General features: G+C 65.1%; 55 protein-coding genes (2 of these 55 cut by a window edge). 23 read left to right on the top strand and 32 right to left on the bottom strand.

Annotated elements, in window-relative coordinates; genetic code table 11:
* The 3 genes from ACQY5B_RS17875 to ACQY5B_RS17865 all read left to right on the top strand — a co-directional run.
* On the top strand, positions 1–114 hold the final stretch of the coding sequence (locus ACQY5B_RS17875) for a helix-turn-helix transcriptional regulator (protein WP_305968830.1). The gene continues 624 nt to the left of window position 1, outside the view; the window shows 114 of its 738 coding nt (coding positions 625–738); its start codon lies beyond the left edge, outside the window; it ends in the stop codon at positions 112–114.
* A gap of 112 nt (positions 115–226) precedes the next feature.
* Positions 227–868 carry an acyl-homoserine-lactone synthase gene (locus ACQY5B_RS17870; RefSeq protein ID WP_420328161.1) on the top strand — a complete coding sequence of 214 codons (642 nt, stop codon included), beginning with the start codon at positions 227–229 and terminating at the stop codon, positions 866–868.
* Between the two features lie 173 nt (positions 869–1,041).
* A complete protein-coding gene (locus ACQY5B_RS17865) occupies positions 1,042–2,577 on the top strand; it encodes an ATP-dependent DNA helicase (RefSeq protein ID WP_420328163.1) in 1,536 nt (511 codons plus the stop codon).
* Between the two features lie 53 nt (positions 2,578–2,630).
* Here the strand turns inward: ACQY5B_RS17865 and ACQY5B_RS17860 are convergent, their stop codons facing one another.
* Complete coding sequence (locus tag ACQY5B_RS17860; RefSeq protein ID WP_420328165.1) at positions 2,631–3,650, bottom strand: NADP-dependent oxidoreductase; 1,020 nt, start codon at positions 3,648–3,650, stop codon at positions 2,631–2,633.
* 97 nt (positions 3,651–3,747) lie between these two features.
* Between ACQY5B_RS17860 and ACQY5B_RS17855 the strand changes: the two genes are divergently transcribed.
* From ACQY5B_RS17855 to ACQY5B_RS17835, 5 genes are all read left to right on the top strand, one after another.
* A complete protein-coding gene (locus ACQY5B_RS17855) occupies positions 3,748–5,382 on the top strand; it encodes a long-chain fatty acid--CoA ligase (RefSeq protein ID WP_420328167.1) in 1,635 nt (544 codons plus the stop codon).
* Complete coding sequence (locus ACQY5B_RS17850) at positions 5,372–5,815, top strand: MaoC family dehydratase (protein WP_305968835.1); 444 nt, start codon at positions 5,372–5,374, stop codon at positions 5,813–5,815. The genes ACQY5B_RS17855 and ACQY5B_RS17850 overlap by 11 nt, the downstream gene beginning before the upstream one ends.
* A gap of 95 nt (positions 5,816–5,910) precedes the next feature.
* Entirely contained in the window at positions 5,911–7,146 is a 1,236-nt protein-coding gene (locus tag ACQY5B_RS17845) for an acyl-CoA dehydrogenase family protein (protein WP_420328168.1), read from the top strand.
* A 50-nt stretch (positions 7,147–7,196) separates the two neighbouring features.
* Positions 7,197–8,219 (top strand): phosphotransferase family protein, encoded by a 1,023-nt coding sequence (locus ACQY5B_RS17840; protein ID WP_420328169.1) that lies wholly within the window; start codon positions 7,197–7,199, stop codon positions 8,217–8,219.
* The gene (locus tag ACQY5B_RS17835) at positions 8,212–8,607 is read left to right on the top strand and encodes a PaaI family thioesterase (RefSeq protein WP_420328171.1); all 396 of its coding nucleotides are present in this window, start codon (positions 8,212–8,214) and stop codon (positions 8,605–8,607) included. The genes ACQY5B_RS17840 and ACQY5B_RS17835 overlap by 8 nt, the downstream gene beginning before the upstream one ends.
* Positions 8,608–8,631: 24 nt before the next feature.
* On the opposite strand, the gene gph is transcribed toward ACQY5B_RS17835, so the two are convergent.
* The 8 genes from gph to ACQY5B_RS17795 form a co-directional block, all read right to left on the bottom strand.
* Entirely contained in the window at positions 8,632–9,276 is a 645-nt protein-coding gene (gph, locus tag ACQY5B_RS17830; protein ID WP_420328173.1) for a phosphoglycolate phosphatase, read from the bottom strand.
* Positions 9,273–9,962, bottom strand: coding sequence for a ribulose-phosphate 3-epimerase (gene rpe / locus ACQY5B_RS17825; RefSeq protein WP_420328175.1), 690 nt, complete (start codon positions 9,960–9,962; stop codon positions 9,273–9,275). The genes gph and rpe overlap by 4 nt, the downstream gene beginning before the upstream one ends.
* Positions 9,963–10,036: 74 nt before the next feature.
* On the bottom strand, positions 10,037–10,969 hold the full coding sequence (locus ACQY5B_RS17820; RefSeq protein WP_420328176.1) for a 2-hydroxyacid dehydrogenase: 933 nt from the start codon (positions 10,967–10,969) through the stop codon (positions 10,037–10,039).
* An 87-nt stretch (positions 10,970–11,056) separates the two neighbouring features.
* Entirely contained in the window at positions 11,057–12,196 is a 1,140-nt protein-coding gene (rodA, locus tag ACQY5B_RS17815; protein ID WP_420328177.1) for a rod shape-determining protein RodA, read from the bottom strand.
* Positions 12,193–14,136, bottom strand: coding sequence for a penicillin-binding protein 2 (gene mrdA / locus ACQY5B_RS17810; RefSeq protein ID WP_305968843.1), 1,944 nt, complete (start codon positions 14,134–14,136; stop codon positions 12,193–12,195). Before mrdA ends, rodA begins: the two co-directional genes overlap by 4 nt.
* A complete protein-coding gene (locus ACQY5B_RS17805; protein ID WP_420328179.1) occupies positions 14,133–14,672 on the bottom strand; it encodes a rod shape-determining protein MreD in 540 nt (179 codons plus the stop codon). The genes mrdA and ACQY5B_RS17805 overlap by 4 nt, the downstream gene beginning before the upstream one ends.
* Positions 14,665–15,585, bottom strand: a complete 921-nt coding sequence (gene mreC, locus ACQY5B_RS17800) for a rod shape-determining protein MreC (protein ID WP_420328180.1) — start codon at positions 15,583–15,585, stop codon at positions 14,665–14,667. The genes ACQY5B_RS17805 and mreC overlap by 8 nt, the downstream gene beginning before the upstream one ends.
* Positions 15,586–15,681: 96 nt before the next feature.
* Positions 15,682–16,719 carry a rod shape-determining protein gene (locus ACQY5B_RS17795; RefSeq protein WP_371931771.1) on the bottom strand — a complete coding sequence of 346 codons (1,038 nt, stop codon included), beginning with the start codon at positions 16,717–16,719 and terminating at the stop codon, positions 15,682–15,684.
* 503 nt (positions 16,720–17,222) lie between these two features.
* Between ACQY5B_RS17795 and ACQY5B_RS17790 the strand changes: the two genes are divergently transcribed.
* The 3 genes from ACQY5B_RS17790 to ACQY5B_RS17780 all read left to right on the top strand — a co-directional run bounded on the left by ACQY5B_RS17790 (position 17,223) and on the right by ACQY5B_RS17780 (position 20,847).
* Complete coding sequence (locus ACQY5B_RS17790) at positions 17,223–17,627, top strand: hypothetical protein (protein WP_305968846.1); 405 nt, start codon at positions 17,223–17,225, stop codon at positions 17,625–17,627.
* A 166-nt stretch (positions 17,628–17,793) separates the two neighbouring features.
* A complete protein-coding gene (locus ACQY5B_RS17785; RefSeq protein ID WP_420328182.1) occupies positions 17,794–20,301 on the top strand; it encodes a GcvT family protein in 2,508 nt (835 codons plus the stop codon).
* Between the two features lie 96 nt (positions 20,302–20,397).
* Positions 20,398–20,847: a YtoQ family protein gene (locus ACQY5B_RS17780; protein WP_305968848.1), complete on the top strand. Its 450-nt coding sequence runs from the start codon at positions 20,398–20,400 to the stop codon at positions 20,845–20,847.
* Between the two features lie 40 nt (positions 20,848–20,887).
* On the opposite strand, the gene ACQY5B_RS17775 is transcribed toward ACQY5B_RS17780, so the two are convergent.
* On the bottom strand, positions 20,888–21,589 hold the full coding sequence (locus ACQY5B_RS17775) for a glutathione S-transferase family protein (protein ID WP_420328183.1): 702 nt from the start codon (positions 21,587–21,589) through the stop codon (positions 20,888–20,890).
* A 127-nt stretch (positions 21,590–21,716) separates the two neighbouring features.
* Between ACQY5B_RS17775 and mscL the strand changes: the two genes are divergently transcribed.
* A complete protein-coding gene (mscL, locus tag ACQY5B_RS17770) occupies positions 21,717–22,142 on the top strand; it encodes a large conductance mechanosensitive channel protein MscL (protein ID WP_305968850.1) in 426 nt (141 codons plus the stop codon).
* Between the two features lie 73 nt (positions 22,143–22,215).
* Entirely contained in the window at positions 22,216–23,103 is an 888-nt protein-coding gene (locus ACQY5B_RS17765; protein ID WP_420328185.1) for a cation diffusion facilitator family transporter, read from the top strand.
* 13 nt (positions 23,104–23,116) lie between these two features.
* Here the strand turns inward: ACQY5B_RS17765 and ald are convergent, their stop codons facing one another.
* Entirely contained in the window at positions 23,117–24,235 is a 1,119-nt protein-coding gene (gene ald / locus ACQY5B_RS17760) for an alanine dehydrogenase (protein WP_420328186.1), read from the bottom strand.
* A 135-nt stretch (positions 24,236–24,370) separates the two neighbouring features.
* Here ald and ACQY5B_RS17755 point away from each other — a divergent pair, with 135 nt between their 5' ends.
* Positions 24,371–24,829, top strand: a complete 459-nt coding sequence (locus ACQY5B_RS17755; protein ID WP_305968853.1) for an Lrp/AsnC family transcriptional regulator — start codon at positions 24,371–24,373, stop codon at positions 24,827–24,829.
* Between the two features lie 257 nt (positions 24,830–25,086).
* On the opposite strand, the gene ccoS is transcribed toward ACQY5B_RS17755, so the two are convergent.
* From ccoS to ACQY5B_RS17730, 5 genes are all read right to left on the bottom strand, one after another.
* Positions 25,087–25,248 (bottom strand): cbb3-type cytochrome oxidase assembly protein CcoS, encoded by a 162-nt coding sequence (gene ccoS / locus ACQY5B_RS17750; RefSeq protein WP_043136439.1) that lies wholly within the window; start codon positions 25,246–25,248, stop codon positions 25,087–25,089.
* 10 nt (positions 25,249–25,258) lie between these two features.
* A complete protein-coding gene (locus ACQY5B_RS17745; RefSeq protein ID WP_420328187.1) occupies positions 25,259–27,445 on the bottom strand; it encodes a heavy metal translocating P-type ATPase in 2,187 nt (728 codons plus the stop codon).
* Position 27,446: 1 nt separating this feature from the next.
* Complete coding sequence (locus ACQY5B_RS17740; RefSeq protein WP_305968855.1) at positions 27,447–27,911, bottom strand: FixH family protein; 465 nt, start codon at positions 27,909–27,911, stop codon at positions 27,447–27,449.
* Positions 27,911–29,338: a cytochrome c oxidase accessory protein CcoG gene (ccoG, locus tag ACQY5B_RS17735; RefSeq protein WP_305968856.1), complete on the bottom strand. Its 1,428-nt coding sequence runs from the start codon at positions 29,336–29,338 to the stop codon at positions 27,911–27,913. Before ccoG ends, ACQY5B_RS17740 begins: the two co-directional genes overlap by 1 nt.
* Before the next feature lie 93 nt (positions 29,339–29,431).
* A complete protein-coding gene (locus ACQY5B_RS17730; protein WP_420328188.1) occupies positions 29,432–30,307 on the bottom strand; it encodes a LysR family transcriptional regulator in 876 nt (291 codons plus the stop codon).
* 99 nt (positions 30,308–30,406) lie between these two features.
* Between ACQY5B_RS17730 and ACQY5B_RS17725 the strand changes: the two genes are divergently transcribed.
* On the top strand, positions 30,407–30,562 hold the full coding sequence (locus tag ACQY5B_RS17725) for a hypothetical protein (RefSeq protein WP_420328190.1): 156 nt from the start codon (positions 30,407–30,409) through the stop codon (positions 30,560–30,562).
* Positions 30,563–30,985: 423 nt separating this feature from the next.
* Here ACQY5B_RS17725 and ccoP read toward each other — a convergent pair whose 3' ends face one another.
* From ccoP to ccoN, 4 genes are read right to left on the bottom strand one after another with little or no spacing between them, the layout of a single operon-like run.
* Positions 30,986–31,873: a cytochrome-c oxidase, cbb3-type subunit III gene (gene ccoP / locus ACQY5B_RS17720; RefSeq protein WP_305968860.1), complete on the bottom strand. Its 888-nt coding sequence runs from the start codon at positions 31,871–31,873 to the stop codon at positions 30,986–30,988.
* 13 nt (positions 31,874–31,886) lie between these two features.
* Complete coding sequence (locus tag ACQY5B_RS17715) at positions 31,887–32,084, bottom strand: cbb3-type cytochrome c oxidase subunit 3 (RefSeq protein WP_305968861.1); 198 nt, start codon at positions 32,082–32,084, stop codon at positions 31,887–31,889.
* Between the two features lie 12 nt (positions 32,085–32,096).
* Positions 32,097–32,825: a cytochrome-c oxidase, cbb3-type subunit II gene (gene ccoO / locus ACQY5B_RS17710; protein WP_305968862.1), complete on the bottom strand. Its 729-nt coding sequence runs from the start codon at positions 32,823–32,825 to the stop codon at positions 32,097–32,099.
* A gap of 12 nt (positions 32,826–32,837) precedes the next feature.
* Entirely contained in the window at positions 32,838–34,448 is a 1,611-nt protein-coding gene (gene ccoN, locus ACQY5B_RS17705; protein WP_420328192.1) for a cytochrome-c oxidase, cbb3-type subunit I, read from the bottom strand.
* Between the two features lie 192 nt (positions 34,449–34,640).
* On the opposite strand from ccoN, the gene ACQY5B_RS17700 reads away from it, so the two are divergent.
* Entirely contained in the window at positions 34,641–35,480 is an 840-nt protein-coding gene (locus ACQY5B_RS17700; protein ID WP_420328193.1) for a universal stress protein, read from the top strand.
* A gap of 67 nt (positions 35,481–35,547) precedes the next feature.
* Here the strand turns inward: ACQY5B_RS17700 and ACQY5B_RS17695 are convergent, their stop codons facing one another.
* Positions 35,548–36,471: a PhzF family phenazine biosynthesis protein gene (locus ACQY5B_RS17695; RefSeq protein ID WP_420328194.1), complete on the bottom strand. Its 924-nt coding sequence runs from the start codon at positions 36,469–36,471 to the stop codon at positions 35,548–35,550.
* Positions 36,455–37,204 (bottom strand): transcriptional regulator FnrL, encoded by a 750-nt coding sequence (gene fnrL / locus ACQY5B_RS17690; protein WP_305968865.1) that lies wholly within the window; start codon positions 37,202–37,204, stop codon positions 36,455–36,457. Before fnrL ends, ACQY5B_RS17695 begins: the two co-directional genes overlap by 17 nt.
* A 64-nt stretch (positions 37,205–37,268) precedes the next feature.
* Between fnrL and hemN the strand changes: the two genes are divergently transcribed.
* Entirely contained in the window at positions 37,269–38,624 is a 1,356-nt protein-coding gene (gene hemN / locus ACQY5B_RS17685) for an oxygen-independent coproporphyrinogen III oxidase (RefSeq protein WP_420328196.1), read from the top strand.
* Between the two features lie 6 nt (positions 38,625–38,630).
* On the opposite strand, the gene ACQY5B_RS17680 is transcribed toward hemN, so the two are convergent.
* From ACQY5B_RS17680 to ACQY5B_RS17660, 5 genes are all read right to left on the bottom strand, one after another.
* Positions 38,631–40,220 (bottom strand): ABC transporter ATP-binding protein, encoded by a 1,590-nt coding sequence (locus ACQY5B_RS17680; RefSeq protein WP_420328198.1) that lies wholly within the window; start codon positions 40,218–40,220, stop codon positions 38,631–38,633.
* Positions 40,217–41,350, bottom strand: coding sequence for an ABC transporter permease (locus tag ACQY5B_RS17675; protein ID WP_420328618.1), 1,134 nt, complete (start codon positions 41,348–41,350; stop codon positions 40,217–40,219). The genes ACQY5B_RS17680 and ACQY5B_RS17675 overlap by 4 nt, the downstream gene beginning before the upstream one ends.
* 57 nt (positions 41,351–41,407) lie before the next feature.
* Positions 41,408–42,496: a microcin C ABC transporter permease YejB gene (locus ACQY5B_RS17670; protein WP_420328200.1), complete on the bottom strand. Its 1,089-nt coding sequence runs from the start codon at positions 42,494–42,496 to the stop codon at positions 41,408–41,410.
* 1 nt (position 42,497) lies between these two features.
* Positions 42,498–44,438 (bottom strand): extracellular solute-binding protein, encoded by a 1,941-nt coding sequence (locus ACQY5B_RS17665; RefSeq protein ID WP_420328202.1) that lies wholly within the window; start codon positions 44,436–44,438, stop codon positions 42,498–42,500.
* A gap of 224 nt (positions 44,439–44,662) precedes the next feature.
* Positions 44,663–45,175 carry a c-type cytochrome gene (locus ACQY5B_RS17660; protein WP_305968870.1) on the bottom strand — a complete coding sequence of 171 codons (513 nt, stop codon included), beginning with the start codon at positions 45,173–45,175 and terminating at the stop codon, positions 44,663–44,665.
* A 123-nt stretch (positions 45,176–45,298) separates the two neighbouring features.
* On the opposite strand from ACQY5B_RS17660, the gene ACQY5B_RS17655 reads away from it, so the two are divergent.
* A complete protein-coding gene (locus ACQY5B_RS17655) occupies positions 45,299–46,132 on the top strand; it encodes a prephenate dehydratase (protein ID WP_305968871.1) in 834 nt (277 codons plus the stop codon).
* Positions 46,133–46,297: 165 nt separating this feature from the next.
* On the opposite strand, the gene ACQY5B_RS17650 is transcribed toward ACQY5B_RS17655, so the two are convergent.
* On the bottom strand, positions 46,298–46,753 hold the full coding sequence (locus ACQY5B_RS17650; RefSeq protein ID WP_420328204.1) for a methylated-DNA--[protein]-cysteine S-methyltransferase: 456 nt from the start codon (positions 46,751–46,753) through the stop codon (positions 46,298–46,300).
* A 234-nt stretch (positions 46,754–46,987) separates the two neighbouring features.
* On the opposite strand from ACQY5B_RS17650, the gene ACQY5B_RS17645 reads away from it, so the two are divergent.
* Positions 46,988–47,932, top strand: coding sequence for an NAD(P)-dependent oxidoreductase (locus ACQY5B_RS17645; protein ID WP_420328205.1), 945 nt, complete (start codon positions 46,988–46,990; stop codon positions 47,930–47,932).
* Here ACQY5B_RS17645 and rfbD read toward each other — a convergent pair.
* The 3 genes from rfbD to rfbC are packed head-to-tail and all read right to left on the bottom strand — an operon-like array spanning position 47,929 to position 50,425.
* Complete coding sequence (gene rfbD, locus ACQY5B_RS17640) at positions 47,929–48,819, bottom strand: dTDP-4-dehydrorhamnose reductase (RefSeq protein WP_420328207.1); 891 nt, start codon at positions 48,817–48,819, stop codon at positions 47,929–47,931. The two genes, ACQY5B_RS17645 and rfbD, sit on opposite strands and share 4 nt — an antisense overlap.
* Positions 48,816–49,859: a dTDP-glucose 4,6-dehydratase gene (gene rfbB / locus ACQY5B_RS17635; protein WP_420328208.1), complete on the bottom strand. Its 1,044-nt coding sequence runs from the start codon at positions 49,857–49,859 to the stop codon at positions 48,816–48,818. The genes rfbD and rfbB overlap by 4 nt, the downstream gene beginning before the upstream one ends.
* Positions 49,856–50,425 (bottom strand): dTDP-4-dehydrorhamnose 3,5-epimerase, encoded by a 570-nt coding sequence (rfbC, locus tag ACQY5B_RS17630; RefSeq protein WP_420328210.1) that lies wholly within the window; start codon positions 50,423–50,425, stop codon positions 49,856–49,858. The genes rfbB and rfbC overlap by 4 nt, the downstream gene beginning before the upstream one ends.
* A gap of 161 nt (positions 50,426–50,586) precedes the next feature.
* Between rfbC and rfbA the strand changes: the two genes are divergently transcribed.
* The 4 genes from rfbA (at position 50,587) to ACQY5B_RS17610 (ending at position 53,790) form a co-directional block, all read left to right on the top strand.
* Positions 50,587–51,462, top strand: a complete 876-nt coding sequence (gene rfbA, locus ACQY5B_RS17625; RefSeq protein WP_420328211.1) for a glucose-1-phosphate thymidylyltransferase RfbA — start codon at positions 50,587–50,589, stop codon at positions 51,460–51,462.
* Entirely contained in the window at positions 51,459–52,241 is a 783-nt protein-coding gene (locus ACQY5B_RS17620; RefSeq protein ID WP_420328213.1) for an enoyl-CoA hydratase-related protein, read from the top strand. The genes rfbA and ACQY5B_RS17620 overlap by 4 nt, the downstream gene beginning before the upstream one ends.
* Entirely contained in the window at positions 52,241–52,759 is a 519-nt protein-coding gene (locus ACQY5B_RS17615) for a thioesterase family protein (protein ID WP_420328214.1), read from the top strand. Before ACQY5B_RS17620 ends, ACQY5B_RS17615 begins: the two co-directional genes overlap by 1 nt.
* 62 nt (positions 52,760–52,821) lie before the next feature.
* Positions 52,822–53,790 (top strand): SMP-30/gluconolactonase/LRE family protein, encoded by a 969-nt coding sequence (locus ACQY5B_RS17610; protein ID WP_420328216.1) that lies wholly within the window; start codon positions 52,822–52,824, stop codon positions 53,788–53,790.
* 130 nt (positions 53,791–53,920) lie between these two features.
* Here ACQY5B_RS17610 and ACQY5B_RS17605 read toward each other — a convergent pair whose 3' ends face one another.
* Positions 53,921–54,838, bottom strand: partial view of an ABC transporter substrate-binding protein gene (locus ACQY5B_RS17605; RefSeq protein WP_305968881.1) — the 3' portion only. 69 nt of this gene lie beyond the right edge of the window; the window shows 918 of its 987 coding nt (coding positions 70–987); its start codon lies beyond the right edge, outside the window — the gene reads right to left on this strand; the stop codon is at positions 53,921–53,923.

Raw genomic sequence — 54,838 nt, 5'->3', positions numbered from 1 at the left:
ATTTCCGAGCATACCCTTCGGGTCTATGTCGAAAGTGCCCGACACAAACTGGGCGCAATGAACACGACCCACGCTGTCGCCCGGGCCCTCAGCCGGGGTGTGATCGTGGTCTGAAGAAACCCAATGGTAAAGCGTGCGTTCCAGCAGCGCGCGCTCAGGTTGAATCCCGTTAACCATTCCAGCGGCAATCTTTCCCCATCGAATTTACTTTCCGAGGGGAAACGAAATGATCCGCTACATCTACGGCACCGACCTGCACAAATTCCCGAAGCTGGCCGAAACCATGTTCCGCGACCGCGCGGACCAGTTCAAGACGCGCCTGGGCTGGGCCGTCAGTGTCGACGAAGAGACCGGCTACGAGCGTGACGAATACGATGACGAGAACCCGCTCTACGTCATCTGGGAGAATGCCGACGGAACGCATGGCGGATCCATGCGCCTGCTGCCCACCACGGGCCGCACGATGGTAAACGATCACTTTGTCCACCTGACCGACGGCGTGCGCATCCAGTCGCCGCTGATCTGGGAATGCACCCGCTTTTGCCTGTCCCGCGGTGCGACACCGGGTGTTGCAGCGGCCCTGATGCTGGCCGGGGGTGAGGTCATGCAGGAATTCGGCGTGGAACACTACGTCGGCGTCTTCGATGCCCGCATGGTGCGGATCTACCGTCGCATCGGCTCCTCGCCCGAGGTGCTGGGCAGCCAGGGCCAAGGCCGCGAACAGATCAGCGTCGGTCTGTGGGAATTCACCCCCGAAGGCCAGGCACAGGTGTCGAAGAGTGCGGGCATCACGCCGGAAATGTCCAAGCGCTGGTTTGCCCTGTCCTTTGGTCAGATCGTCCAGCCCAAGGAACTCGTGGCCGCCTGACACACGAGCGTCATTGCTGCGTCCATACGGCGCGCGTGGGCCAATGACCCGCGCGCGCTTTTCCTTTTTCAGACCGCCGATACGGCTGGCGAGCACGACGCCTTGAACTTTCCGCGGGAAGATGCGGCAAAGGGTTCTGGTGGCCGCGCGTGGCGCGGGATAGGGTGCGCCCCATGACAGTTCCCGCGCTTGTATTCTCTGACGACCAGGCCGCCGCTTATGACAGCGTGACCGAGCTCTTGCGCGGCGCGGGCGTCGACCTTGACGAAGGCCTGTGTCTGCCTGCGCAGGAAGGCCGGTCGCGCGTCATGGCGTTGATGGGCAAGGCGGGCAGCGGCAAGACATTGCTCTTGGCCGAGCTGGTCAAGGCACTGGAAGCGTTGGGGGTCGAGACCGTTTCGGGCGACTACGAAAGCCGCAGGGCCCGCGAGAAACGGACGCTTGCAGTGTTGGCTCCGACCAACAAGGCGGCCAGTGTGTTGCGGATGCGCGGCGTGCCCGCGACCACCATTCACCGCATCATCTATACCCCCGTCTATGATCCCGAATACGAACGCGTCGCCGAATGGCTGATGGGCAACGAGGACGAGCGTCCCGAGATAGAGGGCCTTGCCGATATCGCCCTGGACCGGGCGCTGGCGGTCTACGAACAGCACAAGTCGATCCCGGCAGCGCTGGCGGCGGCGGGTCTGCGCGGCAGCGATTTCATCACCGGCTGGAAACGGCGGGAAGAGCCGCTGGATATCGGGTTCGTCGATGAATCCTCGATGCTGGACGAACGTCAGTTCGACGACCTCTGCGAGATTTTTCCCAACCTTGTCCTGTTTGGCGATCCGGCGCAGCTGGCGCCGGTCAACCAGTCCGGCAAGATGGTCTTTGACGGATTGAAAGACAGCCAGAAACGGGAACTGCATCGCATTCACCGGCAGGAGGCGGACAATCCGATCCTGGACCTCGCCCACGCGCTGGCGGACCCTGCTCTGGGGTTCGAAGACTTTGAGCGCATGATCGAAGAGGCCGCCCGCAAGGATGACCGCGTGGTCTACGCCAACCGGGTCGAGGTGGACCTGATGGCGCGTTCGCCGGTGCTGGTCTGGCGCAATGCCACACGGATACGGCTGATCAATGCGTTTCGCCGCGTGCACGACGCGCCCGAGGACAGCCTTCTGTCCGGCGAGCCGTTGATCTGCGACGGGATCGAACTGCCCCTCAAGCATCGGCGCAAACGGCTGGACCTGGAGGCGCGGGGGCTGATCAAGGGCGCGCAGGTGATCTATCTCGGCCCGGGTAAAAAGCCGGGGTTCTCGCGACTGCACGTCGTGGGCGCGATCGAACCACAGGTTTCGGCGGCTTCGATCGTCAAGATCGAGAAGCCCGAGGAGGAAGAGCCTTTCATTCCCTTTGCCGCGCGGATGGGGGCTACCTTTCTGCACGGTGCGGCGGTGACGATCCACAAGGCCCAAGGGTCGCAGTGGGAGGATGTGCAGGTTTTTGCACCCGACCTCTACGCGGCGGCCCGGGCCGGGCGGAACGAGGCCGGGCAACCGCTGTGGAAGCGGCTGGCCTATGTGGCGATCACCCGCGCGCAATCGCGGCTTTACTGGGTTGTGCGCAACCGGCTGTCCCGGCCGTCTGGTGCGCTGCGCGTCGATGATCTGAGTGCCCCGGCAGCGCCATTGGAACTGACGGCGGAAGATCCGGCGCTTTGAACCGGTGCAAATTTGCGCCCCCGCGCGTGGGTCCTTGCGCAGGGGCGCGTGTGTCAGGTCAGTTGCACGATCTGCTTGCCGGTATTCCCGCCCGTCAGCATCGAAATGAAGGCAGATGGGGCGTTCTCCAACCCCTGCGCCACGTCTTCGAGAAAGCTGATCTCTCCGGCGGCGACTTTGGGTGTCATTTCCTCCAGGAACGCCGGGTAGCCGTCCCAATGGTCGAAAATGATGAACCCGTTGACCGAGAGGCGCTTGACGAGGATCGACCGCCAGACCTTTGGCAGGCGGTCCTCTGTCCCGTCGGTGCCGCCGTACCAGGCGATGGTGCCGCAGATGGGAATACGGCCATGCGTGTTCATCAGCGGCATGACCGCCTCCAGCACCTTGCCGCCCGTGTTCTCCCAGTAGATGTCGATGCCATTCGGCGCCTCGGCGGCGATGGCCTCGCGCAGGGCACTGGCGCCAACGCAGGCGCGGTGATCGATGGCGGCGTCAAAGCCGAAGCGCTCTGTTGCCAGCCGGCATTTTTCCGCCCCGCCTGCAATGGCCACCGTGCGCAGGCCCGCGGCCTTCGCCAGTTGGCCGACCAGTGAGCCGACCGGCCCCGTCGCGGCCGCGACGGCCAAGGTTTCGCCCGCCTTCGGACGGCCGAACTCTCGCAAGCCCGTCCAGGCGGTGAAGCCCGGCATGCCGAGAACACCCAGTGCCGTGGTCGGCGGCAGGCGGTCGTCGAGCTTGCGCAGCCCGTCGGCCGGCAGGACGGCGTGGCTGGCCCACCCGGTCATGCCCGTGACCAGATCATCTTCGGCGAAGGCATCGGCCCGCGAGGCAACGACGCGGCCAACACCCTGTCCCACCATCGTTCCGTCAATGTCGACGGAGGCTGCATAGCTGCCGGCATCGTCCATCCGTCCCCGCATGTAGGGGTCAAGCGACAGGTGCGAGACCTCGACAAGGACCTCGCCGGTGCCGGGCGCCGGCATGGGCGCCTTTTTCATTGCAAAATCTTCAGGCACGGGCAGGCCGGAAGGGCGGCGGGCGAGGGCGATGCGGCGCATCTGGCTGGACATGGGCACTCCTTGCGTCACTTTCTGGAAAAACGGTTGCACGGCGGCAATGCTCGCGCGCAGTCTAACCGGACGCAGGCAGACGGCAAGGGAGGGCCAGATGCAGGGCATGATGATGCATATGCCGTTGAGGATCATCGAAATTCTCGACTACGCAGCACAGGCGCACCCGGGCGGAGAGATCGTCTCGGTCCGGACCGAGGGTGACATTCACCGCGAAACCTACGCAGAGGCCTATGCCCGTGTCGCGCAGCTGGCGCATGGGCTGGCCGCATTGGGGATCGGCGACGGCGACCGCGTGGCGACGCTGGCCTGGAACGGCTACCGCCACTTCGAACTCTACTACGCAATCAGCGGCATGGGCGCGGTCTGTCACACGATCAATCCGCGCCTCTCTGCCGAGCAGATGCTGTACATCATCGGGCACGCCTCGGACCGGGTGCTTTGCGTGGATCTGACCTTTGTGCCGATCGTCGAGGCCCTCGCGGAACACTTGCCCGGGAACCTGACGCTGGTGGCGATGACGGACCGGGCGCATATGCCCGACAGCAAGCTGGACTGGCTGTGCTACGAGGACCTGCTGGAAGGGCGGCCCCAAACCTATGACTGGCCGGTGATGCCCGAGGACAGCGCAGCCGGGCTTTGCTATACCTCGGGCACCACGGGAAACCCCAAGGGCGCGTTGTATTCGCATCGCTCCACCGTGCTGCACGCGCTTTTTCTGTCGGTGACGCTGCCGCGATCGCTGCATGAGGGCGCGCGCATCCTGCCGGTGGTGCCGATGTTCCACGTCAATTCATGGGGCCTGCCATATGCCGCCCCGCTGGTAGGGGCCTCTCTGGTCATGCCGGGGGGCAAGTTGGATGGCGCCTCTGTCTTCGACCTGATGGAAGAGGAAGGAGTGACGGCTTCCTGGGGCGTGCCGACCGTCTGGCTGGGCCTGCGGGCCGAGGTGGAACAGCGCGACGCGACACCCTCGGCACTGGACCAGCTGGTGATCGGCGGCTCTGCGGCCCCGCGTTCGATGATCGAGTTCTTCGAGAAACGCGGGGTGGATGTCTGCCACGCCTGGGGCATGACAGAGATGAGCCCGGTGGGCACACATGGGCAATTGTCCAAACCGATGCAGGACCTGCCCTTCGAGGAGCGTATGACGCTAAAGGCCAAGCAGGGGCGGCGGGTCTTTGGGGTCGAATTGCGGATCGACGGCGAAGATGGCAAGCCGCTGCCCCATGACGGGGTGTCCACCGGTGAGCTGCATGTCCGGGGGAACACGATCATATCCGGCTATTTCGGGGACGAGGAGGCGACCGAGGGCGCCTTTGATGCCGATGGCTGGTTCGGCACCGGTGACGTGGCGGTGATCGACGACCGCGGTTTCCTGGCCATCCAGGACAGGGCCAAGGACCTGATCAAGTCGGGGGGCGAGTGGATCAGTTCGCTGGACCTCGAGAATATCGCGATGGGACATCCCAAGGTCGCCAGTTGCGCGGTGATCGCGGTATCGCATCCCAAGTGGGAGGAACGCCCCTTGCTGGTGGTGGTCCCGCGCCAGGCCGATGATCCGCCAAACCTGGAGGAAATCCACGAGATGATGTTGGAGCATCTGGCAAAATGGCAATTGCCGGACGCGATGGAGTGCGTCGAGGACCTGCCCCTGACGGCGACGGGAAAAGTGTCGAAACTGACCCTGCGCAAGCGGTTTTCGGACTACGTGCTGCCCGATGCTGGCTGACGACCTGAGGGACATGGCGCCGTGCGCAAGCGGTTGGGTGACGCTGGATGACGCGCGGGTCAGGCTGTTCGCCGATGCCACCGAGGACTGGCAGTTCATCCACCTGGACGAGGAACGATCAGCTGCGGAAACGCCCTTTGGCGGCTGTGTTGCGCATGGGTTCCTGACGCTGTCGATGCTGTCCAAGATGTCCTACGAGGTCATGGAGGAGCTCGAGGGCGTCAGGTCCAGCGTGAACTACGGGTTTGACCGCATCCGCTTCGTTTCGCCGGTCCGGGTGGGGCGTCGGATCCGGGGGCGTTTCACCGTGGCGAGTGTCGACGAACGCGAGGGCTGTCTTGACGTGCACTGGGACGTGGAAGTCGAGATCGAGGGGGCCGAGCGGCCGGCCCTCGTCGCCAACTGGATCACGCGGTTGTACCTGGAGGGGTAGCGCCGCCCGTGCATGGAGCGGCGCGACGCCCACCCGCCCTCCCCGTGCGCGCCGCTCCACGCGCGGGCGGCGCTGGGCTGTCGAGAGGAGAGGACATGGACCTTGGGATGACGGCGCGCGTGCGCGCATTGGTGACGCAGGTGCGGCGGATGATCGACGAGGAGATCGCGCCGCTGGATGCCGAGTTTCATGCGCTTGTCGGTACGCATCCCTCGGGCAATCGCTTTGCCCTGGTGCCGCGGCAACTGGCAATCCTGGACGGGTTGAAGACCGAGGCCAGGGCACGGGGGTTGTGGAATTTCTGGCTGACGGAGTCCGACCGGGGCTATGGGCTGACGACGGTGGAATATGCCTACCTGGCCGAGGAGATGGGCAAGGTCGGGCTGGCGGCGGAGGTCTTCAACTGCAGCGCGCCGGATACCGGCAACATGGAGGTGCTGGAGCGGTATGGTGCGGACTGGATGAAGGACCGCTGGCTGGCGCCGCTGCTGGAGGGAGAAATCCGTTCCGCCTATGTCATGACGGAACCGAATGTCGCCTCTTCGGATGCGGCGCAACTGGCTTTCGAGGCGCGGCGGGACGGCGATGACTATGTGCTGAACGGCGAGAAGTGGTGGATCAGCGGGGCCGGAGATCCGCGCTGCGAACTGTATATCCTGATGGCCTGTACCAACCCCGATGCGGCACGACATGCCCGGCACACGATGTTCGTCATGGATCCGGGAACACCCGGTGCCGAGGTGCTGCGGCCGATGACCGTCTTTGGCCAGGATGATGCGCCGCATGGCCACATGCACCTGAGGTTCACCGACGTGCGCCTGCCGGCCCGGAATGTCATTCTGGGCGAGGGGCGCGGCTTTGAGGTGGCGCAGGGGCGGCTGGGACCGGGGCGCATACATCATTGCATGCGGGCTATCGGACAGGCGGAAAAGGCGTTGGAGATGATGTGCCGCCGCGGCCTGTCGCGCGAGGCCTTTGGCAAGCCGCTTGCCGAGCTGGGCGCCAATCACGACATCATCGCCAATGCCCGGATGGAGATCGAGATGGCGCGCCTGCTGTGCCTCAAGGCGGCCTGGATGATGGACACCGCCGGCGTGTGCGCGGCGCAGCCCTGGATTTCCAAGATCAAGGTGGTGGCCCCTCTGATGGCTGCCCGTGTGGTGGACGAGGCGATGCAGATTCACGGTGCGGGCGGGATCAGTCAGGACCATGACCTTGCCGCGATGTGGACGCATATCCGCACCTTGCGTTTTGCCGACGGACCCGATGCCGTCCATCGGCGACAGGTGGCACGGGCGGAACTGCGCAAATATGCCGAAGAGGGTCTCTGACGGCCTGTGCAGGGGTATGTATTTGAAGGGTGAAGAAACAGGGGGGCGGAATGCAGGCGGAGGAACTCGCGCGCGTGGCGGAGTGGATGGAGGCCCATGTGCCGGGGTTTCACGGGCCGCTCCGGGCCGTGAAATTCGACCAGGGCCAGTCCAATCCAACCTTCCGGCTGGACAGCCCCTCGGGCTGCTACGTCTTGCGGCGCAAGCCTCCGGGCAAACTGCTGAAATCGGCCCATGCGGTGGACAGGGAGTTTCGTGTCCAGACCGCGCTGGCCGGGACGGGCGTGCCCGTGCCGAAGATGCTGGCGCTCTGCGAGGACGACGCGGTGCTGGGAAGCACGTTCTACGTCATGGAGCATGTCGTCGGCCGAACTCTTGTGGAGCCCGATCTGCCGGGGGAGGCGCCAACAGGGCGGACCGCGATCATGGACGAGATGAACCGCGTACTGGCTGCGATCCATTCCCTGGATCCGGCGCGCCTCGACCTGTCTGATTATGGTGCACCCGGAAACTACTTTGAACGGCAGTTGGCACGGTGGACAAAGCAATACCGCGACTCGGAAACCGAACGGCAGCCTGACATGGAAGACTTGATCACCTGGCTGGAACAGGCCTTGCCTGCCGATGACGGGCAGCGCACCCTGGTGCACGGAGATTTCCGTCTCGACAACCTGTTGTTCGCGCCGGATGGGGCAGAGTGCAGGGCGGTGCTGGACTGGGAACTGTCCACGTTGGGCCACCCCCATGCGGACCTCGCCGGCGTTCTGATGCAGTGGCAGCTGCCGCCGGGGCCAGAGACACGCGGATTGGCCGGGGTAGATCGGGAGGCGCTGGGCCTTCCCACGGACGAGGCATTCGTGACAGCCTATTGCGCGCGACGCGGCATCGACAGGATCGAGAGCCTTGGCTTTTGTGTCGCCTTCGCTTTCTTTCGCATGGCAGCGATCCTGCAAGGGGTCAGGAAACGGGCCCTTGACGGTACGGCCGCGAACCCGGACAAGGGTTTGAAAATGGGCGCTTATGTTCCGAAATTTGCAGCTATGGGGCTGGAGGCCCGGCACGGTTATGGATGAGGCTTTCCGCGAGGCACCCTATGCCTATTCCCGGCACATCGGCATGCAGATGATCGAATGGCGCGAGGGCTATGCCGCCTTCGAGCTGCCGCTGGAAGCTTTCCTCATGAACCGCCACGGCAATCTGCACGGCGGCGTCCATGCCTCTCTGCTGGATACGGTCATGGGCTATGCGGGCTGTTGGACCGGCGACCCCGAGCGCAGGCAACTGTGCCTGACGCTGAGCCTGAACGTGCAGTACCTCTCGCGTCCCAAGGGCCAGTTGCTAAAGGGCGAGGGCTGGAAGACCGGCGGCGGGCAGTCGTCCTTTTTTGCCGAAGCGCAGATCGCCGACGAAACCGGCGAGCTGATCGCCAAGGGCACGGGCGTGTTCAAGTACCGGTCTTGACGGCGCGGCGGGCCTGACCCTGTCCTAGGCCAGATCCGCGACCAGCGCGGGCAGATCGGCGTGATCCGCGAAACTGGCCCTGTGCGGCAGGTCGCCGACCGGGGTCTTGCGATAGCCTTCGGTGAACAGCAGGAACGGGATGCCCGCGTTCTGCGCGGTCTCGACGTCTGTTTCGCTGTCTCCGACGTAGAGGGCGCGCGAGGCACCGTTGAGTGCGGCGTTCAGCATGGCCGGGTCTGGCTTGCGCGTGGGCAGGCTGTCGCCGCCGATGACGATATCGAAAAACGGCGCCAGCCCGGTGTCGCGCAGGGCAGAGAGCGCGGCCTCATGCGGCTTGTTGGTGCAAAGCGTCAGCCGGTGGCCCGCGTCTTGCAATGCGGTCAGCGCCTCGCGGGCGCCGGGATAGACCGACGCCGGGTCGCTGGGCGTGTTGACGTAGTGATGCATGGTGCGGCGCGTCAGCTCGGCATGATGGTCCTGCGAAACGCCGAGGTGATCCAGAACCCGTTCCAGCAGGATCGGCAAGCCGCGTCCGACAAAGCCCTGCGTCGTTTGGCGGTCGATCCCGGGCAGCGACATTTCCGCCAGTGCCGAGGCCACGCCGTGATGAATATGCGGCACACTGTCGATCAGCGTGCCGTCGAGGTCGAAGGCGATGGTCAGGCTCATGCGGCAAGCGTGGTGGCCGCGATGCGGATACCGCGGATGTTCTCACCATAAGGTGCCGGGTTCTCGACCGAGCCGCCGCGGAACACCGCAGAGCCCGCCACCAGAACGTCGGCCCCGGCCTCGACCACAAGCGGCGCGGTGGTCGGATCGACACCGCCGTCGATCTCGATATGTACCGGGCGGTCGCCGATCATCTGGCGCAGGGTGCGGACCTTGCTTGTCATGTCGATGAATTTCTGCCCGCCGAAGCCTGGGTTCACGGTCATCACGCAGACAAGGTCTGTCAGGTCCAGCAGGTGTTCGACGGCCTGCGCCGGGGTGCCGGGGTTCAGGGCCACACCGGCTTTCATTCCGGCGGCGCGGATCGCCTGCAGGGTGCGGTGGGTATGTGCGCCGGCCTCGACATGGGCGGTCAGGATGTCGGCGCCCGCCTCGGCATAGGCCTCGATGTAGGGATCGACGGGGGCGATCATCAGGTGCACGTCCATGACCGTCTTGACATGTTTGCGAAAGGCTTTGACCGCGGGCGGGCCGAAGGTGAGGTTCGGGACAAAATGTCCGTCCATCACGTCAACGTGGATCCAGTCGGCGCCCTGATCCTCGACGGCGCGGATCTCGCGCCCGAAGTCGGCGAAATCGGCGGACAGGATGGACGGGGCGATCTTGACGGTGCGGTCGAAGGGCATGGGATTTCCTGAAAGCAAGGCGGTTGGACAGGGATTTGGCCGTTGAACGGCGCCGGGTCAAGCCCGCGAGGGGGTCAGTAGCCGGCGTCGCGGTCCACGAGGTGCAACAAGGGTTCCCCGGTTTCGCCCCTGCGGATATTTTCGGCGATCACGCGGGCCGCCGTCCCGGGACGTGTTATCGAGGCGATATGCGGTGTGACGGTGACACGCGGATGAGACCAGAAGGCATGATCCTCCGGCAGCGGCTCGACCCGGAAGACGTCGAGCGTCGCATGGGCGATCTGGCCCGCGTCCAGCGCGGCGATCAGTGCGTCATCGTCGATCAGCGGCCCGCGCCCGGGGTTGATGAGAAAGGCGCCGCGCGCCGGCATGGCCAGGGTACTGGCGTCGATCAGGTTCAGGGTGGCAGGCGTGTCCGGGAGCAGAAGGATGACGATCTGCGCGCCGGTCAAGGCCTTGCGCAGCCCGTCTTCCCCTGCATGGCAAGTGACACCGGGCAGATCCTTTGGCGTGCGGCTCCACCCCGTGACGGGGAAACCCAGCGCGGTCAGCGCACTGGCACAGGCCTGCCCCAGCGCGCCCATCCCGAGGATCGTTACCGGGCGGTCCGCCGTCAGCGGCGGCGGGGTCGTGTCCCACTTGCGGTCCGGGTTCACGATATGCGCGTCCATGCCAAGGTGATGGCGCAGCGTATGGCCGGTTACCCATTCCACCATACCCTGGGTCAGGCCGTGCTCATCGACCATGCGGGTCAGCGGCACGGTCAGGGTCTCGTTGCCCACGATCCCCTCGACCCCGGCCCAGAGGTTGAGCACGGCCTTGAGCCGGGTGAACGGCGTGAAATCCTGCACGTCCGAATTCGGCGCATAGACGATGTAATCGACCTCGTCGGCGGGCAGGTCGGTGTCCAGTCGATAGTCCAGCCCCGCGGCGTCAAGCGCGCTGCGCAGGGGGGCTTCGTAGTCTTCCCATTTCTCGGAGCGGGCGGCGAAGAGGATATTGGTCATGGTCGGGGCTCCGGTCTGCTTTTGGCCCCTTAGACCACGCGCACGGGCCAAGGGAAAGCCGGTGCACCGGGCCGGGTGCAGCCCGGATCACCTTGGCCGGTGGATATGGGCGCTTTGCACCAAGCCAAAGGCCAGCATCAGGACCAGCATGGCAGACCCGCCGTAACTGACCATCGGCAGCGGCACGCCGACAACCGGCGCCAACCCCATGACCATCGACATGTTCACGGCGAAGAACAGGAAGAAGGTCAGCCCGATGCCAAGGATCAGCAGCGAAGAGAACCTGTCACGGTTCTGCAGGGCCGCCACGATGCAGAACAGCAGGATCAGCACGTAGAGCGCCAGCAGGGATACGCCGCCGACGAAACCGAACTCTTCGGCCAGCGTGTTGAAGATGAAGTCGGTGTGTTTCTCGGGCAGGAAGTTCAGCCGCGACTGCGTGCCCTGCATGAAACCGCGCCCCGTCCAGCCGCCCGAGCCCATCGCGATCTTGGCCTGGGTGATGTGATAGCCCGCGCCCAGCGGATCCTGTGACGGGTCAAGGAATGTGTCGATACGGCGGAACTGGTAATCCGCCAACAGTTGCCAATCGGTGCCGCGGCTCTGGAACACGGCCCAGATGGTGCCGATGCCAGCGCTGATCACGGTGGCAAAATACAGCCAGTGCACCCCGGCAAGGAACATTATCAGCCCGCCTGCCGTCATCAACAGGATCGCCGTCCCCAGGTCCGGCTGGGTCAGGACCAGGCCCGTGGGTACAAGAATGATCAGGATGGGAACCAGCACCCAGAGCGGCCGCGACGTCCGCGACAGCGGCAGCCGGTCATAGTAGGCGGCCAGCAGCATGACCATCGCGATTTTCATCACCTCTGAGGGCTGCAACCGCATGAAGCCGAGGTCGATCCAGCGCTGCGCGCCCATGCCCACGGCACCGAACAGCTCGACCATCACCAGAAGGCCAAGCGCGCCGAAATAGGCGACCAGCGCCATGTTGCGCCAGAACCATATCGGCACCATCGCCACGACGAACATCAACGCCAGGCCAAGGCCAAAGCGTTTCATCTGGGGTTCGGCCCAGGGGCTGAACGATCCGCCCGCGACCGAGTAGAGCATCAGGAAACCGATACCCGCCACCGCCGTCAGCAAGACGATCAAGGGCCAGTTCAGGTGCAGGATCTTGCGCCAGCCGGTGGGGACCGTCTTGACGTTGTATTCAAGATAGGTCACGCGCTGTCGCTCCCTTGCGCGCGGCGCTCGGCGCGTTCGCGCGCCAGCCGCTCCTGCTGGGCCTTGATGCGGCGTCGGTCCGCCGTGGGATAGGCCTCGAGCGGGGGATCGCCCTTGTAAAGCGCCTGCAGCGTGACGTCGCGGGCAATCGGGGCCGCCGCGGTGCTGCCGCCGCCTCCGTGTTCCACAACCACCGAAACGGCAATCTGTGGCGCCTCTGCCGGGGCGAAGTTCACGAACAGCGCGTGGTCACGCCGTTCCCAGGGCAGGTCGTCGTTCGAGGTCACACCGCGTGCACGTTCGGCGGCGGTGATGTTGCGGACCTGGCTGGTGCCCGTCTTGCCGGCCATGCGCATTTCCGCGGCGTTGATGCGCGACCGGTAGGCGGTGCCGTGGCGGTGGTTCGACACCGCGAACATGGCGCGGCGGATCTGGCGCAGGTGGTTTGGGTTCAGCCCAAGATCGGCCCCCTCCAGGTGCACGGTCTCGATGCCGTCGACGCTCTTGACGAGGCGCGGCGTCACCGCCTTGCCGGTTGCGATGCGCGCCGTCATGACCGCCAGTTGCAGCGGCGAGGACAGGACAAAGCCCTGGCCGATCGAGGCGTTGACAGAGTCCCCGATCACCCAGTCCGCGCCGCGGTTGAGCCGTTTCCAGTTCTTGTCCGGGATCAAGCCGCTGGTCACGGCGGACATGGGAATGTTATGCGCCTCGCCCAGCCCGAGGCGTCGCGCCATGCTGGCGATCCGCTCGATACCCACCTTCAGTGCCATTTCGTAGTAATAGACGTCGCAGCTTTCGCGAAGGCTCTGCTCCAGCGTCATGTGGCCATGCCCGACACGCTTCCAGCAGTGGAACTTGCGCCCGCCGACCTCGAGATGGCCGGGGCACCAGACCGTGTCTTCGGGTGTCATCAGACCTGCGTCCATCGCAGCCAGCGCCGTGACCATCTTGAAGGTCGAGCCGGGCGGATAGGCGTCCTGCACGGTTTTCGAGGCCAGGGGGCGGTGGTCGTTGTCACGCAACTCGCCGTAGTCGGCCACCGAAATCCCGCGCACGAACTTGTTGGGGTCGTAGGACGGGGCCGAAGCGATGGCCAGCAGGTCGCCCCGGTTGACGTCCATCACCACGACAGAGGCGCTTTCCTGGCCAAGGCGCGCCTGGACGTATTCCTGCAGCGCCGTATCGACGGTCAACTGCAGGTCGGCGCCGGCCTCGCCCTCGCGCCGGTCCAACTCGCGCATGACGCGGCCCACGGCATTGACCTCGACCCGCTTGGCGCCGGCATTGCCGCGCAGCTGTTCCTCGTATTTTGCCTCGACGCCCACCTTGCCGATCTGGAACCGGGGGATGCGCAGCACCGGCGGCGGATCCTCGTAGCGCGACAGGTCGCGTTCCGAGACCGGTCCGACATAGCCCGCCACATGGGCATAGAGATCGCGATTCGGGTAGACGCGGCTCAGGCCCACCTCGGGGGTGACGCCGGGCAGGGCAGGGGCGTTGACCGCGACACGGCTGATGTCCTCCCACCGAACGCGGTCGGCGATGGTGACGGGAAAGAAAGGCGCCGTGCGCTCCATCTCGGCCAGGGCGCGGTTCAGGTCGTCCTCGTCCAGTTCCACCAGTTGGCCCAGGCGCCGGATCACCGTGGTCACATCACCCGCGTCCTCGCGCGTCAGGGTGATGCGGTAGGTCTGTTCGTTTTCGGCGATCACCCGGCCTTCGCGGTCGAAGATGCGGCCGCGGGCAGGGGGAATGAGCCGGATGTTGATTCGGTTTTCCTCTGCCAGCAGGCGAAACTCATCCGCCTGGTCGACCTGCATGTGGCGCATGCGCAATGCCAGAACCCCGGCAAAGCCCAGCTGCAGCCCGCCAAGGATCAGCCCGCGACGCGTGATGCGGCGGGCACTGTCGGCGGTTTCGCGTGGGCTTCGTCTCATAGCGGGCGTCCCGTGTGATCATATTCGCCGGGCGTGCTGCGCCGCACGCCAAGTGCAAGGTAGCTGACCGCGGCCACCAGGGGGTAAATCGCGACCGTCATACCATATTGCATCACCCATAGAGAAAGCATTCCCGGCGTCACGATCAAGAGTGCGAGAGTGACGCGGTAGATCACGGTGATGACCAGAAGGCCGGTGGCGGCGGTCAGCCATTCGGCGGCAAAGGTGTTCTCGCGCACATGCCGGCCCCGCACCTTGAGCCACTCGGAGGTCAGCAGCACCAGCAGCGCCCAGAGACCGGGCGGCCGATGAAAGAGGAAATCCGCCAACAGCATGACCCCGGCGATGGACAACATCGGCACATAGTCGGGCCGCCGCAGCGCCCAGGCAAAGGTCAGCGCCGTCAGGACGTCCGGCCCCGCGATGCGCGACGGCATGATCTGCAGCGGCAACAGGTGGACGAAGAAGATCGCCAATGCGAGCGCCACGTAGGTGGCCCGCATGGTCCAGAGCCGCGCCGGGCTGTTCTCAGCCATCGCCGGGCGTTCCCGGAGCTGCGGCGGGCGGTGGCGTACCGGCGTCGGGCAGCACCTCCGGCAGGATCAGCGACGAGGGCGCCTCGACCCGGCGCGCGCCGTGGTCGCGCAGGACGCGCAGGAATTCCAGCTGTTCATAGTCGGCGGCCAGACGTACGCGAAGCCGCCCGCCGGGATCCTGCGCCACCTGCCCGATCAGGAGGCCGGGGGGAAAGACCTCTCCGTCGCCGGTGGTCACGATCCGGTCGCCGGGGCGCACGAGGTCCGGGTTTTCCAGGAAGTCGATGGGCGGGGCAGAGGTGTTGTCGCCCGCGATGATGGCGCGCTGGCCCGAAGGCTGGATTTCCGCCGGGATGCGCGATGTCGCATCGGTCAGCAGGATCACGCGGCTGGTATTGGCACCCACCCCGGACACACGGCCCACCAGCCCGATGCCGTCCATCGTTGCCCAGCCGTCCACGATGCCGTCGCGCCCGCCCACGTTGATCAGCACCGACTGCCGGAACGGAGAGCCGGAGTCCGCCAGCACCACGGCCGTGATATAGGTCAGGCGCGGGTCCAGTCGCACATTGTTGAGATCGCGCAGCCGGGCGTTTTCCTGTTCCAGCTGGAGCGCCGCCTCTTTCCACGCGGTCATCTTGCGCAGCTCGCGACGCAGCTCCTCGTTCTGCTCAAATAGCTGTTGATAGCTCTGGAAATCGCGCACCAGCCGGATGGTGGCCGTCACCGGCGCCATCGCCCAGTCCATGCGCGGCACCACGGCGTCGACGACCTGCGCGCGGAACCGTTCCACGCGCGGGCTGTCGATCCGCCACAGCAGGAAGAACCCGAAGAGCACCAGCGCAAGGACGACAAGCAATAGCCGCTTGAGCGGGCCGGTGAAGTCGTCGGATGCGTTGCGGTCGCTGGCCAAGTGTCTCTCGCGTCAGGTTTGGCGGATGATACAGGGACCCGGCGCTTCGGTACAGCGGGTGCCGGCCAACTGCCGAGGCACCCGTCCCGGTCGCCGTCAGCTGTCGTAGTCGATGGCGTGGCGCAGCTGTTTTTCGTATTCCAGCGCCTTGCCGGTGCCCAAAGCCACGCAATTGAGCGACTCGTCGGCTATGGAAACGGCCAGTCCGGTCTGCTCGCGCAGCGCCAGGTCCAGGTCCCCCAGCAGCGCGCCGCCGCCGGTCAGCATCACGCCCCGGTCGACGATGTCGGCCGCCAGGTCCGGCGGCGTCGCCTCGAGTGCCGTCATCACCGCCTCGCAGATCGCCTGCACGGGTTCGCTCAGCGCCTCGGCCACCTGGGCCTGGCTGATCTCGGTTTCCTTGGGGACACCGTTCAGCAGGTCACGGCCGCGGATCTGCATGGAACTGCCGCGCCCGTCGTCGGGCATCCGGGCGGTGCCGATGGAAGTCTTGATGCGTTCTGCGGTGGATTCGCCCACCAGGAGGTTCTGCTGGCGGCGCAGGTAGTTGATGATCGCCTCGTCCATGCGGTCACCCCCTACGCGCACGGAACGCGCATAGACGATGTCGCCCAGCGAAAGCACGGCGACCTCGGTGGTGCCGCCGCCGATATCGACGACCATGTTGCCGGTTGGGTCCGTGATCGGCATGCCGGCGCCGATGGCCGCGGCGATGGGTTCGGCGATCAGGCCCGCCTTGCGCGCCCCGGCCGACAGCACCGATTGGCGGATGGCGCGTTTTTCGACCGGTGTCGCGCCATGCGGCACGCAGACGATGATCTTGGGCTTGGAAAAGGTCGAGCGGCGGTGAACCTTGCGGATGAATTCCTTGATCATCGCCTCGGCTGTGTCGAAATCCGCGATCACGCCTTCGCGCATCGGGCGGATCGCCTCGATGCTGCCGGGGGTCCGGCCCAGCATCAACTTGGCGTCTTCGCCCACGGCCAGGACTTTCTTCTGGCCGTCCTTCACATGGTAGGCGACCACCGAGGGCTCCGACAGGATAACGCCCTTGCCCTTGACGTAGACCAGCGTGTTCGCGGTCCCCAGGTCAATGGCCATGTCCGAAGAAAACAGGCCCAGGATGCCATCCATGCCAAACATATTGCTCTTGCCCCATTGCCTCATTGGCCCGCGACTCTGCCAGTCCGGGCCAGCGCCGTTATAGGGCTGAGCCACTCGATGCGGAAGGGGGGCAGGGGGGCAAATCAGCGGGGAATCGCCGCATGTCGCCTTGTCAGGCAGGCGAAATCAGGGTGGTGGACTTTTTTGCCGGATCTCTGCCGGCCATGCCGCGGGGCATCGGGCGTGGCCCGGGGTTTGTCAGATTCAGGTCGGGCAGGGGGCGTTTCGTCCCGCAAGTGCGTGCAGAGTGCCAAGCCGGTCTGCCCGGCAAGGGCGAGCGTGTCGAAACCCTTGCGCGTGCCATTCCCAACTCCCGTGCAACCCATAGGGGATCTGCTGGCCTTCAAGCCGGGTACGCGTTTGGCGTCACGACACCGAAAGCGGAAAAATCGAAAGAGCGAAAAGGTTTGACAGGTTCCAGAGCCAGAGCGGAGACTGGAATCTTACCAGGCGTCAACGCGAGAGGCATTCCAATGAAACCACTGATTTCCATGATCCTGGCCTGCATCGTGGCCAGCCCGGCAGTCGCGGATTCCTGCTGGGATCATAACGGATCCATCATGCGCCTGACCGATCAGGGCAACAACCGCTGGTTCTGGTACGAAACGACGCCACACAGTTGGCAGTATCCGGCGGGCGTGACCCCCGGCACGCTGCTGTTCAATGGCTGGAAAAACGGCGAGTGGTACAGCGGTACGGCGCGGCGGTTTTCCAAGTATTGCCCGAGTACGCCGCTGGAATACCATGTCGAGGGGCCGGTCCTGCAGAACCCCCTTCGCGTTCAGGTCACGGGGCAATACCAGGTTCAGAGGAATTGCCAGCCGACCGGCGAATGGCGCACGGATACGCTGGTCTTTACCTACCGTTACCAGTGCTAGGAACAGGTGCATGACGCATGAGAAAGGCCGCGGCGCCTTTCCGCGGCTTTTTGCGTGCACAGCGATCTTCTTGCGCGTCGTTTTCCCCGCATGACGTGTCGGGCGCGCGCGGCGCCGGGATGTGCGGCGCGGTATTGAAGGGAAAATGAACCCGGAGAGTCGCGTCATGAAAACCCATGTCAAAGCTTTGGTCGTCGGCGGTGGCGCCGTCGGCACCTCGATCGCCTATCACCTGGCCAAGGCCGGCTGGGAAGACGTCATGCTCGTCGAGCGTGATGAGCTCACCTCCGGCTCGACCTGGCACGCAGCGGGCCTGCTGCCGCTGTTCAACATGTCCTATGCGACGACCCACATCCACAAGTACTCGGTGGATTTCTACAAGACCCTCGAGGAAGAGACCGGGCTGAATGCCGGTTTCGCCGTGGTCGGCAACCTGCGCATGGCCCAGACCGATGAGCGTATGGACGAGTACAGGCTCTATGCCTCGACCGCGGAAACCTGTGGCGTGCCCTACGTCTGGCTGACCCCGGACGAGATCAAGGAACGCTGGCCGCTGATCAACACCGAGGATCTGAAGGGCGCGCTGTACCACCACACGGATGGCTACATCAATCCGGCCGACGTGACGCAGGCGATGGCCAAGGGCGCCCGTCAGCGCGGCGTCGAGATCGTGCGCAAGCTGCAGGCCGACAGCTACAACTGGACCGGCACGCACTGGGAAGTCACCTGCACCAAGATGGTGGAAAAGGGGGGCAACCTGGTCGAAAGCGACGAGACGGTCACGATCACCGCCGAGCATGTTGTCACCGCTTCGGGCAACCACGCACAGCGCACCGCAAGATTGCTGGGCATCAAGATCCCCGCGATCCCGGTCGAGCACCAGTTCATCGTCACGGACGCGGACCCCGCGCTACAGGGCTGGCGGGCCGAGGGCAACCCCGAGCACCCGGTCATCCGCGACGCAGACGCGCAATCCTACGTCCGCGAAGAGCGGGGCGGCTGGATCCTGGGCGTCTACGAGAAAAACGCGCCCGCCTGCTTTGAATACGGCGTGCCGGACAGCTTCCGCGCCGACCTCTTCCCGCTCGACCTGGAACGGATCGAGGAGCAGTACATGGCGATGATCCACCGGATGCCCTCCTGCGAGGAATCCGGCCTCAAGGACGATTTCAACGGCCCGATCTGCTACACGCCGGACGGTAACCCGCTGGTCGGCCCGGCCCCGGGCCTGCGCAACATGTGGCTGGCAGAGGGGTTTTCCTTCGGCATCACCGCCGCGGGCGGCACCGGGTACTACCTCGCCCAGATGATGGTGGACGGCGAAGCCGAGATCGACATGGCCTCGCTCGACCCGAAACGATACGGTCAGGACTGGATGACCACCGAGTTTGCCGCGCGCAAAAACGAAGAGTGCTACGACCACGTCTACATCCTGCACCACCCTGACGAGGAACGCCCCGCCTGCCGTCCGCTGCGCACCGCGCCCGCATATGACCGCCAAAAGGCCAGGGGCGCGCAGTTCGGGTTCGTCAATGGTTGGGAGCGTCCCAACTACTACGGCCCGCTGGATGCGCCGGAGAACTTCGACCACGATGCGCGCAGCTTTCGTCGCGGCGGCTGGTGGCAGTATGCCGTGGAAGAGGCGAGGGCCGTGCGCGAGGGCGTGGGCCTGATCGACGCGACCGCCTTTACCAAGCACATCGTCGAGGGGCCCGGCGCGACGCGATTCCTGGACTGGTTCACCTGCAACAAGCTGCCCAAGGTCGGCCGCATCAACCTGACCTACGCGCTGACCAGCCATGGTACGACCCGCACGGAATACACCATCGTGCGCCTGGCCGAGGACAAGTACTACCTGGTCTCGGCGGGGGCGTGGACGTCCTATGACAGCGACTACCTGCGCAAGGCGATCGAGGACAAGCGCGACGAATTCGGCTGGATCTCCTGTCATGACGTGACCACCCAATGGGGTGTCTTTGCCATCGCCGGTCCGAAATCGCGTGACGTTCTGAACGAGATCGTCAAGGATGCTGACCCGTCGACGGTGCTGGGCAACAAGCGCTTTCCCTGGCTGTCGATGCGCAACATCGAACTGGGCATGGTGCCCGTCATGGCGATCCGCGTGGCCTATACCGGTGAGCTTGGCTGGGAGCTGCATCACCCGATCGAGATGCAGAACAACCTGTGGGACCAACTGACCACCGCCGGCGAAAAGCACGGGATGAAGCTGGTCGGCGCCCGCGCCCAGAACTGGCTGCGGCAGGAGAAATCCTACCGTGCCTTCGGCAACGAACTGGGGCGTGACGCGACCCCGCTGGAGGCCGACCTGCCACGCTTTGTCGACCTGACCAAGGAGTTCCACGGCAAGGCCAAGCTGGAGAAAACCGGCGTGCGGTCCAAATGCGTGACGCTGCTGATCGACGGACCGGCGGATGCCGATCCCTGGGGCCGCGAGGCGCTTTATGCGCCGGATGGCACCCGCGTCGGGCGTCTGACATCGGGCGGCTACTCGGTCGCCTTCGGCAAGTCCATCGGCATGGGGTACGTCAAGCCCGAGCTGGCGGTCGAGGGTACGCGACTGAAGGTCAAGATGCTGGACCAGCTCTGGGACGCGACGATCACCCAGGACAGCCCCTACGACCCGAAGAACGAGGTCATCCGGGTCGACGGGTGAGCGTCGGTCGCTCTCGCCTTGCCATGTGCGCAGGGCCGGATATGTTGACAGGAAACAGGGCGCCTTTCGCGCCCTTTTTCATGGGAAGGAGCGGATATGGGACTGAACGTCTATCTCTCGGGCGAGATCCACACCGACTGGCGCGACCAGATCATCGACGGCGCGCAGGGGCTGGACATCACCTTCAACGCGCCGGTCACCGATCACGCGGCCAGCGACGACTGCGGTGTCCAGATTCTGGGCGCAGAGGACAACAAGTACTGGCATGACCACAAGGGCGCGATGGTCAATGCCATCCGCACCCGCAAGGGGATCGCGGACGCGGACGTGGTCGTTGTGCGTTTCGGCGACAAGTACAAGCAGTGGAATGCCGCCTTTGACGCGGGCTATGCCAGCGCACTGGGCAAGTCGCTGATCATCCTGCAACCGCCGGAACACGATCACGCCCTGAAAGAGGTCGATGCCGCCGCGCTGGCGGTGGCGCGCACGCCGCAGGAGGTCGTGCAGGTCTTGCGTTACGTCCTGACGGGCGCTTTGCCGGGCTGAGTCTCCGGGGCGGGAAAACCCCGCCCCGGAGCCGGTCAGATCATCCTTCGCGCGCCGGTATCTTCATGCCACGCTTGACGGCCGGACGGTCGAGGAAGCGTTCGAGATAGGCATTGGTACGGGGAAACGAGGTCCAGCCGACCACGTCTCGCGCGCCGTAGAAATCGAGGATGTTCAGCCACGGCGCGATGGCAATGTCGGCGATGGAATAGTCGCCGGCAATCCAGTCCCTGTCCGCCAGCCGGCCTTCGATCACGTTCAACAGGCGCCTGGCCTCGTTGATGTAACGCTCACGCGGGCGCGGATCCTCGATCTCGGCGCCCGCGAACTTGTGGAAGAAACCAAGCTGGCCCAGCATCGGGCCCACCCCGCCCATCTGGAACATCAGCCATTGTGTGATCCGATGCTTTTCACGGGCGGAGTTCCCAAGCAGCGTGCCGCTTTTTTCTGCCAGGTACAGCAGGATCGCACCGGATTCGAACAGGGCCAGCGGCGCCCCGTCCGGGCCGTCCGGGTCGATGATTGCCGGGATCTTGTTGTTGGGGTTGAGGCTCAGGAAGGCATCGCTCTTGACGTCTGCATCCGCCAGCGTGACCTGGTGCGGCTCGTAGGGCATGCCGGTCTCTTCCAGCATGATCGAGGCCTTGACCCCGTTCGGCGTGGGAAACGAGTAGAGCTGGATGCGCTCGGGGTGCAGTGCGGGCCAGCGGGCCGCGACGGGATGAGTGGCGAGATCGAACATTTTCTTGGCCTTTTTCCGGTTTGGGGGAAAGCTAGGCGTGTTTTTCCCGGTTTCACAGGGGCCGGGCTGTGCGATTGCGCAGAACGCATGTGGACAGGCGGATGCGCCGGAAAAGGGACAAAGAGCCATGTTGGAAGAATTCAAGAATTTCATCGCCAAGGGCAATGTCATGGACATGGCCGTGGGTATCATCATCGGTGCGGCCTTTACGGCCATCGTGACCTCTTTGGTCGGCGACATCATCAATCCGGTGATCGCGCTGTTTACCGGCGGCATCGACTTCTCCGGCTGGTTCTACGCGATGGACGGCAATGACTATGCCTCGCTCGATGCCGCGACAGAGGCGGGGACGCCGGTGTTTGCCTTTGGCAAGTTCGTCATGGCCGTGATCAACTTCCTGATCATCGCCTTTGTGGTTTTCCTGCTGGTCAAGATGGTCAACCGCATCAAGGAAGCCGCCGAAAAAGAGGAAGAGCCCGTCGCCGAAGCGCCCAAGGGGCCGACCGAACTGGAAGTCCTGCTGGAGATCCGCGACGCGTTGAAGCGGGGCTGAACGGCGCCCCCGGGTTGCACGGCCCGGGGGCCTTGGCTATCAGGCCGGTGCGACGCGCCTGCCAGGAGATGTCATGCCAAGAGCCGTGAAAATCGCCCTGGGCAGTATCGCTGTCGGGTTTGCCGTGCTTGCGATAAAACTGCTTGCCTGGTGGATGACCGGCTCTGTCGCTCTGCTTTCGGACGCACTGGAAAGCATCGTCAACGTGGCCACGGCCATCGCCGCTTTCGTGGCCGTTCGCATCGCAGTGCAACCGGCCGATGCGGACCACCCCTTTGGCCATCACAAGGCCGAGTATTTCAGCGCCGTCATGGAAGGGGTGATGATCGTCGTGGCGGCGATCATCATCCTGAACGAGGCCTGGGGCGCCTGGAACGCCCCGCGCGACATCGACGCGCCCTTTACCGGCCTGCTGCTGATCGGCCTGGCCAGCATCGTGAACGCGGGTTGGGCCCTTGTGCTGATGCGCGAGGGGCGCAACCTGCGCTCACCCGCGTTGGCGGCCGACGGGCGGCACCTGATGACGGACGTAGTTTCCTCTGCCGGGGTCGCCATCGGCGTGGTCGCCGCCGTTCTGACGGGGGCGCTCTGGCTGGACGCGCTGCTGGCGGCCCTCGTGGCGGTCAACATCCTCTGGTCGGGCTGGCACGTTCTGCGTGGCTCTGTCGGCGGGCTGATGGACGAAAGCGTGCCCGAAGCCGACCTCGAGGCCATGCGCGAGTTGATCTCGGCCCATGCCGAAGGCGCGGTCGAGGCACATGACCTGCGCGCCCGCCACGCGGGGCAGGCGACCTTTGTCGAGTTTCACCTGGTGGTGCCGGGGGAAATGTCCGTCGATGCGGCGCACGATATCTGTGACCGGGTCGAGGCGGCCATGATGGCCGCCTTCGACGGGTGCCGCGTCACGATCCACGTCGAGCCCGAGCACAAGGCCAAGCACAGCGGGATCGTGGTTCTCTAACGTGGACCGGGCCTCAGCCCTTGATCACCAGTTGCGGAGAGGTCACGTCAATGCCCTGTGCCTGTCCGACCGCGTAATAGGTCAGCTTGCCCGCGTGCACGTTCAGACCGTTCAGCAGGTGGGGATCGTCGGCGCAGGCCTGTTTCCACCCCTTGTCCGCCAACGCCAGCATGTAGGGCATCGTGGCATTGCCAAGCGCGATGGTCGAGGTCCGTGCCACGGCGCCGGGCATGTTGGCCACGCAATAATGCATGATGCCGTCCACGTCGTAGATCGGATCCGCATGGGTCGTGGCGCGCGATGTCTCGAAACAGCCGCCCTGGTCGATGGCCACGTCCACCAGCGCTGCACCCGGTTTCATGGATGCGAAATCGGCACGTCTCACCAGCTTGGGCGCCTCTGCCCCGGGGATCAGCACCGCGCCGATCACCGTGTCCGCCTGTTCCAGGTGCTCGGCCAGAAGGCCGGTGCTGGAATAGCCTGTGCCGAAGGTGCCGCCAAAGACGTCGTCGAGATAGCGCAGCCGGGGCAGCGAGCGGTCCAGGACCGTCACGTCCGCGCCCATACCCGCGGCGATGCGCGCCGCATGGGTACCGACGACACCGCCACCGATCACCAGAACGCGCGCCGGGCCGACGCCGGGCACGCCCCCCATCAGAACGCCGCGCCCGCCATTGGCCTTCTGCAACGTCCAGGCGCCCATCTGCGGCGCAAGCCGGCCTGCGACCTCGGACATCGGCGCCAGCAGCGGCAGGCCGCCCCGCTCGTCCGTGACGGTCTCATAGGCAATGGCGGTGCAGCCGGAGGTCAACAGATCCTGCGTCTGCGCTGGATCGGGGGCCAGGTGGAGGTAGGTGAACAGCAACTGCCCCTCGCGCAGCATGGCGCGTTCGGCGGCTTGCGGTTCCTTGACCTTCACGATCATCTCGGCTTCGGCAAAGATCTCGGCCGGGGTCTCGGCCAGCCTGGCGCCAGCGGCGGTGTAATCCTCGTCCACAAAGCCGGCGCCGGCACCGGCGCCTTTTTGCACGATGACCTCGTGACCATGTCCCACCGCCTCGCGGGCGGCATTCGGGGTCAGGCCGACGCGGAATTCCTGGGGTTTGATCTCGGTGGGGCAACCGATCTTCATGTGTTCTCCTCCTGGGGTGTATCCGACAGTATGCCAGCGAAGTCTTGCAAAGGGGTCGCAAGCTCGCGCATTCTGACGGGGCATGGCGCACGAATTTTCGATGATTGATCGTTTGGGGTGGAGGATCTTGCGTATATGACGCTGGATGAGACAGACAGGCGCATTCTGCGCGTATTGCAGCGCAAGGGGCGCATCTCGAACGCCGACCTCTCCGACGAGGTGCACCTGTCGGCCTCGGCCTGTCATCGCAGGGTCCAGCGACTGGAGACCGAGGGCTATGTCCGCGACTACGTGGCGCTGCTGGATGCGCGGCGGATGGGTTTCCCGTCGACGGTCTTCGTGGAAATCACCCTGACGACCCAGGCGGACGAGGTGCTGGAAGCCTTTGAAAAGGCGGTGACGCGGGTCCCGGCGATCCTGGAATGTCACCTGATGGCGGGAACGGCGGACTACATTCTCAAGGTGGTGGCCGAGGATACCGAGGATTTCGCCCGCATCCATCGCCAGTATCTCAGCCGCCTGCCGGGCGTGGCGCAGATGCAAAGTTCCTTCGCCCTGCGCACGGTGTTCCGGACCACGGCCCTGCCGGTGTGAAGGGGCCCAGCTTCGCCGATACTTGCAGCGCCCCAATGCTTTGGCGGTGCCAGCGGCGCGGCGCTGAACCCTTGGAGCCGACGTTGCGACGGGTTGAGCGGGGTCAGGGGCGCTGCCCCCTTTGCGCGTGCCGCGCATTCACCCCCGGAGTATTTTTGCAGAGAAGAAGCCGGAAGGGGGCCGGAGAGGACAGGAGCGTCTGTGTCCCAGGGGGAATGTTCCGATCCGCCAGGCTGTCCGCGCGCGGACTGGGCCTGTCAGTCCTGCTTTGGCCGGTCGTCGTATTCGCCCGACAGGATGCGCTGTGCGTCGCCCTCGGGATCGTCGTACTGGTTCGACCGCAAGGTGAAGACGAAAAAGGCCAGGCCCGCGCCGCCCAACACCAGCGAGATCGGAATCAGGTAGGTCAGGATGTTCATGACAGGCCTCCTATCGCAGTCTCAGCGCGTTCAGCGACACGGTAATCGAGCTGGCCGACATGGCCAATGCGGCAATCAGCGGCGAACAGAGCCCGGCCACCGCCAGGGGAACTGCGATGATGTTGTACCAGGTCGCCACGGTGAAATTCTCGCGGATGCGGCGCGTGGCCTTGCGGGCGGTCTGCACCGCCTCGGGGATCGGCGCCAGCGAGCCGCCCAGCAGGACGATGTCCGAGGCGACGCGCGCGGCGTCCAGAGCCGAGGCCGGAGAGATCGAGGCATGGGCGGCGGTCAGCGCCGCCGTGTCGTTCAGCCCGTCGCCCACCATCAGCACATGCGCGCCATCGCGGCTCATCGTGGCGATGCGGGTGGATTTGTCCTGCGGCAGGGCCTCGGCCATCCACTGCGTGATGCCCAGGCGTTCGGACAGGGACTCGACCGCCCGCGTGGTGTCGCCGGAGATCAGGATGACATTGAGGCCGGCCTCCTGCAGGGCGGTGACGGCCTCTTCGGCCCCGTCGCGCAGCCGGTCGGTGAAGAGAAAGGCCTGGGCCGGCCCGTCCCCGACCCGTAGCCAGGCGGCCGTCCGGTCGGTCTGGACGCCACCGACCCAGCTTGCCCGGCCCAGCCGGACCTCCTGCCCGCGCCAGATGCCCGTGGTGCCGTGGCCCGGGATCTCTGTCACGTCCGTCAGGGGCTCGGGATTGATCCCGGCCTCGCGCGCGGCGGCGGCAAGGGATTGTGACAGCGGGTGGCTGGAGCCTTCGGCCAGCGCCAGCGCGATTTCCAGGTCGCGGCGGGTGAAATCGCCGAGGTTGGTCAGTTCCGGTGTTCCGGAGGTCAGCGTGCCTGTCTTGTCAAAGACAACGGTGTCGACCTGCGCGAGCCGTTCGAGCGCGGTCGAATCCTTGATCAGCAGCCCGCGCTTGAACAGCCTGCCAGAGGAAGCTGTGGTGACGGCAGGCACGGCCAGGCCCAGGGCGCAGGGGCAGGTGATGATCAGAACGGCGGCGGCGATGTTCAGGGCCACGCGCAGGTCGCCCGCGTAGATCAGCCAACCGACGAAAGCCAGCGCAGACAGGATATGGACGCCGGGGGCATAGAGTTTCGCGGCCTGGTCGGCCAGCGAGGTGTAGCGCGAGCGGCCGGACTCGGCCACGGCCACCAGATCGGCCATGCGGTGAAGCGAGGTGTCGCGGCCGACGGCGCTGGCGCGAATGGTCAGCGGGCCGGTCAGGTTGACCTCTCCGGCGCTGACCCTGCGCCCGGGTTCTGCGAAAACGGGCAGGGTCTCGCCCGTCAGCAAGGATCGGTCCAGCTCTGATGTGCCCGAGACGATTTCGCCATCCACCGGCATCCGCCCGCCTGGGCGCACACGGATCAGGTCACCGACGGCCAGTTCGCCCACCGGGACCTGCGTTTCGCCCGCCTCCGTGACGCGCCAGGCGCGGGGCACCTCCAGCGCGGCCAGTTCCTCGGCCGCGGACCGGGCCACAGAGCGCGTGCGGTGATCGAGGTAACGGCCCGTCAGCAGGAAAAAGGTCAGCGCGATGGCCGCATCGAAATAGGCGTGTTCGCCGGAGAGCGAGGTTTCCCAGAGCGAGGTGCCCACCGCCAGCAGGATCGCTAGTGAAATCGGCACGTCCATGTTCAGGCTGCGCGCAGACAGCGCCATCCAGGCGTTCCTGAAGAAGGGCATGGCCGAGAAACCGACCGCCGGAAGGACAATCGCAGCCGAGATCCAGTGGAACAGGTCGCGCGTCGGCCCCTCGGCCCCTGACCAGACCGCGATCGACAGAAGCATGACGTTCATCGCCGCGAAACCGGCAACCGCCAGCCGCATGAGCAGGTCGCGCCCGGCCTTGTCCGTGGCCGTCGCGGAAATCGCCGTGTTGTCCAGTTCATGCGCCTCGTAGCCCGCCCCCTGGACCACCGGGATCACGTCGGCGGCGGTCAGTTCGGGGTCGGCTTCGATGCTGACCCGTTTCATGGTCAGGTTGACACGGGCCGAACGAACCCCGGGGACCTTGTCCAGCGCCCGTTCCACGGCGGACATGCAGGCCGCGCAATGGATCGTGGGCAGCGACAGGACGATATGGGCCTCGCGCGGGGTGTCGTGTTCTGCCAGCGCCTCTGCCGCCGGGGCGGCGGCACAGGCCGGGCAGGCCGAGGCGGGCGGGCGCAGGGTTGCGGTCATCTCAGTTTGCCACCGTCATTTGCAGCCGCTGCTGAAACGGCGTGCCGTCGAGCGCGGTGGCATCCAACCAGACGTCCCAGTTGCCGGGGCGCAGGTCCTCGTAGGCGATATAGGCGTGACCGTTGAAGGCGAACTCGGGCACGCGGTCCTCACGGCCATTGGTGGGGCGGCCGACCTTGGCGGTCAGCTTGCCCGCCTGCACCGGGCGCCCGTCCTCGTCGGTGATCGATAGGATCAGCATGTCTTCCTCCAGCCGCGCCTCGACGGTCCAGCCCAGGGCCTCCTGCGCGGCGCGGCGCTTGTCGAAGGTCTGGCTGGCGACGTAGGAGTTGGCCACCTCGAGCCCGGGGAAGGTGCTGACGGCATTGACCGCCAGCGCGATGTTGACCCCGATGATGATGCCGAAGGCACCGCCGAAGATCCCCAGCACATGCCAGCCGGTCAGCTTGAACTCTTTCTTGGCCATCAGTTCGCCGCTCCGTTGAAGATTGTGTCACTATGGGCCCGGTCGCCGTTGGTCAGATCCTCGACCCAGAACCGGAATTCCGTGCGCTCTGCCTCTGCCGGGCCGGAGTCGGGCGGGGCGATGACATAGACCTTTTGCAGGAATGTCTCGTTGGCGGGCACGTCCACGGTTTCATAGGGTGTGCCTTCCAGTTGCACCCGCAGGTATTCGTTTCCGGTCAGCGAGATCCGGAACGGACGGTCCTCGCCGTGCTTGTTCAGAAGCCGCACGTCGTAGGTATTGCGGATCGAGCCGTCGGACAGGGTCACGAAGGTCGGGTTGCGGACCGGGGCAACCGTCATCTCGATATCCGGCCGGATGAAGAGGGCAAAGACCAGCCCGATGCCGACCAGCGACCACAGCGCCGTATACATGATGGTCCGCACGCGGAAGATATGCTGCCAGATCGGGCGGGGAGTATTACCCTCGCGCTCGCGCGGTTCGTCCGACAGGGCAAGGTAGTCGATCAGCCCGCGAGGCTTGCCGATCTTGGCCATCATGTCGTCGCAGGCGTCGATGCACAGGGCGCAGGTGATGCATTCCAGTTGTTGCCCATCGCGGATGTCTATGCCCATCGGGCAGACGTTGACGCAGGCCATGCAGTCGATGCAGTCGCCCAGGTTTTCGGCGCCCTCGGCCTTGCGGTGCTTGCCGCGCGGTTCCCCGCGCCATTCGCGATAGCCGACGGTCAAGGTGTCCTCGTCCATCATGGCGGCCTGAATGCGCGGCCAGGGGCAGGCATAGATGCAGATCTGTTCGCGTGCGAAGCCGCCAAAGAAGAAGGTCGTCGCCGTCAGGATCAACATGGTGGTGTAGGCCACGGGATGCGCCTGCCCGGTCACGAGATCGACCAGCAACGTCGGCGCGTCGGTAAAGTAGAAAACCCAGGCGCCGCCGGTGGCCAGGCCGATCAGGAACCAGATCGCCCATTTCGTCAGCCGCAGCCGCATCTTGCGAAAATCCATCTTTTCCTGGCGGTGCAGGCGCAGGCGGGCGTTGCGGTCCCCTTCGACCCAGCGTTCGACGAGGATGTAGAGATCTGTCCAGACGGTCTGGGGGCAGGCATAGCCGCACCAGACCCGGCCCAGGGCAGAGGTGAACAGAAACAGCCCCAGTCCGGCCATGATCAGCAAACCGGCGACAAAGTAGAACTCGTGCGGCCAGATCTCGATCCAGAAGAAAAAGAAGCGACGGTTGGCGAGGTCGATCAGCACCGCCTGGTCAGGCAGTTGCGGGCCGCGGTCCCAGCGAAGCCAGGGGGTGATGTAGTAGATGCCCAGCGTGACGATCATGATCACCCACTTGAGGTTGCGGAACTTGCCGCTGACCCGCCTTGGAAAGATCGGTTCGCGCGCTGCGTAAAGGGACGGTGGGTTACTGTCGGACACGGGGAATCGCTCCGTTGGACTCGGGTTCGCGAGCGGTTTACCCAGAGCGGCGGGACAGGAGCTTTGACCTGCATCAATTTTTGAATTTGTGACTCAGCTTTTGCCGGCCTCGCGGCGGAGCCAGGTCAGGAAGGCCTTGAGCGGGGGGCGCGGCACGCCGGGACGCGTGACGATGTGATAACCCTTTTTCCGCTTGTCTTCGAACAGCTTGCGAAGCCGCCCGGCACGAACGTCGTTTTCCACGAAAACCCCAGCGACAATGGCGACGCCCTGTCCGGCACGGGCGGCTTCCAGCATGTGGTTGCCGGGCAGGGCGGTAAAGCCGCGCCCGGCATCGCGGTCGACACCGTGCTGGGCGAACCATTCCGTTGCCTCGTTGGTGCCCAGTTCCTGGAGCCAGTGATAGTCGCGCAGATCGGCGGGTGACGTGATGTCGCGGGTGCCGACAAGGTCAGGTGCGGCGACCACAACGATGGGTGACCAAATCAGCAGGTCGGACTCGAGACCCGGCCAGTTCCCGTCGCCATAACGCAGCGCCATGTCGAATCCCCCGGGCTCCAGCGGTTGCACCAGCGCCGAAGGGTCGATCATCAGGTTGATGTCGGGGTGTTTTTCCCGAAACCCGTTCAGCCGGGGCATCAGCCAGGCAGCAGCAAAGGTCGGCGTGACCGAGATCTGAAGCGGACGCGAGGCATCGGCACCGGTCAGCGCCTCGACGGTCTGGGTGATGGATCCGAAAGCCTCGATCAGGGTACGGCCCAGGGTCTCTCCCTCGTGGGTCAGGGCCAACTTGCGTCCGGACCGGTCCAGAAGGGCGACGCCCAGGTGGCCTTCCAGCGCGCGCATCTGCTGGCTGATCGCAGCGTGGCTAACATTAAGCAAGTCCCCGGCCGCGTTGACAGATCGCGTTTCCGTGTAGGCTGCAAAGGCGCGCAGGGCAGCGAGCGGAGGCAGGGAGGACCAGTTCATATGTAAGCCAGGGTTACACTGCGGATTTATTCCTGAGTCGCATGAGGCGGTCCCTTGCGTCAAGTTGAAGACAGAACAGGACATGCAAAGGAGATCGAGATGTTCGGAATTTTCGCCAAGAGCTTTCTCACCGCCACCCGCAACGAGACACGGGCGCCGCATCGCAACACGCAGGATCTGCCCAAGCTGGGCTGGCTCGACGAGGACCTGCCGTTCCGCAATCATGCCGGACGCCGGAGCGGGCGCGATGATTGACCCGATTGTCTATCGTCCCGACCTTTGGCGCGGCGTCGCAATGCCGACCGGCTGCCGTGCGCCGCGCCCGGACGGTGGACCCCCCGCGGGCACCTTGCCGGTGGATCGTCGGTGAAGGAAATGAAAAGGGCGCTGGTGTCCCAGGAAACGCGCGAACAGGACAGGACACCAGCGCCATGCCCAGCCTTTCAGGCCGGGAAGTCTGCATCGGGATGATGTTCCCGACGACCTTGACCCCACAATAGACAGGCCGCCACCGGGCAGCCTTGACTTGCATCAAACCGCCGGGTCTCCGCGCGGTTTTTTTGTTTTTCGGGAATGGGTGTCGAACCGGGGCGGCGTGGCGGATGGTGAGGGCCCGGCATGAAAAGATCCCCCCGCCTTTCGGCGAGGGGATCGCTGTCTTTCCCATGATGCGGGGCGTCACTCTTCCGAGGCTTCGCCCCCGCCCAGGCCGTGGACATAGACCGAAACGGCGCGGATCTCCGCCTCGGTCAGGTCGGCACCCCCCATCGGGGGCATCACGCCGAAACGCGAGTTGTAGACCGTGTCGTAGAGCGAGTCGTAATCGCCACCGTAGAGCCAGATCCGGTCGGTCAGGTTGGGCGCGCCCTGGAATCGGTCGCCGGTGCCGTCTTCCATGTGGCAGCCCGAACAGTTGATGTCATACACCTCGGCGCCCGCTTCGGCGGCGGCGGGATCACGCGGCTCCTGCCCGGACATCTGCATGACGTAGTTGACGACCTGCACGACCTCTTCGTTTTCCAGCAGCTCGTCCCGGCCGAAGGCGGGCATCTGCGACCAGCGGGCCATGTCGTCCACCTCGTTGCGGATGCCGTGGCTGACGGTCTCGTGGATCGCCTCGATGGAACCGCCCCAGAGCCAGTCGTCGTCCAGCAGGTTGGGATAGCCCTTGGCACCTGCGGCGCCGGACCCGTGGCACTGTGCGCACCATGTCCGGAAGATCGCGCCGCCGGCGTTGTTGGCGTATTGCAGCAGTTCCTGGTCATCCGCGATGGCTGTCAGCTCGACCGAGGCGAGCTTGTCGTTGATCGGGCCAAGTTCCGCCTCGTGGTCGGTGATGGCCTTTTCCACATTGCCGCGGGTCGAGAAGCCCAACAGCCCCGGGGTAGCCCCCGAGATGCCCGGCCAGGCGGGATAGGCGATGGTATAGCCTATGCCCCAGACGATGCAGGCATAGAAGGTCCACAGCCACCACTTCGGCAGAGGTTTGTTGTACTCCTGGATGCCGTCCCACTCATGGCCCGTCGTCTCGTAGTCGAGATCGTCGTTCTTCTTGTTGTTGCTCATTTTCCCGGCCTCCTCAGTTTGCGGCGGGTGTGTCGTCGCCCGAAGCGGGCGCGGGGCGGTTTTCGTGGCGGAACGGGATGTTGGCCGTGTCCGAGTGGACCTTTCCCGATCCGGGCCGGAAGGCCCAGATCACGATCCCCACGAAGAAGGCGAACATCGCCAGAAGTCCCCAGCTGTCAGCCAGTTGGCGAAGGAAGGAATAGGTTTCCATGTCTTTCCCTCCTCAGCGGCTGGCGTCGGGCGTGAAGGTCGAGAAATCGACCAGCGTGCCCAGCATCTGGAGATAGGCGATCAGCGCGTCAGCCTCGGAGACGCCGGGGGCGCCGTCAAAGTTCCGGACGTTCACGTTCTCGCCGTAGCGTTCCAGCAGACCGTCGTAATCGCTGTCCGGGTCGGCCTGTGCCAGGAAGTCGGCCTGTGCAGCTTCGATCATCTCGTCGCTGTAGGGCACGCCCACCATGCGGTTGGTGCGCATCAGGTCACCGATATAGGTGCCTTCGATCAGCTTGGCCTCGAGGAAGCCGTACTTGGGCATGACCGATTCCGGCACCACCGACTGCGGGTCACGCAGGTGATCGACGTGCCACTCGTCCGAGTAGCGGCCGCCAACCCGTGCCAGGTCGGGCCCGGTCCGCTTCGACCCCCACTGGAACGGGTGGTCGTACTTGCTCTCGACCGCAAGGCTGTAGTGGCCATAGCGTTCGACCTCGTCCCGCATGGGGCGGATCATCTGGCTGTGGCAGACGTAGCAGCCCTCGCGCAGGTAGACCTCGCGGCCCGCCAGTTCCAGCGGCGTGTAGGGGCGCATGCCTTCGACATCCTCGATGGTGTTTTCGAGGTAGAAGAGCGGCACGATCTGCACCAGGCCCCCGATCGTCACCACGAGAAAGGCGAAGATGGCCAGCAGGGTGACGTTCTTTTCAAGGACGGCGTGTTTCTGAAGAATGCTCATGTCCGGTCCTCCTTATTCGGCCGGAGTGGCATGGGCCGTGGCGGCGCGGGCTTCGACAGCCGGTGCGCGTTTCACGGTCATCCACAGGTTGTAGCACATGATGACGCCACCGGCGACGTAGAGCACGCCACCCAGGGCACGCACGACATACATCGGGAACTTGGCGCCCACGGTGTCGGCAAAGCTGTTCACGAGGAAGCCGTTGGCATCCACTTCACGCCACATCAGGCCTTCCATGATGCCGGTCACCCACATCGAGGCCGCGTAGAGCACAATGCCGATAGTGGCGAGCCAGAAGTGCCAGGACACCATGCTGAGCGAATACAGACGCTCGCGGTTCCACAGCTTGGGCACCAGGAAGTAGAGCGCGCCGAAGGTGATCATGCCGTTCCAGCCAAGCGCGCCGGAGTGGACGTGACCGATGGTCCAGTCGGTGTAGTGCGACAGCGAGTTCACCGCGCGGATCGACATCATCGGACCTTCGAAGGTGGACATGCCGTAGAAGCCGACAGAGATCACCATCATCCGGATCACCGGGTCGGTGCGCAGCTTGTCCCATGCACCGGACAGGGTCATCAGGCCGTTGATCATGCCACCCCAGGACGGCATCCAAAGCACGACCGAGAACACCATGCCCAGCGTCGAGGCCCAGTCAGGCAGCGCGGTGTAATGCAGGTGGTGCGGACCGGCCCAGATATAGATGAAGATCAGCGCCCAGAAGTGGATGATCGACAGCTTGTAGCTGAACACCGGGCGTTCGGCCTGTTTCGGGATGAAGTAATACATCATGCCGAGGAAGCCGGCGGTCAGGAAAAAGCCCACCGCGTTGTGGCCGTACCACCACTGCGTCATCGCGTCTTGCACGCCCGAGAAGACCTGCACCGACTTCGACCCCCAGATCGAGACCGGGATTGCTAGGTTGTTGAAGACGTGCAGCATTGCGACGGTCAGGATGAAGGACAGGTAGAACCAGTTGGCCACGTAGATGTGCGGCTCTTTGCGGCGGACGATGGTGCCGACGAAAACCGCCAGATAGGCGACCCAGACAATGGTCAGCATCCAGTCGACGTACCATTCCGGCTCGGCGTATTCCTTGGCGTGGGTCGAGCCCAGCACATAGCCTGTCGCGGCCAGCACGATCACCAGCTGGTAGCCCCAGAACACGAACCAGGCCAGGTTGCCGCCCCAGAGCCGTGCGGCGCTGGTGCGCTGAACGACGTAGAACGAGGTCGCGATCAGCGCGTTGCCGCCAAAGGCGAAGATCACGGCGCTGGTGTGCAGCGGGCGCAGGCGGCCGAAGTTCATGTAGCCCTGGGCCCAGTCGAAGTTCAGCGCCGGAAAGGCCAGCTGGGTGGCGATAAAGGTCCCGGCAAGAAAACCGATCACGCCCCAGAAGGCGGTCGCGATGACGCCGGCGCGGACCACATCGTCCATATATTCGTTTTGCGGAGCCGGTGCCGCCGGCTCGTCGGTGTGGCGCAGGACCCACAAAAACAGCCCGGCGGAGACCGCCAGGACAATGATCGCATGGATCAAGTAAGCCACATCTCGTGCGTAGTTGATTGCGATCATCGAGAACATCGCAATCAATCCAAGCACGATGAGCTTGAGATAATTCAACATTTTTCGTCCCTTCGTCTGACCCGCGCGATTCGTTGTCCGCAGGGGCGGTTTTAGACTGGGGACGTGTTAGCTATGTTCCCTCAAAGGCATCCTTGATCTGCATCAATGGATGGCCACGCGAACCTTGACGCGGGTCAAGGTGCGACGAAAGGCGCGAGGCTAGCTTCGGGCCACGCAGCGACGGAGACGCATATGTCCTTCAAATCCATTCTGACCGTGGTCACCGACCATGATCTCATGACCTCGACCCTTTCGCATGCCGCCACGGTGGCCAGGGCACATGACGCGCATCTCGGCGCGCTTTGCTTTGGCGTGGATCGCACCCAGACCGGGTACTATTACGCCGGGGCCAACGCGATGGTGCTGCAGGAAACCCTGGAACGTGCCACGGCAGAGGCCGAGGCCCTGGCCAAGGCGGCACGCGGAGTTCTGGAAAAGACCGACTCGCTCTGGAGCGTCGATCACGGCGTGGCGCAACTGGCCGACATCGGTCGCCACGTTGCATCGCGGGCGCGGTTCACCGACCTCGTGGTGCTGCCGCAGCCCTACGGCGAGGGCAAGGGCGTGGAACTGGAGCCCGTCCTCGAAGGCGCGCTGTTCGAGGGGCAGGTGCCGGTGATGGTCGTGCCCGAGGATGTCGAGCCGGCGGCCAGGCCCAAGCGGATCGTGCTTGGCTGGAACGAAAGCAACGAGGCCCTGCGCGCGGTGCGGTCCGCCTTGCCCCTGCTGGAACAGGCCGAAACGGTGCATGTGGTTGTGATCGACCCGCCGAAGCACGGCCCGAACCGCTCGGACCCGGGCGGGATGGTGTCCGAATTCCTTGCCCGTCACGGCGTCAAGGCAGAGATCGACGTGCTGGCCAAGACGATGCCGCGCGTTTCGGATGTCTTGCTGCGGCATGTGTCGGACGTCAGCGCGGACATGGTCGTGATGGGCGCCTATGGCCATTCGCGCTTTCGCGAGGCGATCCTGGGCGGGGCCACGCGCAACATGCTGGAACAGGCCGGCGTGTCGGTTTTCATGGCCCATTGATGCGGGCGCGGTGAGCGGACCGGGGCCGTTCGTGCGGGAACACGGGCGGCCCTGTTCGGATGGGTGGTCAGTCTGCGGGCGGCACAAGCCGCCCCGAACTGACGGGCACCGCAGAGCCCTGAACATGGATCCGCTCCAGCGCGCCGCCGGTGGTCTGGATCCGCAGCCCGATGCGGCTGGGGCGGCCCATGTCCACGCCCTGTTCCAGCACCAACCGCGTTTCGCCCTCCGACAGGGCGCCAGAGGCCAGCAGTTGTGCTGCAAGGATGGCCGAGGCCGATCCCGTGGCCGGGTCCTCGGGGATGCCGTCGCCGGGGGCGAACATGCGTGCGGAAAAATCCGTTTTTTGCCCGCGCGCATACAGGTAATGCGAGTCGAGGCCGGTCACGGCGCAGAGCGTCTCCCAAGCCGGACCATTGGGCCGGGCAGCGGTCAGGGCGGCCCGGTCGCGCAGCGGGATATAGCCAAAGGCCGGTCCACCCTGCCACAGGGCAGGGCGATGATCCTCGAACCCGATCTGGTCCGCCGAGAGGCCAAGCGCCTCGGCGATGTCCTTGGCACCGGGCATTTCTCCGGTGTTGGCCGCGTGGGGCAGAACCGGCGCGCGGAACTCTGCGCCCAGTCGACCGGCCCGGCGCCAGACCTGCACCGGAACCAGCCCGGCGACTTCTTCCAGCGTGATCCGGGTTTCGAAATCGCCCTCGGGTGCGCCTTTCAGCGCGAGGTGGATGGCACAGCCGATGGTGGGATGCCCTGCAAAGGGGATCTCCGCCGTGGGAAAGAAGATCCGCACGCCGGCGGTATGCGCCGGATCGGCTGGGGACCGGACAAAGATCGTCTCGGACAGGTTGAACTCACGCGCGATGGTCTGCATCGCGACGTCGCTCAGCCCGTCCGCATCCTCGACGATGGCCAGCGGATTGCCGGCATAGGCGGTTTCGGTGAAGACGTCGCAGGTGCAAAAGGGCAATCCCTCAGACAAGCAGGCCACCATCCGCATCGTCGCCGGCCTCGTCCATCAGGCGGGACATGTCCGGCACGGTGACATGGCGCTTGCCTTCCAGCTGGATCACGCCGTCCCGTTTCAGGGCCGAGATCTGGCGGCTCACGGTTTCCAGTGTCAGGCCCAGGTAATCTGCCATCGCCTCGCGGGTCAGGGGCAGGTCGAAGACGATCGGACCAGCCGCGGCGCCGCGCTTGTTCAGGGTCGCGTCGCGGCGGGCAATGATCGACAACAGCGAAGCGATCTTCTCTCGCGCGGTCTTGCGGCCCAAAACCAGCATCCACTCGCGCGCCGCATCAAGCTCGTCCAGGGTCATTTCCAGCAGGCGCTGCGCGATATGCGGCGTGCGTGTCATGAGGTCTTCGAAGGGGGACCGGCGGAAACAGCACATGACGACATCGGTCGTGGCGACCACGTCGTAGGCGGCGGTGTTGCGTCCGGGGCGGCCGACGAAATCGCTGGGCAGCAACAGGCCCACCATCTGCGTACGGCCATCTTCCATCGCCTGGCTCAGGGTTGCGATACCGGACACGACGGAGCCCACGAAATCCATGCGGTCGCCGGCCCAGATGATCGACTGGCCAGCCTCGAACTTGCGGTAATACTTGATCTGCTCAAGGCGCTCGAGTTCGTCGCTTTCGCATCGTGCACAGACCGCCCGATGGCGGATCGGGCAGTCGTTGCAGTCGGGCGCGACACTCAAGCTTCGTTCATTCAGCATATCGCCTGCCTTATGTTGATCTGCGTCAAAGCCCGGCGCTTTTCCGTGCCCTAACCGTACGCGTATGGCGAACCGAACTCAACTCGCGCGGCTTGGACTCTTTGACGCCAAAGTGCCGCGGTACACATCGTATCCGACCGCACCGCATTTCGACGGCGACGTGGGGCCGGCACGATTCGAAGAGTGGGTTCGCTCTGTTCCTGTAGATGGTAACATATCCCTATATTTGCATGTACCATTTTGCCGCAGGTTGTGCTGGTTCTGCGCCTGTCGGACGCAGGGAACGTCAACCCTTGGCCCGGTCGAAAGCTATGTGACCGTGCTGGAACGGGAACTGGACCTGCTGCGCGGTGCCTTGCCGCAGGGCGTGCGCCTGTCGCGGCTGCACTGGGGCGGCGGCACGCCAACCCTGCTGCCCCCAGACCTCATGAAACGCCTGATCGCGGCGACCCGGCGGGTCGCCGATTTTGCCGAAGGCTACGAATTTTCCGTCGAGATCGACCCGAACGAGATTGATGCGGAGCGGCTGGATGCCCTGACCGAGGGCGGCATGAACCGCGCCTCGATCGGGGTGCAGGACTTCGACCCGCAGATCCAGGGCGCGATCGGCCGGGAACAGGGCTATGACGTGACCCGGGCGGCGGTCGAATTGATCCGTGCGCGCGGGATCGAGAGCCTGAACGCCGACATCCTGTTCGGCCTGCCGCATCAGACCCGTGCCCGCATCACCGAAACCGTGCAAAAGCTGCTCAGCTTTGCGCCGGACCGCGTGGCGCTTTACGGCTATGCGCATGTGCCCTGGATGGCCAAGCGGCAGCAGATGCTGCCCTCGGACGCGCTGCCCACACCGCAAGAGCGGCTGGAGCTGTTCGACACGGCGCGGCGCCTGTTCGTCTGGGACGGCTATGCCGAGATCGGCATCGATCATTTCGCCACCCGCGAAGACGGGCTGGCCTTGGCGCGGCGCGCCGGCGCCCTGCGACGGAATTTCCAGGGCTATACCGACGATACCTCGGATGTCCTGATCGGGCTGGGGGCGTCGTCGATCTCGAAGTTCCCGCAGGGATACGCCCAGAACGCGCCCGGCACGTCGAAATACATCGCGGCGGTGCGGGATGGTCGGTTCGCCACCGCGCGCGGCCATACCTTCAAGGGGGACGACCGCCTGCGCGCCCGGCTGATCGAGGCATTGATGTGCGATTTCCGCATCGATGCCGCCGAAATCCTGCGCGAATTCGCCATCTCGCGCGAAGGGCTGTTCACCCTGTTCCGCGAGGCGACCGCGCGTTTCGAGAACATGCTGATCATCAGCGACGACGGTTTGTTCATTCCGGAGGAGGCACGGCCGCTGACCCGCATCGTCGCGCGGGCCTTCGACGCCTACGACCTGTCGAAGGCAGGCCATTCCAGCGCGATCTGACGCCGCTCAGGCCGCGTCGAAGGCGGCGGCCAGCAACTCCCGGGTATAGTCCGTCTGCGGCGCGTCAAAGATCGCCTCGGCGGGGCCATATTCCACCACGTCCCCCTGTTTCATCACGATGACCTTGTGGCTCATCGCGCGCACCACCTTCAGGTCATGCGAAATGAACAGGTAAGCCAGGTCGTACTTGCGCTGAAGGTTGCGCAGCAGGTTCACGATCTGCACCTGCACCGTCATGTCCAGCGCCGAGGTCGGTTCGTCCAGTACCACCAGCCGGGGTCGCAGAACCATCGCACGGGCAATCGCGATGCGCTGGCGCTGGCCGCCCGAGAACTCGTGCGGGTAGCGGTGCATGGTCATCGGATCCAGGCCGACCTCGGTCATGACCTCGGCCACCAGTTCGCGGTGGGGGCGGCCATCCGGCGCGCCATGCACCTCCAACCCCTCGGCGATGATCTGTTCGCAGGTCATGCGCGGGCTCAGCGACCCGTAGGGATCCTGAAACACGATCTGCATTTCCGAGCGCAGTTTGCGCAGGCGCTTGGTGGACCAGGCGTTCACGTCCTGGCCGCGATAGGTGATCCCGCCCTCGGACTTGATCAGGCGCATGATCGCCAGCGCCAGCGTCGTCTTGCCCGATCCGCTTTCGCCCACGATGCCCACGGTTTCGCCCGCGCGCACGGCGATGGTCGCGTCGTTGACCGCCTTGACGTAGCCGACCGTGCGTTTCATCAGCCCGCGCTGGATCGGGAACCAGATCTTGAGGTTGTCGGTGCGGGCGATTTCCTCGGCGCCCTCGTCCACGGGATCCGGTTTGCCGGTGCTTTCCGCCGACAGCAGCATCTGCGTGTAGGGATGTTTCGGGGCGGCAAAGATCTCGGAGGTCAGGCCCTGTTCGACGATCTCGCCGTCCTTCATCACGCAGACCCGGTCGGCGATGCGCCGCACGATGCCAAGGTCATGGGTGATGAACAGCAGGCTCATGTCCTCCTCGGTCTTGAGATTGGCCAGAAGGTCGAGGATCTGCGCCTGGATCGTCACGTCGAGCGCGGTGGTCGGCTCGTCCGCGATCAGCAGTTCCGGCCCGTTGGCCAGCGCCATCGCGATCATGACCCGCTGCCGCTGCCCGCCCGACAGCTGGTGCGGGTAAGAGCCCAGCCGGCTTTCGGGATCGCGGATGCCGACCTTGGTCAACAGTTCGATGATCCGTTCGCGGGCCTTGGCACCGGTAAGTCCCTGGTGCAGTTCCAGGCTCTCGCGGATCTGCTTTTCCAGCGTGTGCAACGGGTTGAGCGATGTCATCGGCTCCTGGAAGATGAAGCTGATGTCATTGCCGCGCACGTCGCGCAGGCGCTTGTCCGCGGCGCCTATCATCTCGGCCCCGTTGTAGAGGACCGAGCCTTCGACACGCGCGGATTCCCCCAGCAGGGACACGGTCGACAAGGCGGTGACCGACTTGCCCGAGCCGGATTCGCCCACCAGCGCAACCGTCTCGCCTTTCTGGATGTCGAAGGACACGCCCTTGACCGCCGGGATGGTGACGCCGTCCTGGCGGAAGCTGACCTTGAGGTCGCTGACCTGTAGCAATGCGCTCATGAGAAGGTTTTCCTGGGGTCGAATGCGTCGCGGACCCCTTCGAAGATGAAGACCAGCAGCGACAGCATGATCGCGAAGACCGAGAAGGCGGTGAAGGCAAGCCAGGGCGCCTGCAGGTTCTGTTTCGCCTGCAGGGTCATTTCCCCCAGGGACGGCGCCGAAGAGGGCAGGCCGAAGCCGAGGAAGTCGAGCCCCGCCAGCGTCGAGATCGTGCCGGTGACGATGAAGGGCATGAAGGTCAGCGTCGCCACCATCGCGTTGGGCAGCATGTGCCGGAACATGATGGTCCAGTTCGACACCCCCAAAGCCTTGGCCGCACGGACATATTCCAGGTTGCGCGCGCGCAGGAATTCAGCCCGCACCACGCCCACCAGCGCCGTCCAGCCAAACAGGATGGTGAGAAAGACCAATAGCCAGAAACTTCGCCCGAGGATCGCGAAGAGGATGATGATGATGTAAAGCGACGGCGTCGCCCCCCATATCTCGATCACCCGCTGAAAGATCAGGTCGAGCCAGCCACCGAAATAGCCCTGCAATGCCCCGGCCACGATGCCGATCACAGAGGCGCAGGCGGTGACGATCAGGGTAAAGACGATGGACAGGCGGAACCCGTAGATCACCCGCGCCAGCAGGTCGCGCTTGCCCTTGTCGGTGCCCAGCCAGTTCTGTTCGTTTGGCGGCAGGGGGGCCGCGCCACGCCGGTCCACGGGCGTGTCATAGCTGTAGGGGATCAGCGGCCAGAGGATCATGCCCTTGTAGAAATTGTCATCCGCCAGCACGCCGGCCTCTGCATCTTCGATCAACCCGTCGGGATCGTCGAAACAGGCGTCCAGCCCGCCGGTGATGATCAGGCAGCGGACCTCGGGATCGCGATAGGCGGCTTCTGTCCGGAAATCGCCGCCGAACTGCGTTTCGGGGTAGAAGTTGAAGATCGGGGTGAAGGTCTCACCGCGATAGCGCACCATGATCGGCTTGTCGTTGGCGATGAACTCGGCAAAGAGCGACAGGCCAAAAAGGATCACGAAGATCCAGAGCGACCAGAAGGCGCGGCGGTTGCGTTTGAAGTTGTTCCAGCGCCGCTGGTTCAGTGGCGACAGCGAAAACAGTCCCTTTTTCGGCTCCGGCGGCATCGTCACCGCCGGGGGGCTGTCGGGGTTCTGATCGGGCTGCGGGTTCGCGACCATGCCTCAGCCCTCCCGTTTTTCAAAGTCGATGCGCGGGTCGACGACCACGTACATCAGGTCCGAGATCAGCCCGACGACAAGCCCGATCATCGAGGTGATGAAGAGCGTGCCGAAGATCACCGGGTAGTCGCGCGCCACCGCCGCCTCGAAGCCGAGCCGGCCGAGGCCGTCGAGCGAAAAGATCGTCTCGATGATGATCGACCCGCCAAAGAAGACGCCGATGAAGACGCCCGGCAGGCCGGCGATGACGATCAGCATGGCGTTGCGGAAGACATGGCCATACAGCACGCGGTCCTCGGACAGGCCCTTGGCCCGGGCGGTCATGACATAGTGTTTCTTGATCTCGTCCAGAAAGCTGTTCTTGGTCAGCAGGGTCAGCGTCGCAAAGGCCGAGATGGTCGAGGCGGTGATCGGCAGGGCAATGTGCCAGAAGTAGTCTGCTACCTTCATGAAGATGTTCAGGTCTTCCCAGTTGTCGGAGACCAGCCCGCGGATCGGGAAGATCTGCCAGTAGGACCCCCCGGCAAAGAGCACCAGCAGCAGGATCGCGAAGAGAAACCCGGGGATCGCATAGGCGACGATGATGATGCTGGATGTCCAGGTGTCGAAATTGGTCCCGTCCCGGACGGCCTTGCGGATGCCCAGCGGGATCGAGATCAGGTAGGCGAGCAGCGTCGACCACAGGCCCAGCGAGATCGAGACCGGCATCTTTTCCACCACCAGATCGATCACGCTGATCGACCGGAAATAGCTCTCGCCGAAATCGAAGCGGATGTAGTTCCACATCATGTCCAGGAAGCGTTCCAGCGGCGGCTTGTCGAACCCGAATTGCCGTTCCAGGTCGGCGATGTATTCCGGTGGCAGGCCCCGGGCGCCAGCATAGGTTTCGTCACCCGGGGTCATGCTGCCGGCATCGGGCGATTCCGAGCCGCCGGCAAAGCCGCCGAACACGTCGCCCTGGCCCTCGATCTGGGCAATGATCTGCTCGATCGGGCCGCCGGGCACGAATTGGACCAGCACGAAGTTGATGATCATGATCCCCAGCAGCGTGGGGATGATCAGCAATATGCGTCGGAGAATGTAGGCTCCCATGTCAGTCCAGCTGACCTTCCGCCTTGAGCGCCGCTTCCTTCTCGGGGTTGACCCACCAGAAGCTCAGGTAACCCAGCCCGTAGGGCGGGATCTGTTCGGGGCGTTCGTACATGTCGTAGTAGGCAACCCAGTGGTCGGCGATATAGCCGGTCGGGATCACGAAGAACTCGTAGCGCAGCGCCCGGTCTAGCGCCATCAGCGCCACGTCGGTATCGGCCTGGCTCTCGGCCTCGAAACTGGCCTCGATGATCGCGTCGACCAGCGGGCTGGCAAGTCCCGCGGGGTTGAAGAGGCTGAATTCGGCCTCTCGCGACCCGTACATCTGCGTCAACCCGCCACCGGTGGACAGGAAGGCGCCATAGCGGGTGGAATAGAGCAGGTCGTAGTCCCGTTCCCGGCGGCGCAGCGTGTACTGCGAGGGGTCGATCCGCTCAAAGCTGGCATCCACGCCGATCTGGACCAGGTTGCGGACAAAGGATTCGTGCATCGCCTCGACCGAGGGTTCGATATTGGTCGGGATCAGCATGTTGACCTGCAGCGTCTCGCCATCCGCGTTGCGCCGGATGCCGTCGTCGCCCACTTCCCAGCCTGCCTCGGACAAGAGCCGCGATGCCGCGCGCAGGTTGCGCCGGTCGGGCAGGCGGGCCGGGTCGGATTCATGCATCACGCGCACCGGCTCTTCCAGAAGGTCGGCGGGCACGATGTCGCCCAGGCTCTTGAGAAACTCCAGTTCGGCGCCTTCTGGCACGTCCTTGGCCTCGACCGGAGTGCCTTCGACGAAAGAGCTGCGCGGCGAGTAAAGCCCGTAGAGCAGCGACTCGTTCGACCATTCAAAGTTGTAGGCCAGCGCGATGGCCTCACGCACGCGCTTGTCCTGCAGCTGCGGCTTGGCCAGGTTGAACACAAAGCCGGTCGGGTTCGGCGGGCTGCCGTCCGGGATTTCTTCCAGCTTGACGACGCCTTCCTCGACCTTGGGGAAATTGTAGGCCGTCGCCCATTGCTTGGGGTCGCCTTCCACCTTGAACGTATAGGTTCCGGCCTTGAACGCCTCGAAAGAGGCGGTCTGGTCGGCGAAATACTCGACCCGGATGCTGTCATAGTTGTAGCGGCCGGTGTTGTAGGGCAGATCCTTGCCCCAGTAATCCGGATCGCGCTCATAGACGATGTGGCGGTTCACCTCGTAGGTTGCCAGCTTGTAGGGGCCGGACCCCAGCGCCACTTCCAGTCGCGGTTCGTCCAGGCGGCGGTTTTCCGGGTCGGCCTCGAACCAGGCCTTGGAAAATACCGGGGTCGAGCCCACGGTCTCGATCCGCGACCGCTTGGTCAGCTCGGGGTTGAAGGTGAATTTCACGGTGTAATCGTCCAGCGCCTCGGCACTGGTCACCATGCGGCCGACCGCCTGCGCGTAGGACGGCAGGCCCTGGGTGATGAACAGCTTGTGCGAATAGACCACGTCCTCGGCGGTGACAGGGGTGCCGTCCCAGAACTTGGCGTCCTCGCGCATGTGAAAGATGACCCAGTCGCGGCTTTCCGGGTATTCGATGCTCTCGCAGAGGATGCAGTAATACTGGCCAACGGAATCCTCGACGGATTCGATCAGCTGGTCGTACATCACCGTGGTCAGGGTGCCGGGGCGGCCCTTGCGCGAATAGGGGTTGAGGCTGTCGAAGGTGCCGGTGGCGCCGATCACCAGTTCGCCGCCCTTGGGCGCGTCGGGGTTGACGAAATCGAAATGGGTGTAGTCCGCCGGGTAGTCGAGATTGCCGAAGTAGGAATAGCCATGCGCGGTGGTGATCTTTTCATCGCCATCCTGCGCCAGTGCGGCCACACCCAGCAAGGCCACCCCGATGGCAAGCGCCCCGGTGGCGACGAACCGAAGGTCCGGCAAGGCGCGGGCCCGGGCCGTGCTGCGGCGGTGTGGTCGTTTGGCCTGGATCGTCATGGTCATCTCCCTGTCAACCGGCGGTTCGGCCCGGTAATCGAGCGCTTTTCCTTGCTAATTCTAAGCTAAGTTTTCCGCGCGACCACATTCAAGACGAGATTACGGAAACGTCAACGTCTCTGGGGTGGTTCCCCCCGGTGTCGGCGGGGGGCTGCGCGGCAAATGCGCATGAAAAAAGGCCGCCCGGTCGGGACGGCCCTTTGAATGCTCGCGGTGCGGTCAGATCAGCCGCCGGTCGTTTGCAGGTAGGCGATCAGGTTGACGCGGTCCTCGGCCTTGGGCAGGCCTGCAAAACCCATCGAGGTGCCGGGCGCGTAACCGCGGGGGTCTTCGAGGAAGGCAAAGAGGTTTTCCGGGGTCCAGACGTCGGCCGCCTCGCTCAGGGCGCCCGAGTAGCCGAAACCGGCCGCTGCGCCGACATCACGGCCGACCACACCGTCGAGGTGCGGGCCGACGGCATCCGACCCGTCCAGCTTGTGGCAGGCGCGGCACTTGCCCCAGACGCGCTCGCCCTTGCCGGCGTCCGCCGAGGCCATCAGCGCGGCGAAATCAACCTCTTCCTCTTCGACGGGCTCGGCTTCTTCCACCTGGATCGCGAAACCTGCGGCATGTTCTTCGCCGTGGTGACCGCCACCGGTGTGATACAGGCTCTCCGCAGCCCATTTGCCCATCAGGAAGATCAGCAAGGCGCCGCACAGGCCGCCGACGATCTTGGTAAAGGTCATGGTATCGAACATGGGAAGCCCTGTCTGCTTGGATCTCTGTCGGGCGCGTATCTATTGCTTTCCATCCCCTTGGGCAAGCGGTAGAAGGCGCGACCAATCGCCCGCGTGCAGCGGGATTTGCGACGAGGGCCTCAGATGACACAGCGGATCGCCTTCCAGGGAGAGCTTGGCGCCTATTCCCACCAGGCCTGCACCGAGGCCCGTCCGGGCGCCGAGGTGCTGCCCTGCCGGAATTTCGAGGACGTGATTTCCGCGGTGCGCGAAGGTCGGGCGGACCTGGCCATGCTGCCGGTCGAGAACTCGACCTACGGGCGCGTCGCGGACATCCACCGGCTGTTGCCGGAATCGGGTCTGCGCATCGTTGATGAAGCATTCGTCCGCGTGCACATCAGCCTCATGGCGCTGCCCGGCGTGCAGATCGAGGAGCTGGAACGGGTCCGCGCGCACCTGGTGCTATTGCCGCAGGCGCAGAGCTTTCTGTCGAAATACGGAATCCGGGGAATCGCCGCGGCGGACAGCGCCGGCGCGGCGGCCGAACTGGCCAAGGCGGAACTGCGCGACGAGGGCGTGCTGGCATCGGATCTCGCGGCCGAGATCTACGGGTTGCATATCCTGGCCCGCCACATCGAGGACCACGCTCACAATACCACGCGGTTCCTGTTGATGGCGCCCGAGCCCGACATCTCGCGCCGGGGCAGCCACGGCATGATGACCACCTTCATTTTCCAGGTGCGCAACATCCCCGCCGCGCTCTACAAGGCGATGGGCGGTTTCGCGACAAACGGCGTCAACATGACCAAGCTGGAAAGCTACATGGTCAATGGCTCTTTCACGGCGACCCAGTTCTACGCCGACATCGAGGGCCACCCCGAGGACCCCGGCGTCAAGCGTGCGCTCGAAGAGCTGGACTACTTCACCGACATGCTGGAAATCCTGGGCGTCTATCCCCGCGATCCGCGCCGGGACTGATCCGCTACGCTTAGGTGGGCGCTCTCCCGCGCCGGGGGCGATCTGTCCCGGCCGCGTTAATAGGTGCGCCGGTTCGGCAGACGGGATCCATCTGTGGATGACAACGGTTTCTGCGCACAGGCAGGCAGCGGGTCTATTGCTGCGGAGGTGATTGGCCTGCCGCCATCAGATCAGCAATCCGCCCGCGCCCTCGTGGCGCAGCAGCCATACCTTCGTCTCGACCCCGGTGCCGCCGGAAAATCCGCCCAGACCGTCACGGCCCAGCACGCGGTGACAGGGGATGATCAGCGCAATCGGGTTGCTGCCACAGCCGCGCCCTACCGCCTGCGGCGGTGCGCCAAGTGTGCGGGCGATATCGCCATAGGTCAGGGTGTCGCCAAAGGGGATCGCGGCGATCTGGGCGCAGACCTGTTGCTGAAAGGGGCTTGCCGCCACCCGCAGGGGCAGGTCGAAGGCGGTCAGGCTCCCGTCGAAATAGGCGGCGACCTGGTCCGCCGCGCGCCGCAGAACGGGCGTGTCGTCGCAGGCATCGCTCCGGGTCCAGGTGGCGCGGGTTATGGCGCCGTCTGTCTCGCTGATCTCGAAAGGGCCGGTTGGGGTCTCGACACAGGTCCGGGGCATCAGCCTGACCCCGCCCGCATCATGCGCCCCCGCCGGCCGTGATCCGCGGCGAGGCCGCGCGGGCATTGCCTGCCGGTCTCAAGTCGGGTGGCGGCATGCTGCGACGGGGTTTTGACGGGCCATGTCATGGCGAAAGGCTAGGGGCCGGCGACGCCGCGCACAAGTTTTCTGTCGCAAACGGCGCGGACTGTGCGCAGGGTGTCGTCGCAGGCTGGCTGAAAACAGGAGGTACGGATGCAGACGGGATTCATCGGACTGGGCGCTGTGGGCGCCAAGCTGGCAGGCAACCTGCTGCGCAACGGCGTCGGACTGACGGTCTTCGACCTCGACCCGGCGCGCCTTGCCGGAATGGTCGCAGAGGGCGCCGAGGCGACAGGATCGGCCGCAGAGGTCATGGCGCGCTGCGACGTGGTCATCACCTCCCTGCCCAGTCCCGCGGCCTCGGAGACGGTGCTGGCCGAGATGCTGCCCGAAATGGCGCCGGGCAAGACCTGGGTCGAGATGTCGACCACCGACCCGGCGGTGATCGTGGCCCAGGCGGCCCGGGTGGCCGAAACGGGCGCGGTCGCGATCGAGGCGCCGGTGTCGGGCGGGTGCCACAGGGCGGCGACGGGCAATATCTCGGTCTTTTGCGGCGCCCCGCGCGCCAGTTTCGAGGCGGTCCTGCCGCTGTTGACGATCCTCGGGCGGCAGGTGCTGCACACCGGAGAAGTCGGCACCGCCTCGAAACTCAAGGTCATGACCAATTACCTGGCCACCGCCAACCTGCTGACGCTCTGCGAGGCCCTGGCAACGATGCAGGCTGCGGGGCTGGACATGGCGACGACCTACGAGGCGATCCGCATTTCCTCGGGCAATTCCTTTGTCCACGAGACCGAAAGCCAGCTGATCCTGTCCGGCAGCCGTGACGTGGACTTCGCGCTGGACCTGGTGATGAAGGATGTTGGCCTGTTCCAGGCGCTGGCAGATGAGCATGGCGTACCGCTGGAACTCTCGCCGCAGGTGATCGCGATGATCCGCGACGGCCAGCAGAGGATGGGCGCCCGGGCGCAGTCCGACAGGATGATCGAGAGGCTGGAGGCGGGCACGGGCCTCTCGGTGCGGGCGCCGGGTTTCCCCGAGACGCTGGTGGACGAAGAGCCCCCCCTGCGCGGCGCCGAGGTGGTGGTGCAGCGCTAGGTCTGGCGTATCGCCTGTGCTGAACGACCGGCGCGCGCGGCCTGGAGGTGGCCGAGGTCGCGCAGCACCGCGTCCAGGTCGGCCTGCCAGTCGGGCCGGCTCAGGTGGAAGGCGCGCGCAAGTGCCGTGTTGTCGAGACGCGAATTGAGCGGGCGAGCCGCCGGTGTCGGATATGCGCTGCTGGGAACATCCTTCACTTCGGCCGTCAGTCCCGCCCGGGCAAAGATCGCCCGGGCGAAATCGGCCCAGCTGACATCGGGCCCGCCGGACAGGTGATAGGTGCCCGTCTTTTCCGGCTGCTGGCACAATGCCTCACTCACGGTCAGGCAGGCCCGCGCGATGGCGGCGGCGGAGGTGGGGCCGCCCACTTGGTCGGCGACGATACTCAGCCGGTCCCGTTCCGCCCCCAGCCGCAGCATCGTCCTGACGAAATTGGCGCCATGCGCGGAAAAGACCCATGAAGTCCGCAGGATGGCATGGGGGCCGCCCGCGGCGCGGATGCCGGTTTCGCCGGCCAGTTTCGACCGGCCATAGGCGTTGATCGGCGCCGTCTGATCCCCCGGAGCCCAGGGCAGGCTGCCAGAACCGTCAAAGACGTAATCGGTCGAGATATGGACCAGCGGCGCGCCGATCTCGGCGCAGGCGCGCGCCATCGCGGCGGGGGCCGCGCCGTTGATCGTGGTGGCCAGCGGCTCTTCGTCCTCGGCCCGGTCGACCGCCGTGTAGGCGGCGGCGTTGATGACGGCCCGGGGACGGCGGGCGCGGATCGCCTCGGCGCAGCTGTCAGGATCGGAAAGATCGGCCTGATCCTGGTCCAGCGCGGTGACATTGCCCAGCCGTTGCAACTCTGTCCCGACCTGTCCGCTCCTGCCGAAGACCAGGATCATGCGCCCACCCCCAGCCGTTCTCCCACGCCGTGCCGGGCCTGCAGGGCACGCCACCAGGGCGCGTTCGCAAGATACCAGTCGACGGTCCTTTCCAACCCTTCGTCCACCGTCACCGAGGGGCGCCAGCCCAGTTCCTCGCGGATGCGCGTCGGGTCGATGGCATAGCGGGCGTCATGTCCGGGCCGGTCGGTGACGAAGGTGATGAGGTCGGCATAGGACCCGTCGTCGCGCGGGCGCTTGCGGTCAAGGATCCGACAGAGCGTCTGCACCAGGTCGAGGTTCGTGCGCTCGTTCTCGCCGCCGATGTTGTAGCTGCGGCCCACCGCCCCCTTCTGCACGACCAAGAGCAGCGCCTCGGCGTGATCTTCGACGAAAAGCCAGTCGCGCACGTTCGATCCGTCCCCGTAGATCGGCAGAGCTTTGCCCGCCAGCGCGTTCAGGATCACCAGCGGGATCAGCTTTTCGGGGAAATGAAAGGGGCCGTAGTTGTTGGAACAGTTCGTCAGGACGACGGGCAGGCCGTAGGTCTCGTGCCAGGCGCGCACCAGGTGGTCGGACCCGGCCTTGGACGCCGAATAGGGCGAACGGGGATCATAGGGGCTGGTCTCGGTAAATTGTCCTTCCGCGCCGAGAGAGCCAAAAACCTCGTCGGTGGAAACGTGGTGGAACCGGAACCCCTCGGGCCGGCCCTCGCGGGTCCAGTAGGCGCGGGCGGCCTCCAGCAGGTGAAAGGTGCCCATGACATTGGTGTCGATGAAGGTGCCCGGCCCATCGATGGAGCGGTCGACATGGCTTTCCGCGGCCAGGTGCATCACCGCGTCCGGGCGATGCTGCGCGAAAATCCGGTCCAGCGCGGCGCGGTCACGGATGTCGGCATGTTCGAAAACATAGCCGGGGTCGTCCGCGACCGAGGCGACGTTGTCGAGACAGGACGCGTAGGTCAGCGCATCGAGGTTCACCACCTGGTGTCCGTCGGTGATCGCGCGACGCACCACTGCCGAGCCGATGAAACCCGCGCCGCCGGTGACCAGCAGTTTCATGCCCCTTCCTCCCAGGCGAAGGGGCTGGAGATTTCCGCCAGCGGGGGCGCCTTGGCGTCCTTCTCGCTCAGGATCGGCGGCCCTTCGAGCCCCCAGTCGATGCCGATGGTCGGGTCATCGAAACGTACCGTCCCTTCGCTGTCGGGCGCATAGTAGTCCGAGCATTTGTAGAGCACCTCCGTGTCGGGATCGCGCGTGACGAAGCCGTGCAGAAATCCCTTGGGCACCAGCATTTGCTTGCCGTTTTCCGCGCTCAGCTCGACCCCGAGCCAGTTGCCGTAGGTCGGAGACCCCACCCGGATGTCCACCGCCACGTCGAAGAGCCGCCCGCGCCCGCAGCGCACCAGCTTGGCTTGGGCATGGGGCGGGCCCTGGTAATGCAGCCCGCGCAGCGTCCCCGGCTCGGCCGAAAGAGAATGATTGTCCTGCACGAAGTCGATCTCGATGCCGTGTTCGGCCATGCGCTTGCGGTTCCAGCTTTCGCTGAAAAAACCGCGCGCATCGCCAAACCGGCGCGGGGTCAGGATGAGCACACCGGGCAAGGCGGTGGCTTGAACGTCGAGCATTTGGCCCCCATCGGTCGAAATCCGTTGCCTGTTTACCCAAAGGAGGCGCCAACTGTAAGGCGCAAGCGGATTGTCAGGACACTGATTGTTTCCCCTTTTGCCAAACTCTTGACAGAGTGGCGGGGCACTAGGGATGGAACGCAGGGATTTCAGGGGGTCGCATGGCCAGGCGCAAGGGCATCATTCTGGCGGGCGGATCGGGCACGCGGCTGTACCCGATCACGATGGGCATATCCAAACAGCTGGTGCCGATCTACGACAAGCCGATGATCTTCTACCCGCTGTCGGTGCTGATGTTGACCGGCATCCGAGATATCTGCATCATCACCACGCCGCAGGACCAGGAGCAGTTCCGCCGCACGCTGGGCGATGGCAGCCAGTGGGGGCTTTCGCTCGACTACGTCGTGCAGCCCTCTCCGGACGGACTGGCACAGGCCTATCTGCTGGCTGAAACCTTCCTGAACGGTGCGCCGTCGGCGATGGTTCTGGGCGACAACATCTTTTTCGGTCACGGGTTGCCGGAACACCTGCGCACTGCCGACTCCCAGCAGACGGGCGGCACGGTGTTCGGTTACCGGGTCGCGGATCCGGAACGCTACGGCGTGGTGGATTTCGGTTCCGATGGCACGGTGAGGTCGATCATCGAGAAACCGACAAGGGCGCCGTCGCCATATGCTGTCACGGGGCTCTACTTTCTGGATGGCAGCGCGCCGGAACGGGCGCGCGCCGTCACACCCTCGGCCCGGGGTGAGCTGGAAATCACCTCGCTCCTGGAGACCTACCTGCGTGACGGGCTGCTCAACGTGCAGCAGATGGGGCGCGGCTATGCCTGGCTCGACACCGGCACGCATGGCTCGCTGCTGGATGCCGGCAATTTTGTCCGGACGCTGTCGGAACGGCAGGGCCAGCAGGTTGGCTGCCCCGAAGAGATCGCCTATCAACAGGGCTGGATAGATGCCGACGCGCTGATGGAGCGCGCGCGCATGTTCGGAAAATCCGGCTACGGCACCTATCTGGCGCGACTGGTGGAAACATGAGCGATGTGACGACAGAGCGGCGCGGGCGCGTGCTGCTGGTGACCCTGGACCGGCCCAAGGCCAACGCGATCGACGCCGCCACCAGCATCGCGCTGGGCGAGGCATTTCGCACCCTGCAAGAGGACGACGGCCTCTCCGTGGGCATCGTCACCGGCGGCGGGGCGCGCTTCTTTTCCGCCGGCTGGGATCTCAAGGCCGCCGCCGAAGGCGAGGCGGCGGATGCCTGGCAAGGGGTCGGCGGCTTCGCCGGACTGACCGAATACTGGGACCTGACCAAGCCGATCATCGCCGCCGTCAACGGGCTGGCGCTGGGGGGCGGGTTCGAACTGGCGCTGGCGGCGGACATGATCGTCGCCGCCGACCACGCCGAGTTTGCCTTGCCAGAGGCGACCATCGGCGTCGTGCCCGACAGCGGTGGCGTGATCCGCCTGCCGCGCCGCCTGCCGCGCGCGGTGGCGATGGAAATGCTGATGACGGGCCGCCGCGCCGCGGCAGAGGATCTGCACCGCTGGGGCGTCGTCAACAGCGTGGTGCCCGCCGAAACCCTGCTGGAGAGGGCGCTGGAACTGGCAGACCGTGTCGCCGCCTCGGCGCCTCTTTCCCTGCAGGCCATCAAGGAGATCGACCGCGCCACGGACGGGCTGGGTGAACGGGCAGCCTTTGACCGCATGCGCGCCGGCGACCTTGGCGCCTACGGGCGCGTCTACGACAGCGAAGACGCCGTCGAGGGCATCGCCTCGGTCTCGGAAAAGCGCGATCCGGTCTGGAAGGGCCGCTGATGCTGGTCACGGAAACCTTCCTGCACGACTGGACCGGGGAAATCGCCGCTCCGCTGACCCTTGTCCGCAATACGGTCAAACCCGACTGGGTGGACGAATACCACCACCTGAACATGGCCCACTACCTGACCATCTGCGACCAGGCGAACTGGGCCTTCTGGAACTGGATCAATGCGCCGGACCAGACGATCGAAGCCCGCGCCGGCCACGAATATGCCATCGTCGAAAACCACGTCACCTATACCGGTGAACTGGCAGAGGGCGCGGCCTTTTCCATCGAGACCCAGCTGCTGGACGTGGATGCCAAGCGGTTCGTCCTGTTCCACCGGGTTCTGGACGCCGATGGCACCCCAAGCGCCACGAACGAGACCAAGATGCTGGGGTTCAACCTGGACACCCGCCGTGCCGAAGCCTGGCAGCCGCAAGTCGCTGAAAGGCTGGCGCAGGTGCTGGCGGTGCACCAGCCGCTTGGCAACCCGCCCGAGGCCGGGCAGGGGATCGCGCTGAAGCGCCGCTGAGGCTTTACAATCCGGCTGCCACGCCCGAGGTTCGTCGCGAAGTCAGCAGGAGGAGACGACAGGTGAGCGACAAGGATCTATTCCCGAACGGCTGGGCGCCGACCACGCGCTATCCCGACCCGGCGGTGCAATCGCTCGATCCGGCTTTCGACAAGTACCGCCTGCCGCTGGCCGGGGTCGAACGGCTGGCCACGGGCCTGCGCTGGGCCGAAGGTCCGGTCTGGTTCGGCGATGCCCGCCACCTCCTGTGGAGCGACATCCCCAACAACCGCATCATGCGCTGGACCGAGGAAACCGGCACGGTCAGCGAGTACCGCGCGCCGTCGAACTTCGCCAACGGCCATACGCGCGACCGGCAGGGGCGGCTGATCTCCTGCGAACATGGACAGCGGCGGATCACCCGAACCGAATACGACGGCTCGATCACGGTCCTGATGGACAGCTTCGAGGGCAAGCGCCTGAACTCGCCCAACGACATCATCGTGAAATCGGACGGCTCGATCTGGTTCTCCGACCCGGTGTTCGGCATCCTGGGGAACTACGAGGGCTACAGGTCCGATCCGGAACTGCCCGAGGCGGTCTACCGGCTGGACCCGGAGACGGGGCAGGCATCGGTCGTTGCCGACGGCATCCTCGGCCCCAACGGTCTGTGCTTTTCACCGGATGAGGGCATCCTCTACATCGTCGAATCGCGCGGCACGCCCAACCGCAAGATCCTGGCCTATGATGTGGCCGCGGATGGGCAGAGCCTGTCCAACCGCCGCGTCCAGATCGACGCCGGGCCGGGCACCCCGGACGGGATGCGCTGCGACGTGGACGGCAACCTGTGGTGCGGCTGGGGCATGGGCGATCCGGGCCTCGACGGCGTCATGGTCTTTGCCCCGGACGGGCGCCCCATCGGGCGCATCGCGCTGCCGGAACGCTGCGCCAATGTCTGTTTTGGCGGGCGGGCCAACAGCCGCCTGTTCATGGCCGCCTCGCAATCGGTCTACGCGCTCTACGTCAACGTCGCCGGCGTCAGGGGCGGTTGAGCGCCGCCCCCTGTTTCTTTGGGCCGAAAATACCTCCGGGGGTTTGGGGGCCGCGCCCCCAGCAACCCTAAAAAGTGAAAAGCCGCGTTTCCGCGGCTTTTCTCAATTCTCCAACTCCAGGGGCCGGGGCTCAGTCCAGCGCCGCGTCGGTGACCACATGGGTCCAAGCGCCTTCCGGCTCCTTGGTGATCACCGGGTCCGATCCGCCGGCCAGCAGCGTGTCCACGGTCCGCTGATAGTCTGCCGGGTCCAGCGCGCCGTTCGAGCCCGCCGTCAGCTTGGCGACCTCGCCCATCATGCGGATCTGGTGGCCCTCGGTCTGGGCGCCGGTCTCGTCATAGTCCAGCACGATCATTGCCGCGTCCTCGGGGTTCTCCTCGGCCCATTTCCAGCCTTTCATCGAGGCGGCCACGAAACGCGCCATCTTGTCCACGTACTCGGGATCTTCGAGGTTCTCCTCAAGGACGTAGAGCCCGTCCTCCAGCATCGCGACGCCCTGGTCCTCGTACTTGAAGGTGATCAGCTCTTCGGGCGACACGCCCGCGTCAATCACCTGCCAGTACTCGTTGTAGGTCATGGTGCTGATGCAATCCGCCTGGCGCTGCAGCAGCGGATCGACGTTGAAGCCCTGCTTCAGAACCTCGACCGACCCTTCGGCCTTGCCGTCGGTGGCGATGTCCAGCTGGCTCATCCAGGCGAGGAAGGGGAACTCGTTGCCGAAGAACCAGACGCCCAGCGTGCGGTTGTCCAGGTCGGCGGGTTCCGAGATCCCGGCATCCTTCCAGCAGGTCAGCATCATGCCCGAGGACTTGAAAGGCTGCGCGATATTGACCAGCGGCAGGCCGTTCTCGCGGGCCGAGAGCGCCGCCGGCATCCATTCCACGATCACGTCGGCGCCGCCGCCCGCGATCACCTGCGTCGGCGCGATGTCCGGCCCGCCGGGCAGGATCGTCACGTCCAGGTCGGCCTCGTCGTAATAGCCGTTTTCCAGCGCCACGTAATAGCCCGCGAACTGTGCCTGCGTGACCCATTTGAGCTGCAGCGTGAC

This window comes from Antarctobacter sp., assembly GCF_965277915.1.
Classification (GTDB): Bacteria; Pseudomonadota; Alphaproteobacteria; order Rhodobacterales; family Rhodobacteraceae; genus Antarctobacter.
The sequence above is the reverse complement of the archived record's forward strand: the minus strand, read 5'-3'. Positions and strand labels throughout refer to the sequence as shown.

Bases quoted from the DNA above. Each gene is read 5' to 3' on its own strand.
- ACQY5B_RS17870 (WP_420328161.1), top strand. From the start codon at position 227: ATGATCCGCTACATCTACGGCACCGACCTGCACAAATTCCCGAAGCTG.
- ACQY5B_RS17865 (WP_420328163.1), top strand. From the start codon at position 1,042: ATGACAGTTCCCGCGCTTGTATTCTCTGACGACCAGGCCGCCGCTTAT.
- ACQY5B_RS17860 (WP_420328165.1), bottom strand. From the start codon at position 3,650: ATGTCCAGCCAGATGCGCCGCATCGCCCTCGCCCGCCGCCCTTCCGGC.
- ACQY5B_RS17855 (WP_420328167.1), top strand. From the start codon at position 3,748: ATGCAGGGCATGATGATGCATATGCCGTTGAGGATCATCGAAATTCTC.
- ACQY5B_RS17850 (WP_305968835.1), top strand. From the start codon at position 5,372: ATGCTGGCTGACGACCTGAGGGACATGGCGCCGTGCGCAAGCGGTTGG.
- ACQY5B_RS17845 (WP_420328168.1), top strand. From the start codon at position 5,911: ATGGACCTTGGGATGACGGCGCGCGTGCGCGCATTGGTGACGCAGGTG.
- ACQY5B_RS17840 (WP_420328169.1), top strand. From the start codon at position 7,197: ATGCAGGCGGAGGAACTCGCGCGCGTGGCGGAGTGGATGGAGGCCCAT.
- ACQY5B_RS17835 (WP_420328171.1), top strand. From the start codon at position 8,212: ATGGATGAGGCTTTCCGCGAGGCACCCTATGCCTATTCCCGGCACATC.
- gph (WP_420328173.1), bottom strand. From the start codon at position 9,276: ATGAGCCTGACCATCGCCTTCGACCTCGACGGCACGCTGATCGACAGT.
- rpe (WP_420328175.1), bottom strand. From the start codon at position 9,962: ATGCCCTTCGACCGCACCGTCAAGATCGCCCCGTCCATCCTGTCCGCC.
- ACQY5B_RS17820 (WP_420328176.1), bottom strand. From the start codon at position 10,969: ATGACCAATATCCTCTTCGCCGCCCGCTCCGAGAAATGGGAAGACTAC.
- mrdA (WP_305968843.1), bottom strand. From the start codon at position 14,136: ATGAGACGAAGCCCACGCGAAACCGCCGACAGTGCCCGCCGCATCACG.
- ACQY5B_RS17805 (WP_420328179.1), bottom strand. From the start codon at position 14,672: ATGGCTGAGAACAGCCCGGCGCGGCTCTGGACCATGCGGGCCACCTAC.
- ACQY5B_RS17795 (WP_371931771.1), bottom strand. From the start codon at position 16,719: ATGGATGGCATCCTGGGCCTGTTTTCTTCGGACATGGCCATTGACCTG.
- ACQY5B_RS17790 (WP_305968846.1), top strand. From the start codon at position 17,223: ATGAAACCACTGATTTCCATGATCCTGGCCTGCATCGTGGCCAGCCCG.
- ACQY5B_RS17785 (WP_420328182.1), top strand. From the start codon at position 17,794: ATGAAAACCCATGTCAAAGCTTTGGTCGTCGGCGGTGGCGCCGTCGGC.
- ACQY5B_RS17780 (WP_305968848.1), top strand. From the start codon at position 20,398: ATGGGACTGAACGTCTATCTCTCGGGCGAGATCCACACCGACTGGCGC.
- ACQY5B_RS17775 (WP_420328183.1), bottom strand. From the start codon at position 21,589: ATGTTCGATCTCGCCACTCATCCCGTCGCGGCCCGCTGGCCCGCACTG.
- mscL (WP_305968850.1), top strand. From the start codon at position 21,717: ATGTTGGAAGAATTCAAGAATTTCATCGCCAAGGGCAATGTCATGGAC.
- ACQY5B_RS17765 (WP_420328185.1), top strand. From the start codon at position 22,216: ATGCCAAGAGCCGTGAAAATCGCCCTGGGCAGTATCGCTGTCGGGTTT.
- ald (WP_420328186.1), bottom strand. From the start codon at position 24,235: ATGAAGATCGGTTGCCCCACCGAGATCAAACCCCAGGAATTCCGCGTC.
- ACQY5B_RS17755 (WP_305968853.1), top strand. From the start codon at position 24,371: ATGACGCTGGATGAGACAGACAGGCGCATTCTGCGCGTATTGCAGCGC.
- ccoS (WP_043136439.1), bottom strand. From the start codon at position 25,248: ATGAACATCCTGACCTACCTGATTCCGATCTCGCTGGTGTTGGGCGGC.
- ACQY5B_RS17745 (WP_420328187.1), bottom strand. From the start codon at position 27,445: ATGACCGCAACCCTGCGCCCGCCCGCCTCGGCCTGCCCGGCCTGTGCC.
- ACQY5B_RS17740 (WP_305968855.1), bottom strand. From the start codon at position 27,911: ATGGCCAAGAAAGAGTTCAAGCTGACCGGCTGGCATGTGCTGGGGATC.
- ACQY5B_RS17730 (WP_420328188.1), bottom strand. From the start codon at position 30,307: ATGAACTGGTCCTCCCTGCCTCCGCTCGCTGCCCTGCGCGCCTTTGCA.
- ACQY5B_RS17725 (WP_420328190.1), top strand. From the start codon at position 30,407: ATGTTCGGAATTTTCGCCAAGAGCTTTCTCACCGCCACCCGCAACGAG.
- ccoP (WP_305968860.1), bottom strand. From the start codon at position 31,873: ATGAGCAACAACAAGAAGAACGACGATCTCGACTACGAGACGACGGGC.
- ACQY5B_RS17715 (WP_305968861.1), bottom strand. From the start codon at position 32,084: ATGGAAACCTATTCCTTCCTTCGCCAACTGGCTGACAGCTGGGGACTT.
- ccoO (WP_305968862.1), bottom strand. From the start codon at position 32,825: ATGAGCATTCTTCAGAAACACGCCGTCCTTGAAAAGAACGTCACCCTG.
- ccoN (WP_420328192.1), bottom strand. From the start codon at position 34,448: ATGTTGAATTATCTCAAGCTCATCGTGCTTGGATTGATTGCGATGTTC.
- ACQY5B_RS17700 (WP_420328193.1), top strand. From the start codon at position 34,641: ATGTCCTTCAAATCCATTCTGACCGTGGTCACCGACCATGATCTCATG.
- fnrL (WP_305968865.1), bottom strand. From the start codon at position 37,204: ATGCTGAATGAACGAAGCTTGAGTGTCGCGCCCGACTGCAACGACTGC.
- hemN (WP_420328196.1), top strand. From the start codon at position 37,269: ATGGCGAACCGAACTCAACTCGCGCGGCTTGGACTCTTTGACGCCAAA.
- ACQY5B_RS17680 (WP_420328198.1), bottom strand. From the start codon at position 40,220: ATGAGCGCATTGCTACAGGTCAGCGACCTCAAGGTCAGCTTCCGCCAG.
- ACQY5B_RS17675 (WP_420328618.1), bottom strand. From the start codon at position 41,350: ATGCCGCCGGAGCCGAAAAAGGGACTGTTTTCGCTGTCGCCACTGAAC.
- ACQY5B_RS17670 (WP_420328200.1), bottom strand. From the start codon at position 42,496: ATGGGAGCCTACATTCTCCGACGCATATTGCTGATCATCCCCACGCTG.
- ACQY5B_RS17665 (WP_420328202.1), bottom strand. From the start codon at position 44,438: ATGACGATCCAGGCCAAACGACCACACCGCCGCAGCACGGCCCGGGCC.
- ACQY5B_RS17660 (WP_305968870.1), bottom strand. From the start codon at position 45,175: ATGTTCGATACCATGACCTTTACCAAGATCGTCGGCGGCCTGTGCGGC.
- ACQY5B_RS17655 (WP_305968871.1), top strand. From the start codon at position 45,299: ATGACACAGCGGATCGCCTTCCAGGGAGAGCTTGGCGCCTATTCCCAC.
- ACQY5B_RS17650 (WP_420328204.1), bottom strand. From the start codon at position 46,753: ATGCCCCGGACCTGTGTCGAGACCCCAACCGGCCCTTTCGAGATCAGC.
- ACQY5B_RS17645 (WP_420328205.1), top strand. From the start codon at position 46,988: ATGCAGACGGGATTCATCGGACTGGGCGCTGTGGGCGCCAAGCTGGCA.
- rfbD (WP_420328207.1), bottom strand. From the start codon at position 48,819: ATGATCCTGGTCTTCGGCAGGAGCGGACAGGTCGGGACAGAGTTGCAA.
- rfbB (WP_420328208.1), bottom strand. From the start codon at position 49,859: ATGAAACTGCTGGTCACCGGCGGCGCGGGTTTCATCGGCTCGGCAGTG.
- rfbC (WP_420328210.1), bottom strand. From the start codon at position 50,425: ATGCTCGACGTTCAAGCCACCGCCTTGCCCGGTGTGCTCATCCTGACC.
- rfbA (WP_420328211.1), top strand. From the start codon at position 50,587: ATGGCCAGGCGCAAGGGCATCATTCTGGCGGGCGGATCGGGCACGCGG.
- ACQY5B_RS17620 (WP_420328213.1), top strand. From the start codon at position 51,459: ATGAGCGATGTGACGACAGAGCGGCGCGGGCGCGTGCTGCTGGTGACC.
- ACQY5B_RS17615 (WP_420328214.1), top strand. From the start codon at position 52,241: ATGCTGGTCACGGAAACCTTCCTGCACGACTGGACCGGGGAAATCGCC.